The sequence below is a fragment of the Citricoccus sp. NPDC079358 genome (assembly GCF_040702545.1).
Classification (GTDB): Bacteria; Actinomycetota; Actinomycetes; order Actinomycetales; family Micrococcaceae; genus Citricoccus.
Genome location: NZ_JBFBLI010000012.1, coordinates 1 through 56,750 on the forward strand (window position 1 = coordinate 1; position 56,750 = coordinate 56,750).

Annotated in this window: 51 protein-coding genes (1 of these 51 running past the window's edge); 28 read left to right on the forward strand and 23 right to left on the reverse strand. The window is 70.5% G+C overall.

The window, feature by feature from the left end:
• Nucleotides 1-100 precede the first annotated feature (100 nt).
• Nucleotides 101-580 (forward strand): DUF664 domain-containing protein, encoded by a 480-nt coding sequence (locus AB0333_RS13645; protein ID WP_366219318.1) that lies wholly within the window; start codon nt 101-103, stop codon nt 578-580.
• Between the two features lie 57 nt (nt 581-637).
• On the opposite strand, the gene AB0333_RS13650 is transcribed toward AB0333_RS13645, so the two are convergent.
• Nucleotides 638-2,293 carry a thiamine pyrophosphate-dependent enzyme gene (locus AB0333_RS13650; protein WP_115932349.1) on the reverse strand — a complete coding sequence of 552 codons (1,656 nt, stop codon included), beginning with the start codon at nt 2,291-2,293 and terminating at the stop codon, nt 638-640.
• 309 nt (nt 2,294-2,602) lie between these two features.
• On the opposite strand from AB0333_RS13650, the gene AB0333_RS13655 reads away from it, so the two are divergent.
• On the forward strand, nt 2,603-3,316 hold the full coding sequence (locus AB0333_RS13655; RefSeq protein WP_115932350.1) for a CGNR zinc finger domain-containing protein: 714 nt from the start codon (nt 2,603-2,605) through the stop codon (nt 3,314-3,316).
• Between the two features lie 176 nt (nt 3,317-3,492).
• On the forward strand, nt 3,493-4,434 hold the full coding sequence (locus tag AB0333_RS13660) for a CoA ester lyase (protein ID WP_366219319.1): 942 nt from the start codon (nt 3,493-3,495) through the stop codon (nt 4,432-4,434).
• A 4-nt stretch (nt 4,435-4,438) separates the two neighbouring features.
• Here AB0333_RS13660 and AB0333_RS13665 read toward each other — a convergent pair whose 3' ends face one another.
• Both AB0333_RS13665 and AB0333_RS13670 read right to left on the reverse strand, forming a co-directional pair.
• A complete protein-coding gene (locus AB0333_RS13665; protein WP_366219221.1) occupies nt 4,439-4,999 on the reverse strand; it encodes a hypothetical protein in 561 nt (186 codons plus the stop codon).
• Between the two features lie 184 nt (nt 5,000-5,183).
• On the reverse strand, nt 5,184-5,783 hold the full coding sequence (locus tag AB0333_RS13670; protein ID WP_245952273.1) for a hypothetical protein: 600 nt from the start codon (nt 5,781-5,783) through the stop codon (nt 5,184-5,186).
• Between the two features lie 107 nt (nt 5,784-5,890).
• Between AB0333_RS13670 and AB0333_RS13675 the strand changes: the two genes are divergently transcribed.
• Entirely contained in the window at nt 5,891-6,859 is a 969-nt protein-coding gene (locus tag AB0333_RS13675) for an Abi family protein (RefSeq protein WP_366219222.1), read from the forward strand.
• 10 nt (nt 6,860-6,869) lie between these two features.
• On the opposite strand, the gene AB0333_RS13680 is transcribed toward AB0333_RS13675, so the two are convergent.
• The 9 genes from AB0333_RS13680 to AB0333_RS13720 all read right to left on the reverse strand — a co-directional run bounded on the left by AB0333_RS13680 (nt 6,870) and on the right by AB0333_RS13720 (nt 17,717).
• Nucleotides 6,870-8,279 (reverse strand): MATE family efflux transporter, encoded by a 1,410-nt coding sequence (locus tag AB0333_RS13680; protein WP_366219223.1) that lies wholly within the window; start codon nt 8,277-8,279, stop codon nt 6,870-6,872.
• A 27-nt stretch (nt 8,280-8,306) separates the two neighbouring features.
• Nucleotides 8,307-9,278, reverse strand: a complete 972-nt coding sequence (locus AB0333_RS13685; protein ID WP_366219224.1) for a type II CAAX endopeptidase family protein — start codon at nt 9,276-9,278, stop codon at nt 8,307-8,309.
• 62 nt (nt 9,279-9,340) lie between these two features.
• Nucleotides 9,341-11,512 carry an ABC transporter ATP-binding protein gene (locus AB0333_RS13690; RefSeq protein WP_366219225.1) on the reverse strand — a complete coding sequence of 724 codons (2,172 nt, stop codon included), beginning with the start codon at nt 11,510-11,512 and terminating at the stop codon, nt 9,341-9,343.
• Nucleotides 11,509-13,266, reverse strand: a complete 1,758-nt coding sequence (locus AB0333_RS13695; RefSeq protein ID WP_366219226.1) for an ABC transporter ATP-binding protein — start codon at nt 13,264-13,266, stop codon at nt 11,509-11,511. Before AB0333_RS13695 ends, AB0333_RS13690 begins: the two co-directional genes overlap by 4 nt.
• Before the next feature lie 250 nt (nt 13,267-13,516).
• On the reverse strand, nt 13,517-14,380 hold the full coding sequence (locus AB0333_RS13700; RefSeq protein ID WP_366219227.1) for a MerR family transcriptional regulator: 864 nt from the start codon (nt 14,378-14,380) through the stop codon (nt 13,517-13,519).
• 34 nt (nt 14,381-14,414) lie between these two features.
• Nucleotides 14,415-15,389 (reverse strand): hydrolase, encoded by a 975-nt coding sequence (locus AB0333_RS13705; RefSeq protein ID WP_366219229.1) that lies wholly within the window; start codon nt 15,387-15,389, stop codon nt 14,415-14,417.
• Nucleotides 15,386-16,552 carry an AlkA N-terminal domain-containing protein gene (locus AB0333_RS13710; protein ID WP_366219230.1) on the reverse strand — a complete coding sequence of 389 codons (1,167 nt, stop codon included), beginning with the start codon at nt 16,550-16,552 and terminating at the stop codon, nt 15,386-15,388. Before AB0333_RS13710 ends, AB0333_RS13705 begins: the two co-directional genes overlap by 4 nt.
• Nucleotides 16,549-17,085 carry a DUF6036 family nucleotidyltransferase gene (locus AB0333_RS13715; protein ID WP_366219231.1) on the reverse strand — a complete coding sequence of 179 codons (537 nt, stop codon included), beginning with the start codon at nt 17,083-17,085 and terminating at the stop codon, nt 16,549-16,551. Before AB0333_RS13715 ends, AB0333_RS13710 begins: the two co-directional genes overlap by 4 nt.
• 50 nt (nt 17,086-17,135) lie before the next feature.
• A complete protein-coding gene (locus tag AB0333_RS13720) occupies nt 17,136-17,717 on the reverse strand; it encodes a helix-turn-helix domain-containing protein (protein WP_366219232.1) in 582 nt (193 codons plus the stop codon).
• A 105-nt stretch (nt 17,718-17,822) separates the two neighbouring features.
• Between AB0333_RS13720 and AB0333_RS13725 the strand changes: the two genes are divergently transcribed.
• Nucleotides 17,823-18,317 carry an SRPBCC family protein gene (locus AB0333_RS13725; RefSeq protein WP_366219233.1) on the forward strand — a complete coding sequence of 165 codons (495 nt, stop codon included), beginning with the start codon at nt 17,823-17,825 and terminating at the stop codon, nt 18,315-18,317.
• 78 nt (nt 18,318-18,395) lie between these two features.
• Here AB0333_RS13725 and AB0333_RS13730 read toward each other — a convergent pair whose 3' ends face one another.
• Nucleotides 18,396-19,346, reverse strand: a complete 951-nt coding sequence (locus AB0333_RS13730; protein ID WP_366219234.1) for a hotdog domain-containing protein — start codon at nt 19,344-19,346, stop codon at nt 18,396-18,398.
• Between the two features lie 116 nt (nt 19,347-19,462).
• Between AB0333_RS13730 and AB0333_RS13735 the strand changes: the two genes are divergently transcribed.
• Nucleotides 19,463-20,482 (forward strand): acyl-CoA thioesterase, encoded by a 1,020-nt coding sequence (locus AB0333_RS13735; protein ID WP_366219235.1) that lies wholly within the window; start codon nt 19,463-19,465, stop codon nt 20,480-20,482.
• A complete protein-coding gene (locus AB0333_RS13740; RefSeq protein WP_366219236.1) occupies nt 20,482-21,081 on the forward strand; it encodes a HEAT repeat domain-containing protein in 600 nt (199 codons plus the stop codon). Before AB0333_RS13735 ends, AB0333_RS13740 begins: the two co-directional genes overlap by 1 nt.
• Before the next feature lie 80 nt (nt 21,082-21,161).
• On the opposite strand, the gene AB0333_RS13745 is transcribed toward AB0333_RS13740, so the two are convergent.
• Nucleotides 21,162-22,748, reverse strand: coding sequence for a molybdopterin-dependent oxidoreductase (locus AB0333_RS13745; RefSeq protein ID WP_366219237.1), 1,587 nt, complete (start codon nt 22,746-22,748; stop codon nt 21,162-21,164).
• 247 nt (nt 22,749-22,995) lie between these two features.
• Nucleotides 22,996-23,700: a fasciclin domain-containing protein gene (locus tag AB0333_RS13750; RefSeq protein WP_366219238.1), complete on the reverse strand. Its 705-nt coding sequence runs from the start codon at nt 23,698-23,700 to the stop codon at nt 22,996-22,998.
• 159 nt (nt 23,701-23,859) lie between these two features.
• On the opposite strand from AB0333_RS13750, the gene AB0333_RS13755 reads away from it, so the two are divergent.
• The 6 genes from AB0333_RS13755 to AB0333_RS13780 all read left to right on the forward strand — a co-directional run bounded on the left by AB0333_RS13755 (nt 23,860) and on the right by AB0333_RS13780 (nt 32,806).
• Nucleotides 23,860-25,140: a methyltransferase domain-containing protein gene (locus AB0333_RS13755; RefSeq protein WP_366219239.1), complete on the forward strand. Its 1,281-nt coding sequence runs from the start codon at nt 23,860-23,862 to the stop codon at nt 25,138-25,140.
• A 153-nt stretch (nt 25,141-25,293) separates the two neighbouring features.
• Complete coding sequence (locus AB0333_RS13760) at nt 25,294-28,737, forward strand: HAD-IA family hydrolase (protein WP_366219240.1); 3,444 nt, start codon at nt 25,294-25,296, stop codon at nt 28,735-28,737.
• 165 nt (nt 28,738-28,902) lie between these two features.
• A complete protein-coding gene (locus AB0333_RS13765) occupies nt 28,903-29,337 on the forward strand; it encodes a hypothetical protein (RefSeq protein WP_366219242.1) in 435 nt (144 codons plus the stop codon).
• Nucleotides 29,334-30,542, forward strand: coding sequence for a nitronate monooxygenase (locus AB0333_RS13770; RefSeq protein WP_366219244.1), 1,209 nt, complete (start codon nt 29,334-29,336; stop codon nt 30,540-30,542). The genes AB0333_RS13765 and AB0333_RS13770 overlap by 4 nt, the downstream gene beginning before the upstream one ends.
• A complete protein-coding gene (locus tag AB0333_RS13775) occupies nt 30,539-31,813 on the forward strand; it encodes a histidine kinase (protein WP_366219245.1) in 1,275 nt (424 codons plus the stop codon). The genes AB0333_RS13770 and AB0333_RS13775 overlap by 4 nt, the downstream gene beginning before the upstream one ends.
• A gap of 114 nt (nt 31,814-31,927) precedes the next feature.
• Complete coding sequence (locus AB0333_RS13780) at nt 31,928-32,806, forward strand: response regulator transcription factor (RefSeq protein ID WP_366219246.1); 879 nt, start codon at nt 31,928-31,930, stop codon at nt 32,804-32,806.
• Between the two features lie 6 nt (nt 32,807-32,812).
• Here AB0333_RS13780 and AB0333_RS13785 read toward each other — a convergent pair whose 3' ends face one another.
• Complete coding sequence (locus AB0333_RS13785; protein WP_366219247.1) at nt 32,813-34,273, reverse strand: L-lactate permease; 1,461 nt, start codon at nt 34,271-34,273, stop codon at nt 32,813-32,815.
• 177 nt (nt 34,274-34,450) lie between these two features.
• Between AB0333_RS13785 and AB0333_RS13790 the strand changes: the two genes are divergently transcribed.
• The 6 genes from AB0333_RS13790 to AB0333_RS13815 all read left to right on the forward strand — a co-directional run bounded on the left by AB0333_RS13790 (nt 34,451) and on the right by AB0333_RS13815 (nt 42,230).
• Entirely contained in the window at nt 34,451-35,923 is a 1,473-nt protein-coding gene (locus AB0333_RS13790) for an FAD-dependent oxidoreductase (RefSeq protein WP_366219248.1), read from the forward strand.
• Between the two features lie 195 nt (nt 35,924-36,118).
• A complete protein-coding gene (locus AB0333_RS13795; protein ID WP_366219249.1) occupies nt 36,119-36,910 on the forward strand; it encodes an ABC transporter ATP-binding protein in 792 nt (263 codons plus the stop codon).
• A 3-nt stretch (nt 36,911-36,913) separates the two neighbouring features.
• On the forward strand, nt 36,914-39,733 hold the full coding sequence (locus AB0333_RS13800) for an FtsX-like permease family protein (RefSeq protein WP_366219251.1): 2,820 nt from the start codon (nt 36,914-36,916) through the stop codon (nt 39,731-39,733).
• Nucleotides 39,734-39,919: 186 nt separating this feature from the next.
• The gene (locus AB0333_RS13805) at nt 39,920-40,372 is read left to right on the forward strand and encodes a VOC family protein (RefSeq protein WP_366219252.1); all 453 of its coding nucleotides are present in this window, start codon (nt 39,920-39,922) and stop codon (nt 40,370-40,372) included.
• A gap of 77 nt (nt 40,373-40,449) precedes the next feature.
• The gene (locus AB0333_RS13810; RefSeq protein WP_366219253.1) at nt 40,450-41,265 is read left to right on the forward strand and encodes an AraC family transcriptional regulator; all 816 of its coding nucleotides are present in this window, start codon (nt 40,450-40,452) and stop codon (nt 41,263-41,265) included.
• Between the two features lie 62 nt (nt 41,266-41,327).
• Nucleotides 41,328-42,230, forward strand: a complete 903-nt coding sequence (locus AB0333_RS13815; RefSeq protein ID WP_366219254.1) for a VOC family protein — start codon at nt 41,328-41,330, stop codon at nt 42,228-42,230.
• Between the two features lie 5 nt (nt 42,231-42,235).
• Here AB0333_RS13815 and AB0333_RS13820 read toward each other — a convergent pair whose 3' ends face one another.
• Nucleotides 42,236-42,913 (reverse strand): DinB family protein, encoded by a 678-nt coding sequence (locus AB0333_RS13820; RefSeq protein WP_366219255.1) that lies wholly within the window; start codon nt 42,911-42,913, stop codon nt 42,236-42,238.
• A 152-nt stretch (nt 42,914-43,065) separates the two neighbouring features.
• Between AB0333_RS13820 and AB0333_RS13825 the strand changes: the two genes are divergently transcribed.
• The 5 genes from AB0333_RS13825 (at nt 43,066) to AB0333_RS13845 (ending at nt 49,381) form a co-directional block, all read left to right on the forward strand.
• On the forward strand, nt 43,066-44,772 hold the full coding sequence (locus AB0333_RS13825; protein ID WP_366219257.1) for an ABC transporter substrate-binding protein: 1,707 nt from the start codon (nt 43,066-43,068) through the stop codon (nt 44,770-44,772).
• A gap of 30 nt (nt 44,773-44,802) precedes the next feature.
• Nucleotides 44,803-45,795, forward strand: a complete 993-nt coding sequence (locus AB0333_RS13830) for an ABC transporter permease (protein ID WP_366219258.1) — start codon at nt 44,803-44,805, stop codon at nt 45,793-45,795.
• On the forward strand, nt 45,792-46,664 hold the full coding sequence (locus AB0333_RS13835) for an ABC transporter permease (protein WP_366219259.1): 873 nt from the start codon (nt 45,792-45,794) through the stop codon (nt 46,662-46,664). The genes AB0333_RS13830 and AB0333_RS13835 overlap by 4 nt, the downstream gene beginning before the upstream one ends.
• Complete coding sequence (locus tag AB0333_RS13840) at nt 46,661-48,235, forward strand: ABC transporter ATP-binding protein (RefSeq protein ID WP_366219260.1); 1,575 nt, start codon at nt 46,661-46,663, stop codon at nt 48,233-48,235. The genes AB0333_RS13835 and AB0333_RS13840 overlap by 4 nt, the downstream gene beginning before the upstream one ends.
• Before the next feature lie 84 nt (nt 48,236-48,319).
• A complete protein-coding gene (locus tag AB0333_RS13845) occupies nt 48,320-49,381 on the forward strand; it encodes a DUF368 domain-containing protein (RefSeq protein ID WP_366219262.1) in 1,062 nt (353 codons plus the stop codon).
• A gap of 59 nt (nt 49,382-49,440) precedes the next feature.
• Here AB0333_RS13845 and AB0333_RS13850 read toward each other — a convergent pair whose 3' ends face one another.
• The 3 genes from AB0333_RS13850 to AB0333_RS13860 form a co-directional block, all read right to left on the reverse strand.
• Nucleotides 49,441-49,896, reverse strand: a complete 456-nt coding sequence (locus AB0333_RS13850) for an NUDIX domain-containing protein (protein WP_366219263.1) — start codon at nt 49,894-49,896, stop codon at nt 49,441-49,443.
• Nucleotides 49,897-50,029: 133 nt separating this feature from the next.
• On the reverse strand, nt 50,030-50,362 hold the full coding sequence (locus tag AB0333_RS13855; protein WP_115932378.1) for a carboxymuconolactone decarboxylase family protein: 333 nt from the start codon (nt 50,360-50,362) through the stop codon (nt 50,030-50,032).
• 86 nt (nt 50,363-50,448) lie between these two features.
• The gene (locus AB0333_RS13860; protein WP_115932379.1) at nt 50,449-51,345 is read right to left on the reverse strand and encodes a PhzF family phenazine biosynthesis protein; all 897 of its coding nucleotides are present in this window, start codon (nt 51,343-51,345) and stop codon (nt 50,449-50,451) included.
• Nucleotides 51,346-51,402: 57 nt separating this feature from the next.
• On the opposite strand from AB0333_RS13860, the gene AB0333_RS13865 reads away from it, so the two are divergent.
• On the forward strand, nt 51,403-52,044 hold the full coding sequence (locus AB0333_RS13865; RefSeq protein WP_115932380.1) for a maleylpyruvate isomerase family mycothiol-dependent enzyme: 642 nt from the start codon (nt 51,403-51,405) through the stop codon (nt 52,042-52,044).
• A gap of 4 nt (nt 52,045-52,048) precedes the next feature.
• On the opposite strand, the gene AB0333_RS13870 is transcribed toward AB0333_RS13865, so the two are convergent.
• Both AB0333_RS13870 and AB0333_RS13875 read right to left on the reverse strand, forming a co-directional pair.
• A complete protein-coding gene (locus tag AB0333_RS13870; protein ID WP_366219264.1) occupies nt 52,049-52,699 on the reverse strand; it encodes an NAD(P)H-binding protein in 651 nt (216 codons plus the stop codon).
• A gap of 89 nt (nt 52,700-52,788) precedes the next feature.
• Nucleotides 52,789-53,673, reverse strand: a complete 885-nt coding sequence (locus AB0333_RS13875; protein ID WP_366219266.1) for a LysE/ArgO family amino acid transporter — start codon at nt 53,671-53,673, stop codon at nt 52,789-52,791.
• Nucleotides 53,674-53,743: 70 nt separating this feature from the next.
• Between AB0333_RS13875 and AB0333_RS13880 the strand changes: the two genes are divergently transcribed.
• Complete coding sequence (locus tag AB0333_RS13880; protein ID WP_366219267.1) at nt 53,744-54,703, forward strand: ArgP/LysG family DNA-binding transcriptional regulator; 960 nt, start codon at nt 53,744-53,746, stop codon at nt 54,701-54,703.
• A gap of 94 nt (nt 54,704-54,797) precedes the next feature.
• Nucleotides 54,798-55,736, forward strand: a complete 939-nt coding sequence (locus tag AB0333_RS13885) for an aspartate dehydrogenase domain-containing protein (protein WP_366219268.1) — start codon at nt 54,798-54,800, stop codon at nt 55,734-55,736.
• Here the strand turns inward: AB0333_RS13885 and AB0333_RS13890 are convergent.
• Complete coding sequence (locus AB0333_RS13890) at nt 55,733-56,311, reverse strand: DUF2087 domain-containing protein (protein WP_366219269.1); 579 nt, start codon at nt 56,309-56,311, stop codon at nt 55,733-55,735. The genes AB0333_RS13885 and AB0333_RS13890 overlap by 4 nt on opposite strands.
• A gap of 124 nt (nt 56,312-56,435) precedes the next feature.
• Here AB0333_RS13890 and AB0333_RS13895 point away from each other — a divergent pair, with 124 nt between their 5' ends.
• On the forward strand, nt 56,436-56,750 hold the start of the coding sequence (locus AB0333_RS13895; RefSeq protein WP_366219271.1) for an FAD-binding and (Fe-S)-binding domain-containing protein. Its footprint extends 2,619 nt past the window's final position; the window shows 315 of its 2,934 coding nt (coding positions 1-315); the start codon lies at nt 56,436-56,438; its stop codon lies off the right edge, out of view.

Here is a 56,750-nt window from a genome sequence, read left to right on the forward strand (position 1 = left end):
CCATCACCCGATTCTCCCAGCCCGCCAGGAGACAGCCCGGTCAATCCGCCGGCGTTTTAAAGATCGACCCCACGATTACTGACCCACGCACCTAGAGCGCCTGCGCGTCACTTTCCGATGGAAGACCGGAGGCCTGGATGTGGCGGGGCTCGCCACGACCATCGGCGCATCACGCCTGACCATGGGTGGTCTGATCAAGCATCTGGCGGGGGTCGAGGTGATGAAGGCCGGGCCGGAGATCGACGGCTCCAGCCCCGGCGAGCCCTGGGCCTCCGCTCCGTGGGACGAGGTGCAGGACTGGGATTTCACCTCCGCCGGGCAGGACTCCCCCGAGCAGCTGTATGCGCTCTACGACGCCGCGGTGGCGCAGGCCCAGAGCCGGCTGGAGGCAGCCCTCGACCGGGGCGGCCTGGATCAGCGGATCGCCCTGTCCGATCAGGTCGATCTTGAGGTCTCGCTGCGCCGGAACCTCTTCGACCTCATCGAGGAGTACTCCAGGCATCTCGGCCATGCGGACCTGATCCGTGAGGCCGTGGACGGGCAGGTCGGCCTGGATCCGCCGTACCCGGAAGCCAGCTGAACGCACTGAAGGCCGCCCCCTCGGGGGCGGCCTCCGTGATGGGTCCAGCGCAGCGGGTCAGTAGGCCTTGACCCGCTGGTCCACGATCAGGTGGATGAGCGCGAACGTGCCATCCTCGTCGATCGCCTTGATGGCGGCCTCGACGGCGGCCGGGACGTCGGCGTCCTGCTCCACGCGCACGCCGAAGCCGCCGAAGGCCTCGGCCATCTTGGCGAAGTCCGGGTTCTTCAGCTGCGTGCCGGAGACCCGGTTGGGGTAGTCCCGCTCCTGGTGGGTGCGGATCGTGCCGTACTCCTGGTTGTCCATCACGACCACCAGCGGGGTGGCGCCGTACTGGGCGGCGGTGGCCAGTTCCTGACCGTTCATGAGGAACTCGCCGTCACCGGCGATGGTCACCACGCGGCGGCCCGGGTAGTTCAGGGACGCGGCCACGGCGGACGGCACCGAGTAGCCCATGGAGCCGTTGCGGGCCGAGACCATGGCGGCATAGGAGTTGGTGGGGAAGTAGCGGTGGGCCCAGTTGGTGTGCTCACCGGCACCCAGGGTGATCATGGCGTCCTCGGGCAGCGACTGCACCAGGTTGGCCATGAGCGTGTCCATGCGGGCCTGGCCCTCGGCCGGCTCGGCGGACGGCAGGGCGGCGAACTTCTCCTGCTCGCCGCGCATCCGGGAGGTCCATTCCTTCCACGAGTCCTTGACGGCCAGGTCCATGCGGACGAGGTCCCGCACGAACACGTCCGGCTTGGCCACGATCTGGTGGGACACGGGACCGGAGCGGCCGCGCAGCGAGGGGTCGATGGTGACGAGGAAATTCTTCCTGTCCCAGTTCTGACGGATGGTGAAGCCGTCCGTGACCACGTCACCGGGGACGGTGCCCACGAAGACGATGAGGTCGGTCTCCTCGAGCAGATCATAGGTCGGCTTGGGACGGCCGTAGCCGATCGGGCCCACATAGGACGGGGAGGTGAACGGCACGGTGCCCTCGGTGCGCCATTCGGCCGCAGCGGGGATGTTGTGCTCCTCGAGCCAGGTCGTCAGGGCCTCGGCCCCCTCGGTGGTCCAGTCGTTGCCGCCGGTGATGAACAGCGGCTTGTCGGACTCCTGCAGTGCCTCGTTCAGGGCCTTCCAGTCCTCCACGGTCATACCGCCGGTGGCCACCGGGATGTTCGGGTGCAGCTCGGGGCTGATCTGCTCCTTGATGATGTCCTCATGCAGGCCCACGATCACCGGCCCGGGACGGCCGGACGTGGCGGCGAACATGGCCTCGGCCACGATCTCGGAGGCACGGCTGGCGTGGTCCAGGGTCATCACGCGCTTGGCGCCGGATTCGAACCACATCTGCGGGTCGAACTCCTGGAAGGCCTCCTTGCCGCGGTGCTCGAACGGGATCAGGCCCACGAACAGGACCATCGCGGTCGAGTCCTGCCAGGCGGTGTGCAGGCCGACATGCGCGTTGGCGGCACCGGGACCGCGTGTCACCATGGCAATGCCCGGAACGGAGTTCATCTTGCCGTCGGCCTCGGCCATGTACGCGGCACCGCCCTCGTGGCGGCAGATGACGTTCTCGATGGTGGAGTGGTGCAGACCGTCCAGCACATCGAGGTAGCTCTCACCCGGGATGGAATAGATCCGCTTGACGCCGTGCGCCTCGAGGGTGTCGACGATGACGTGTCCGGCCGACTTCGTGGTGGCCGTGGTCTGTTCAGTGCTCATGCAGTACTCCTTGGACTGTGGGCGGTGCCGGACATGCCGACTCCGCGGCCCGAGATGGTCCTCGGGCGGCGCGCAGGTCAAACTTTGTACAAAGTACCCCAGCTCCAAGGCCCCACCGCGCGCTGTGGCCGGATGTGTCGTCCGCACCGAGCACGTGGTCTTCCCTGAATGCGATCTGTTGAGTTCCTGTCCACTACCCGTTTCAGGGCCAGTCGCCTGATCAGCACCCCCAAGCGGACGTACAGTGCTGTCACCGTCCGAAGTATTCATCCCCGAATTCCGGACAGCCTCAAAAGGACGAAACGCACTATGTTCTCAGCAACCACCACCAGTCGTCTGGCCCAGGCCGCGACGCTTGCCAACACGGCCCCCGGTCCCCGCGGCGGTCGCCTCCTCCCCGAGCGGCTCGACCAGCCGGCCGAGCTTCCCGCAGCCCTGCCCGGCTGGAACTTCGACGACGACCCCTCCAGCGCCACCCTGCGCTCCGTCCGCAAGCTGCGCGCCGCCGTCGCGGGCATCTGGCAGGACGCCCATGCCCTGGACATCGGTGCCGCCCTCGAGGGCGTCAACCTTCTTTTGGCCTCGGCGGGGCCCGTGCACGTGTTCGCACCCGAACCGGCCACGGCCCGCACGCCCGCGGTCCTGGCTGCCGGGCAGGACAGTGACGTCCCGGAGAAGACCCTCTCCACCTCTCTGGCCCTGGCGCTGGCCGAGGTGGCCCTGGCCGGCGAGCTGACACGGCTGCGGACCTGCTCCGGAGAGGACTGCACCAACGCCTTCGTGGACCTGACTCGCAACCGTTCCAAGCAGTTCTGCGATGAGGCCAACTGCGCCAACCGAGCCCACGTCAAGGCCTACCGTGCTCGCCGTGCGGCGGAATTCCCGGACGGCGACCACGGCGACCCGGACTATGAGGCCGAATCGGACGAGATCTCCTCGGAGCACGGTTCGTTGGAGGACGCGCCGGAGAAGAAGGACAAGCCCGGGAAGAAGAAGTCCAAGAAGGGCAAGAAGAAGAAGTAGGCTCGTCACGTCCCCACCCGGGACACCGATCCCGTCTCACCCGGACGGTGCCGTCCAGGCCCGACGCACCCGTCGACCGTTGTCGCCCGCCGCTGGCCGGTCCCCCGACCGGACCCGTGGCTCTGGCCCCTGATCGCCGTCCACGTGAGGAAGACACCGTGAGCTCCACTCCCCTGATTCCTGCCATCCCGCACCAGTTCACCCCGGCCCCCGGCCAGAGGATCGACCCGGTCCTGGCCCGCTCGTGGTTGCTGGTCAACGCCGCCCACCCTGAGAAGTTCCCGGCCGCCGAGGACTCCCCGGCGGACATCGTGGTACTGGACATCGAGGACGCGGTGGCACCCAAGGACAAGGACACCGCGCGGGAGAACGCCGTGGAGTGGCTCACTGGCGGACACTCGGCCTGGGTGCGCCTCAACGGCTACGGCTCCAAGTGGTGGGAGCAGGATGTCGCGGCGCTGGCCGCCACCCTGCCCCGCGCCTCGGGTGGGCCGGTCCCTGAGGGCGGCCTGGCCGGCGTCGTGCTGGCGATGGTGGAATCCACCGACCACGTGAACGAGACTGCGGCCCGGCTACCGGGCATCCCGGTGGTCGCATTGGTGGAGACGGCCCGAGGGCTGCAGCGCATCAACTCGATCGCCGCGGCGAAGGGCACGTACCGGCTGGCCTTCGGCATCGGCGACTTCCGCCGTGACACCGGATTCGGGGAGTCGCCGCTGGCCCTGGCCTACGCGCGCAGCCAGTTCACCATCGCCGCCAAGGCCACCGGCCTGCCGGGCCCGATCGACGGCCCGACGGTCGGCACCACGGGCGTGAAATTGGCCGAGGCCGCCGCCACCACCGCGGAGTTCGGCATGACCGGGAAGATCTGCCTGCAGCCCGAGCAGTGCGCGGTGGTCAACGAGGGGCTGAGCCCGTCCCAGGACGAGATCACCTGGGCACACGAGTTCCTGGACGACTTCGCCGCGGACGGTGGGGTCATCCGCAATGGCTCCGATCTGCCGCGCAAGGCCCGGGCGGACCGGATCCTGGAACTGGCCGAGGCCTTCGGGGTGCAGTGGATCCGCGAGGACGAGGACGATCACGCCCCGGCGCCCTCGGACACCTTCCACTACTGAGCGTTCAGGACCTCTGCGCGTCGCCGGGGCCGGGCTGGTCACCCGAGCCGGACTCGTCGCCGGCGCCCGGCTGCTCGTCCTGCTCGTCCTGCGCGGCCGCCTCCCGCTTGCGCTGGGCCTCGGCCTTGCGCCGGGCGACGGACTGCCGGTGCAACTCCTCGGAGGAGCGGTGCACGCCGGAGCCCTGGGAGAGGTGCTTGGGGTTGTCCTTGGCGGCCAGCTGGAGCATCGCCACGACCACGAGGGAGACGATGAAGAAGATCCCGAAGGCGATCAACCCGAGGTCGAGCCGCAGCGGGTTGTCCGAGCCTCCGGAGGCGGTCATCGTGGCCACCGCCCCGCCCACCAGGGCCAGGACGAAGGAGAACCACAGCGGCCCCTTGATGGACTGCAGGAACCCGGCCTTCTGCTGGGCCGGATCGGCAGGCTGCGCGGCCGACGCCCCAGAAGGTCCGGCTGTCGGCTTCCCTGCCGGCGTCCGTGCAGCCTGTCCCGGGGCGCGCCCCGGCCGGGCATCACCGGGACGGGGCGTCTCGGGCTGCTGACCGGCGCTGGGCGTGCTCACTGACCATCTCCTGTACTGCGGGTGGCCTGGCCGGATTCGAGAGAACGGGGGCCTGACCTGCTCAAAGTGTGGTGACGCGTCGGCCTCGGGCCGAGACGCACCCTTTCATTCTACGCGTTGTAGAGAACGGGGCCGACCGACCCCAATGTCTGCCCCGCAGGACCGCTCCGCGGAGCGCATCCGGTCAGCTGCGCGGGGCGCGCGGGCCCTCGTCCTTCTGGGCGGCCAGCGCGGCCGGGCCGGCGTCGTGCCGGAAGCCGAAGCCGGAGATGGCGAGCAGCACGGCGATGATGATGGCCCCGCCACCCACGATGCCGAGCAGACCGTGTGCGTCCAGGTGGAGGAAGAGCAACAACCCGACGCCGGACAGCACGCCTACCGCGCCCGTGTACAGCTGGTCGCGGGCCGGCACGAAGACCTTGCGGTACTGCAGCCACGCCACCAACTCGGCCAGACCCGAGCCGATGAGGGCAACGGCGGCGATGATCCCCGCGACGAACTCGGTCCCGGCGAACAGCAGGGCGATGGCACCGACCATGAAGAGCGCCGCGGCGATCGAGAGCGGTCCGCGCATCTTCTCCGGCACCGGGTCCCGGCGCAGGTACTCCCACAGGCCGGACCCGGAGAACACGAAGTAGGCCGCCAGGCCGTACTTCAATACGGGCAGGCCGGGATCCTGGAGGAAGACGGTGGTCAGGCCGAAGATCGCCGCGATCAGCGCGCGGATCAGGATCGGCTTCCACATGATCGCGGCGGTCTCGGCGGGGGCTTTTGCTGCAGGCACCCGACCATTCTATGCGCTGGTATTTGCTACACTGGTTTCAACAGTTCAGCCCGCCCATGCCCCGCATGGTGTGGGCTGGATCTCTTTCTGGAGGAACCTTACGCCTCATGGTCCGTGCCGCGAAGCCTTTCAAAACGCTTGATCAACAAATCGCCTTGCTGTCGGGGCGTGGCATGGCTGTCAGCACAGATGAGGCACTCCCTTGGCTCGCCCACGTCGGCTATTACCGGTTGAGCGGCTACTTCTATCCCTACCGGATGATCGCGACGATGCCACACACCGGTGGCAGGCTCGATGACTTCGAAAGCGGCACGGACTTCTCGTACGTGACTGCCCTTTACGAGTTTGATCGAAAGCTGAGAGCCCTAATCTTCGACGCCCTGGAAAGAGTCGAGATTGCGCTTCGTTCTCAACTGAGTTATCAGCTGGGGGTAAAAGATTCATTCGACTACAGGAACGCCTCGAGCTTCAGGCCTGGCTTCGACCATCATTCGTGGCTCACCACCGTCACCAAGAGAGTCAACAGGTCGCGGCGGCACAGCGATCCAATTCGCCATTATGACCAGCACTACAACGGAGATTTGCCGATTTGGGTACTTGTCGACGTACTTGACTTCTCAGATGTTTCCCGCGCATTCGAAGGGTTGCCCGCCCAAGCACAGTGGACCATTGGCGACAATCTCGGCCTGTCCATCAACCTTCAGCCTCTCACCAAGAACCAGCGGCGAAAGACCGCCGCCAACCATCCCTTGGCCCGGTGGCTTGAGCAGTTGACCATCGTGCGAAATACATGTGCCCATCATTCACGTACGTGGAACCGTTCATTCACCCCGGTTGGTACGGCAGCGTTGAAGACGGTCGACATGCTGGGCTCCTTGCCTGACTCCCAAAGTGAACGTCTCTACGGTGCGCTGCTTGTCATGGGCCGATTGCTCCAGGCCGTTTCTCCTGGATCTACGTGGATGTCAAAGGTCAGAACTCTGATCATTACCCAGCTGGAAGCGATTCCCGGCAGAAGTGCAGCTGAAGTAGGTTTTCCTCCGGAGTGGAAGCAAGACCCGGCTTGGCATGAATAACTGGACGGAATCAACTCTGCCCAGTCCGCATCCACGCATCCGAGCGCGCCCGCAAGCCGAGGGTGAGCGCGCGGGCTCCCATGAAGACCCCCGCGAAACCGGCCCACAACAACGCCAGTTGGGCGCCGGCGTCGGGCGCCAGGCCGGCCCTGGTGCCGGTGGCGAGCCACCCGAGCCCGGCGAGCGCCGGCAGGTACACCGCCAGGTTCACGACGCCGGCCAGCGCGAGATAGCGGGCATCGCCGGCTCCGATGAGCACCCCGTCCAGGACGAAGACGTAACCGCTCAAGGGCTGGGAGGCGGCCAGGACCAGTAGCCCGGCGGTCGCGGCTGCCTGGACGGCCGGCTCCGGGGTGAACAGGGGCGGCAGCACCCACGCGAGGACGGCCAGCAGCACCCCGGTGATGACACCGAACCACAGGGACCAGCGGACCATGGTGCCCGTCAGGGCGCGGGCCTCGTCCCTCCGGCCGGCGCCGAGCTCCCGGCCGATGAGGGCCTGGGCGGCGATGGCGAGGGCGTCCAGGGCGAAGGCCAGGGTCGAGTAGACCGTGAAGACGAGCTGATGGGCGGCGAGTGTGGCCGTGCCGAGGCCGGTGGCCGCCACCACCGTGAAGAGGATGGCGGCGCGCAGGGTGGCGGTCCGCAACAGCAGCCAGGACCCCACCTGGGCGGTGGCCCGCATGCCGGACCCGGACGGGGCCAGGTGGGTGCCGGCGCGGCGGAACCGCGGGTACAGGACGGCCAGGTAGACCGCGAACATGGCCCACTGCACGGCCGAGGTACCCATGGCAGAGCCGGCCACCCCGAGGCCCGCGCCATAGACCAGCACGAAGTTCAGCCCGATGTTCAGCCCGAAGCCGACCCCGGCCACGAGCAGCGGGGTCTTGGTGTCCAGCAACCCCCGCAGGATGCCGGTGGCGGCCAGGACGCCGAGGATCGCGGGGATCCCGGGCATGGACCACTGCAGGTAGGTCACCGCGTGGTCCTGCACCGCACCGTCGGCACCGATCAGTCCGGCCAGCGTCGGGGCGGCGAACCAGCCAGCCACGGCCAGGATGGTGCCGAGCAGCAGGGCCAGCCACACACCGTCCCGCCCGCGGTCCATCGCCGCACCCAGGTTGCCGGCGCCCAGGAACCGGGACACGGCCGGCGTCGTGGAATAGGCCAGGAACACCATCAGCCCGGTGACGGTGTGCAGCACCGTGGTGCCGACCCCGACGCCGGCCAGCTCGGCCACGCCCAGGTGGCCGATGATCGCGGTGTCCGCGAGCAGGAACATCGGCTCGGCCAGCAGGGCGCCGAAGGCCGGCACGGCGAGGGCCAGGATCTGCCGGGAGATCGGCCGGGCGTCCCGGGGCGCCGCGGCTGGCACAGCGGACTCTGTGACCTGGCTGGGCTCGGTGGGGTCGGTGGGCATGGGGCGGTACCGCGGCGCGCTCGGCGCCTACATGCCCTCGGGCAGCAGCGGCAGGAGCGTGTACGCCACGATGATGGACACGAGGTTGTTGAACACGTGCAGGATCGTGGCATAGGCCAGCGACTTGCCGGTCAGGACGTAGGCCACCGTGATGGCGGCGGCGAGGGTCAGGTACGGGATGACCTGGACCGGATCGAAGTTGAAGCCGGTGCTGAGGAAGTGGATCAGGGCGAACAGCACCATGGAGATCACCACGCAGACCCACACGTTGATCCAGCGGGAGAGCTTGCCGATCATCAGGTGCCGGAAGATGTACTCCTCCACGAAGGGCGCCATGAACACGGTCACCAGCAGCACGGGCAAGAAGGCGACCTGGGTGGTCATCTCCTCGATGGCCATCTGGTTCGCACTCTTGATGGGCTGACCCGCGGCCATCACCACGAGGGCGTTGACCATGATGCAGACGAACCAGATCACCGGGATGAGCCCGATCTTGAGCCACCCGTACTGCTTGAAGGTGCGGAACGAGGCGATGAATGGCTTCCAGCACGCGATCAGCGCCAGGACGGTGAGGACCGAGTACGAGATCAGATTGATGCTGAAGGTGAACGAGCCCTCATTGAGCGTGCCGTCCGGCTCTGTGAACTGCTCCCGGAAGCCCGGGATGAGCGTCACCAGCACGGCCGCGCCCAGGATGAAGATGAGCAGATAGGCCAGCACCGTGACCAGATCCATCCACGTGGGCTTGCCCGGGTCGAGGACGATCCGGTCCTGCGGGCGGCGGCCCGGCCACCCCGGGGGGATGGAACCCGGCCCGGCACCATGGGACACGACGCCGGCCCCGGCGGGCTGGAGCGGTCCCTGCTGCGTCCGGCCGTAGTCCCGGCCCCGCTTCGGCCAGCCGGCCGGGATGGTCGGCTGGCCCTGCGGTGAGGACCCGTGACCATCGGCCGGGCGGTGTGGCTCGTGCTGCGGTGCCTGCCGCGGGTCATTGGTCATGCGCCCATGCTATCGACGCCGCCCGGAGCCCCCAACACGGCCATCCACTGACGTGGGTCCGGTCACGCCCCGGGGGACTCGGGACGGTGCTGCCCCGGCTCCACCACGGGGACGGCCCCCGTGGCGACGTTCTCCTCGACCATCGGGATGGCGCCGGTGCCCACGGAGACCGCCGCCTCCTCCGCGTCCAGGTCCACGCCCTGGGTGAACTGGGACATGTACAGCCGGTAGTAGGCCCCCTCGGCTGCGAGCAGCTGCTCGTGCGAGCCCTGTTCCACGATGTCCCCGTGCTCCATCACCAGGATCACGTCCGCATCGCGGATCGTGGACAGCCGGTGCGCGATCACGAAGGACGTCCGGTCCGAGCGCAGGGCCGCCATGGCCTCCTGAACGAGCACCTCGGTGCGGGTGTCCACGGAGGAGGTGGCCTCGTCCAGGATCAGCAGCGCCGGATCAGCGAGGAAGGCGCGGGCGATCGTGATGAGCTGGCGCTCACCGGCGGAGATATTGGCCCCCTCCGCCTCGATCACGGTGTTATAGCCGTCCGGCAGCGTGTGCACGAAGCGGTCCACGAAGGTCGCCTTCGCCGCGGCCACCACTTCCTCGTCCGTGGCGTCGAGCCGGCCGTAGCGGATGTTCTCCCGAATGGTCCCGCCGAAGAGCACGGCATCCTGCAGCACCATGCCGATCTGGCCGCGGAGCACCCCGCGGTCCAGGGTGGCGATGTCCACGCCGTCGAGCCGGATCTGGCCGCCGTCGATCTCGTAGAACCGCATGATGAGGTTGACCAGGGTGGTCTTGCCCGCCCCGGTGGGGCCGACGATGGCCACGGTCTCGCCGGGATGCGCGTCCAGGGACAGGGCCGTGATGAGCTGCTTCTCCGGGGTGTAGGAGAACTGCACGTGGTCGAACTCCACCCGGCCGTGCACGGGCTGGGCCAGTTGGCCGGGCTGCTTGCCGTCCGGGTCCAGGGTGCCGCCGTCTGTCCGCTGGCGCTGGTCGGAGAGGTCCTCCTCCTGCTCGTCCGCGTCCAGCAGCTCGAAGATCCGCTCGGCCGAGGCCACGCCGGAGATGAGCATGTTGGCCATGCCGGCCATCTCGCCCAGCGGGGCGTTGAATTCGCGGGAGTACTGGATGAAGGCGGTGACCTGGCCCAGGGACATCTGGCCGGTGGCCACCCGCAGGCCACCGACCACGGCGATGCCCACGTAGCCCAGGTACGTCACCCACTGCATGATCGGCATGATCATGCCGGAGTAGAACTGGGCCCGGAAGGAAGCCTCGTAGAGGTCCTCGTTCCGCTCGTCGAAGCGCTCGCGCATGGACTCCTGGCGGCCGAACACGGTCACCAGCTCGTGCCCGGTGAAGGACTCCTCGATGTGCCCGTTCAGCCGCCCGGTGTTCTTCCACTGGGCGGTGAACAGCTTCTGCGACTTCGAGCCGATGATGCCCACCACGATCCCGGCGATCGGCAGAGCGATCAGCGCGATCAGCGCGAGCTGCCAGGAGAGCACGAACATCATGATGGTGATGCCGATGATGGTCATGACCGCGTAGAACAGGGATGCGAAGGCCTGCTGCATGGCGGTCTGCACGTTGTCCACGTCGTTGGTGGTCCGGGACAGCAGGTCCCCGCGCTGCCGCGTGTCGAAGTAGCTCAGGGGCAGGCGGTTGACCTTGGCCTCGATCTGCTGCCGGATCCGGTAGACCACGCGCATCACGATCTCGTTGAGCACGAAGCCCTGGAGCCAGTCGAACAGGGACGCCACCACGTACATGCCCAGCACGATCGCCAGCATCCGCGAGAGCGTGGTGAAGTCGATGGAACCGGCCATCCAGCCGTCGAAGATCACGTCCATGGCCTGGCCGAGGATCGCCGGCGCCCAGACCGTCAGGATGGTCGAGATGGCGCCGAAGACGAACACCATCACCACCCCGAACTTGTGGTCCTTCAGGGTGCTGAAGAGCCGCCCGAGGGACGGCCAGAAGGTCTTGGCCTTGCGTGGCGCGGAGCCTTCGCCCCACTCGCCGGTGCCCACACTGTCCTGCAGTTCGGCGATCTCCTGCTCGGACACGACGCCGGCCGCGGTGCCGTCATCCTGCGCGGTACCGGAAGCGGTGGACCGGAAGGCGGTGGACCGGTACGCGGGGCGCTGGACCTCCGGGAAGAGGTCCTCCGGCCGGCCGGCTGACCGGCTGGACTGGGTGCTGTGGTTGCGCTCGCCCGTGCTCATGCCACTTCCTCCGCGCTGATCTGGGAATCCACGATCTCCCGGTAGGTCTCCGAGGTGTCGAGGAGTTCCTGATGGGTGCCGCGGCCAACGACCCGGCCTTCCTCGAGCACGATGATCTGGTCCGCCTCCGTGATGCTGGAGACGCGCTGGGCCACCATGATCGTGGTGGCGCCCTCGGTGTAGCCGGTCAGCGCCGAGCGCAACCGGGCGTCCGTGGTGACGTCCAGGGCGGAGAACGAGTCGTCGAACAGGTAGATGCGGGGCTTCGCCACCAGGGCCCGGGCGATGCACAGGCGCTGGCGCTGGCCGCCGGAGACGTTGGTGCCGCCCTGCGAGATGGCCGAGTCCAGTCCGGTCGCGGCGCTCTCACCCTCGCCGGTGGTCCGGTCCCGGACGAACTCGGTGGCCTGGGCGGTGTCCAGCGCCGCCCAGAGCTCGGACTCGGAGGCATCCGGCTTGCCGAAGCGGAGGTTGTCCTCCACGGAACCGGAGAACAGGAACGGCTTCTGGGGAACGAACCCCACCGCCTCGGTGAGGGAGGCCCGGGACATCTCCGCCACCGGCACGCCGTCGATCAGCACGGTGCCCCCGGTGGAGTCGTAGAGCCGGGGGACGAGGTTGATCAGGGTGGTCTTGCCGGAGCCGGTGGAGCCGATGATCGCGGTGGTCTGGCCGGCCTCGGCCGTGAAGGAGACTCCGTCCACGATGGGCGCCTCGGCACCCGGGTAGGCGAACCTCACGTTGCGGAACTCGACCGTGCCGTCCTTGCGCTGCGGCTCGATGGAGTGTTCCGGCTCCTGGACGGAGCCGGTGGTGGTGAGCACCTCACCGATACGGCGGGCGGTGATGATGGCGCGCGGGAACATCATGAACATGAAGGTGCCCATCATGACGGCCATGAGGATCTGCAGCAGGTACTGCATGAACGCGGTCAGGGCCCCGACCTCCACGAGGCCGTCGTCCACGCGGTGGCCGCCGAACCACAACACGGCGGCGGTGGCCAGGTGCAGGACCATGGTGATGAGCGGCCCCATCAGGATGAACAGCCGGCCGATGTTCACGGAGGTCTTGGTCAGCGTCGCATTGGCGTCCGTGAAGCGTCCGGTCTCGTGGCGCTCCCGCACGAACGCCCGCACCACGCGGATGCCCATGATCTGTTCGCGCATCACGCCGTTGACGTCATCGATGTTGGTCTGCATCCGCTCGAAGAGCGGCATCAGCCGCTGCACCAGCAGACCCACGATCAGCAGCAGTACGGGAACGGACACCCACACGAGCCAGGACAGGCCCGGGTCCTCCTGGATGGCCATCACGATGCCGCCGATGGACATGATCGGGACCATCACCATGAAGTTCAGGGCCATCAGCACGACCATCTGCACCTGTTGCACGTCATTGGTGCCGCGGGTGATCAGGGTGGGGGCGCCGAAGCGGCCCATCTCCTCGGCGGAGAAGTGGTCCACCCGGGTGTAGATGGCCTGGCGGATGTCCCGTCCGATCGACATGGACATGCGCGCACCGAACCAGACCGCGGCGATGGCGGTGATGACCTGGGCAAAGGCGACGGCCAGCATGACGGCGCCCACCCGCCAGATGTACTCGGTGTCACCGGTGGCGATGCCGTTGTCGATGATGTCCGCGTTGAGGCTGGGCAGGTACAGCGTGGCCAGGGTGGCGGCCAGCTGGAGCACCAGCACGGCCACGACGAGGGCCCAGTAGGGCTTGCCGTAGTGCCGGACGAGTTTCCACAGCATGGGGGTTCGCTTCCGGATCGTTCCGCCCACCTGCCGATCGGGCAGGAGGGATGTTGAGGGTGGGACCGCTTCCGGGCGCAGGAAGGCCGCGGTGACCGACGGGGTGTGGACGGCGGGATCGCGGGAGCCGAAAATGGTCCATCAATATCATGCCCGAAGATCGCGGAGAATGGGCGTTTCTCTGCTGACGGTGAACCCTTCTGAGCAGAATCGGAGAACCGCCCCCCAGGTTCCGGCGGCGATCGGCTGGCTACCGGGCCCTCCGGTCAGCGTTGGCGTGGATGGCGTCCCGCAGGTACTGGGCCAGTCCCGGCCGCAGCTCCTCGTAGGTTGCGGCGAACCGCGGATCCTGGACGTACATGTCCCCGAGGTTCCGATGGAAATCCCCGTCGATCGGGAAGAACCAGTGGTCCATGTGCACGCGCATGGCCTCGGCCGCGGCCATGGCCTGCTCCGAGTCGGCCGGCAGGCCGGCGCCCATCGCGTCCAGGATCAGCTGGTTGTTCTCCTCGGTCTCGGCGCTGATCCTGGCCCAGTCCTCCTGCGTGTATGCCGCCGTCCGGCGTTGCGACTCCTTCCAGGCCTCGGTCTGGCCCCAGCGGTCCTCGGCCTCGGCCTGGTACTCCTCGAAGTGCTCCGTATAGGAGTCCCCGAAGAGCTCGCGCATCTCGTCCTCGTTCAGGTCGATGTCCTTCATGTCCTTCTCCAATGCAGTGTCCAACGCGGACAGCAGCCGCGTGAGTTCGGTGATCTTCTCCTCCACCAGCTCGCGCTGGCGTTCCAGCGCCCGACGCCGGCCGGCGGGCCGGGTGCCCCGCGCACCCGGGTGCGCGCCGTCGTCGCGCACGGGCCCCTCCTCGAGCGCGGCGGCGATGTCCTCCAGGCCCAGTCCCAGCCGCCGGTAGGCGACCACCTGCTGCAGGCGCTCGAGGTCGGCGGGGGCGTAGAGCCGGTAGCCCACCGAGGAGCGGGCGGCCGGGGAGACCAGCCCGATCTCGTCATAGTGGTGCAGGGTGCGCACGGTGACGCCGGTGAAGGAGGCGGTCTCCCCCACCGTCATCAGGGCGATCTCCGGATGGGCGCCGTGCCGCGTCCGCTGCTTCTCGTTCTTCATGGCTCCTACTGAACAGCCTCACGTAGCGTCAGGGTCAAGTCAGGTGGTCCATCCGGCCCTCGGCCCAGTCGGCATGCCGCCGCGCGGACCGGTGCACCACCGCGGCGGCCTCGGAGGCGATGACCCCGGAGAAGTTGTCATAGAGCCGCTCGTAGTCATACCGGTCCAGGTGCCCGGCGATCCGCTGTGCCACGGCCCCGGACAGCGGCAGGTAGTTCGGGAACGAGCGCATGAACGTGGCCCACGCCCGGTCCCGCGCCACACCCACGGTGTCCCCCGCCAGCAACACTCCCACCCCGTCCTGGCCGGTGAAGTGCACCACCACGCTCCCGGGGAAGTGGCCGCCGGGCTGGGAGGCGGTCACCACGGGTGAGCCGGGCAGTCCGGCCGGCCGTGTCGGTTCAGCCGGCCCGATCTGTTCGGCCAGTCCGGCCAGTGGCATCAGGGAATCGGACCACACGATGGTGTTCGCCGGCCGCCGGGCCAGCCAGCCGGCGTCGGGCGCGGAGATGTAGACCGGCACCGGGCCGTCCGCTCCTCCACAGGCCTCGGCCCAGGCGGACTGGGTGCCGTACATGTGCGGATGGGAGGCGATGATCCCCGCGAGCCCGCCCAAGCCCAGCACGGCGTCCACGGCGGCGCGGTCGATGTATGCGGGGACATCCACCATGAGGTTCCCGGCCCCGGTGACCAGGATCTTGGCGTGCTGGCCGATCCCGACGCCGCCGCTCACCCGCACGGCCCACAGGTTCGGTTCCAGCTCGGTCACCTCGGTGCTCGCACCGGAGGTGCGGAGCTCACCCACCGTGATCCAGCGCTGACCGTCGGCGGGAACCCACTGCCGATCGTCCGCACAGATGGCACAGACGGCTGGCAAGGCGTCAGCGGTGCTGCCGGCCTGCTCGACCCCGCAGGTGGCGCACAGGACGAGACCGTCCCAGGCGGCGTGGTCGGTCGTGCCCGCGTCGATGGTGTCCTGGTCGATCGCGGCGGGGTTCGGGTCCGTCATAGGGCACTCCTTCGTGGTCGGGCGTCCCGTCCCATGGTGGCGCGACGGCCGGCCAGCTGCCAGAGGTGCAGGGCGGCGGAGGACCGAAAGGGTGACCAGTCGACGGCCCGCACGGCCAGGGCGCGGTGGGCCGCTCGCGTGGCAAGATCTGGATCCAGCAGCCCCGCGGCCCGGGCTCCGGCCACCAGCGCCACATCCCCGTCGAGCCAGGCGTCCGGATCCCGCAGCACGCGCATCGCCACGTAGGCCGCGGTCCACGGCCCGATGCGGGGCCGGGCCAGCAACTCCCGCCGTAGTATCTCCGGCTCGGCGTCCGCGTGCACGGTCAGTCCACCGTCGGCCAGGGCACGGCACGTCCCGACGACGGCCCGTACGGCGTGGCCCGGCAGCCTCAGGGGGCGTAAGGGGTCAGGACCCTCCCCCGGGAGGGGCGCGCGGAGACCGGAGGCGATCTGGGCCGCCGTCGGGAAGTGCCGGTGCAGTGAGCCGAAGAGCGCTTCCCCCTCCGGGCGGTCGCGCGGCGGGCGCCCCTGCGGCGCGCCGGGAGAAAGACCAGGTGGGAGGCGTGAAGGGGGACCAGATGGGAGGCCAGGCGGACGTCCGGGAGGGGAGTACGGGGTGCCCAGCGCCCCGGCCAGCCGCCCGAGGTGGGTGCGGGCGGCGGCCACCGAGATCTGCTGGCCCACGAGCGCCCGGACCACGAGTTCATGCGGGTCTACGGTGCCGGGAATCCTGACGCCCGGGGTGGCCTGCACGAGGGGAGCCAGTACGGGGTCGGCCACCAACACGCCATCCGCCTCAGCCGGATCCGTGTCCACATCGAACAGTGCCCGGATGGCGGCGAGTGCCGGACCCTGGTCCGCGGCGGCGGCGAGGTGCAGCCTCGCCCGCAGGGTCCAGCTCCGGTTCTGGGTGCGGGTGGCGAAGACCAGAACCGCGGCCGGTCCGCCCGGCAGTGTCAGGGTGCGAGCGTACCGGAGATCCTCGGGCCGCGTCAGGTCGGCGGCCTCGACACCCGCGACGGCGCGGACCGCCAGGAAGCGGAAGATCCCGGGGGCGTCGTACGGCGCGGTGACGGCTATCTCGACCTCGGGGTCTACCGGATCGTCAGAGGAAGGACTGGCTCCAGACCTGCGTCCTCCTAGACGTCCAGATGCATTCATTCTGGGGCGGTTCCGGTCGAACTCGGTCCGTTCATGCGCGATCGCAGTGCCCGTGCGGCGGCCATCGCCTCCTCGGCGACAAGTTCATAGTTGTCGACCGGTGCGGCGAGGGCGATGGAATGCTCACCGTATTTGTCGAAAGCGAGCCGAACGAGTTCTCCTGCTTCCTCGATTCCCAGCTCTACCGAGATATGCCCGAGGTCCTCGATGTCTTTGGCCCGCTCGGCCGCCATCTTCATAGCGGCCAGAGTCGGCAGATCAGCCAGCATGATGGCCGAGGACATCCCCTGGGGTCCCGCCATCCAGCGCGCACCCTCGGGTAGATAGGCCGCAGCATTGCGGTTCAGCCAGGCGGGTGAAAGCCCGTGCATCAGAGCCATTTCTGCAGCCACCTCGTCAACGACGTCCTCATCCGCGTACCGCGCGTCGATGTCACTGGTGGCCCGGTCCAGAACGCCGTGGAGCAACAGAGCCGCGCCACCGACGATCTGAATATCCAACCTGACGCGCCGCACTTCGAGCAATGCTTCCAACTCACGCAGTAACTCTGCGACGTCGTCGCGACGCAATCCTCGGCGCAATGTCACACCGTTGCCAAATCTCGCTCGCGGATCCAGACATTCATGGACGCGATCTCGATGGGCGTTTCGCTCCGGATGAGCTCCTTCATCCGATCGCTCACAGGGTGGAGCTTCTCCGCGAGATAGACCGGCGTGTCAGCCGACTTGGCTCGCCGAGCCCAGCTGGGGGCGGGGGTAGCCGTTCTGGCAGCGATCCACCGTGTCACAGCTCCGAGTGCGGCACGGTAGGCATCGTCATCGAGGAGCGGCGCAGTTGGCATCAGCGCCCGGCCAGCCGCCAGCGAATCATGGGCATATTCTCCCAGTAGCCGAATAGCGAAGTGGTAGTCGCCTTCGCGAATGGTCCGCGCAAAGTCTTCAGCGAACCCACTGTCGGCCCCATCCTCAGCGACCGTGATGTCCAGACCAACCGCCGTCATCGCCTTGAGGGCCATCCCCAAGGAAGCGTTGGCTTTTCCGGCCTCGAGTTCCACGACGAACTTTCGTGAGGAACCAATGGCATCGGCCAACGCCTGCTGCGTATAGCCCAGAGACCTTCTTCGCCCCCGCAGCTTGCTGCCGAGCACCGTGGCATTCATCTCCATGAATCTATTATGGCACCGTTTGGTGACATTTTGTATGTAGATTTCGGATCTCAACCGGTCGGTCTACCCTCGTGCCGCAACGGGCCTTCGAGATACGTTCACGTCATGACCGCTGCGCAGGGCTTCACTGGGTCCGTCGACCTCACCGAGCTGTCCTTCACCGTGACCGGGCGGATCGCCAGGCCGGTGGTGGAGACCTACGAGGCGGTGGCCGACCCGGACCGGCTCTCGCGGTTCTTCACCACCGGCGGCGCGCGGGGCCGGCTGGAGTCCGGCACCGAGGTGACGTGGGATTTCGCCGACTTTCCCGGAGCATTCCCCGTCGAGGTGGTCGAGGCCGTTGCGCCGCAGCGGATCGTGCTGCGGTGGGACGGCGAGTCCGCCGTGGACGAGTCCGGGATGACCACGGTGACGTTCACGTTCTCCCCGCTGGACGGAGACACACGCACCCTGGTCTCGATCACGGAATCGTCCTGGCACCCCACCCAGGACGGGGCGCGCAACGCGTTCGGGAACTGCATGGGCTGGACCGGGATGCTGGCGGCCCTGAAGGCGTGGGTGGAGCACGGGATCAATCTGCGGGACGGGTTCTACACCTGACCCCCCCTCGAGGGACTCTTCAGTCGTGAGGGGCCGGCGGACTCCGCACGGCCCTCGATCGGATGGCAGTCCTCCCGGTCAGCCGCCGGCCCATTCGTGGGCGGCCTTGTTGCGCAGGCCCACCAGCTCCAGGGCACGCCGCTCCAGGACCTGGTCCTGCTCGGTCACGGCGGTCCACTGCTTGACGGGCAGGGCCTTGCCGTCCGCTCCGGCGGACACCATCACCGTCAGCCCGTGGGCGATCAGCATCGGTTCGCGTTCACGCCGGTCCCCGGCACGGGCGCGGACGGACAGGTGCATGGACCGGGGGCTGGTGTGCACGAGCCGGGCCTCCAGCTCCACGAGGTCGCCCACCCGGACGGGCTGGTAGAAGCGAACGCCGCCGGCGAAGACGGCAACCACGGGGACCCCCGACCAGCGGGAGGCGCAGACGTTGGCCGCCTCATCGATCCACCGCATGACGGTGCCGCCCTGGACCTTCTCCCCGGGGTACACCTCACGGGTGTGGGCGAGGAACCTCATGACCACGGATTCGCTGGTCAGCTCACCGGCGGGCGGCGGTGCCTCGATCATGGCCTCCTCCACCTCACGGCGGACCGTGCCCCTCAGCTTGGCCAGGCGTTCCCGCTCCAGCTCCTCCGGGGTATCCGGCTCCCAGGGGCGGACGGGGATGGAGTTGCCCTGTGCGTCCACTGCCACATAGACCATGACGCACTCGGTGCACACCGTGGACTTGCCATCGGCATCCTTGATCTCCGGCAACACCACCCGGGTCTGCACGTGCACCGACGTCCGGCCGGTGTGCACCACCCGCGACTGCACCACCACGCGGGTCTCCACGGGCACCGGGTTGCCGAAGTGCATGTTGCCCACATAGGAGGAGACCACGTTGGTACCGGACCAGGAGGCGGCGGAGGCGTAAGCCGTCTTATCGATCCAGGTCATGACAGTGCCGGCATCCACGGAGCCATCAGGGTGGTCATAGGCTTCGGCCCTGAACTGCAGGGCGACAGAACTGTGGGTGGCCATACCAACGAAACTAGCACCCGTGACGGACGCCACGTTCACCGGATTCTCGCCCGGCGGAAACTGTCGGCAAGTCCACAGCCAACACCCAGTCCCCGGGCGCAGGTCACAATGGTGGGATGGAGATTTCCCCGACGCCGGCCGCCCCCGCCCCGCTGACGCCACCGGCGGAACGCCGGCATGAGGTCACGCTGCGCTTCCTCGCGGCCCCCGCCGACCGTGGCAAGGCCGGCACGGTGGATGCCGGCCGCGTGCTGGAATGGGTGGACAAGGCCGCCTTCGCCGCCGCCACAGGCTGGAGCGAGAGCTATTGCGTCACCGCCTATGTGGGCAACGTCCACTTCGAATACCCGGTCGAGGTCGGAGAGATGGTCGAGATCACCGCCACGGTCCTCTACACGGGCCGGTCCTCCATGCACATCAACACCATGGTGCGCTCGGGCGATCCGAAGACGGGCGGTCTCGCCGAACGTGCCCGCTGCCTGGTGATCTTCGTGGCCGTGGACGCGGAGGGCCATTCCACGCCCGTGCCGGAGTTCGTCCCGCGCACCCTGGAGCAGCAACTCGCCCGCGACTACGCCAGGTCCCGCATCCCGGTGCGGGACACGATCTCGGCCGAGCTCCGGGGGCAGCAGTACACCGAGGCCGGCACCGCCGAGAAGGTGGTGCTGCGCTTCCTGGCCGAACCCACGGACGTGAACTGGGGCGGCAAGGTCCACGGCGGGATCGTCATGGAATGGATCGACTCCGCGGCCTACCTCTGCTCCTCGCGCTACTGCGGCCGGGACACCGTGGCGGTGTTCTCCGGCGGCATCCGCTTCCTGCGTCCCCTGCACATCGGGGACCTCGTGGAAGTGGAGGCCCGCCTGATCTACACGGGGAACAAGGGCATGCACATCGCCGTCGAGGTCCGGTCCGGAGATCCGAAGGGACGGGAGCTGGCCCAGACCACGAATTGCATCACGGTCATGGTGGCCCGGGACAGCTCCGGGACGTCCGTGCCCGTCCCCACCTGGGCACCGGTCAGCGAGGAGGACCGGAGGCTGTGGCAGCACGCCCGCACCCTGCTGGAGATCCGCGGCCGGGCCCCGGGTAACCGGCTGCCCAACCACCTGCTGGAAGAAGGAGAGCAGCGCTGATGGCCGACCACTACTGGGATGTGAACCTGCCGGGCCCCGCCCCAGGCGAGGAGGCCGCGATGGTGACGGCCGCCGTCGAGCAGGTGGGTGGGCGCCAGCTGGCCGACTGGGCCGTGCGGCTGCTCAGTGGCCGGGCACGCCCCGGGGATGCCGGGGATCCGGACATCGCGCTGATCCGCGAGAACGCGGACACCGTGGACCCGGACCTGGCCCTGGACCCTCATCTGCCCCGAATGCTGGGTGCCCGCGTACTGGTGCACCACTGGCATCCCCGGGCCGCCGATGCCGTGCTGACCGGCCTCACGGACGAGAGCGCAGCAGTGCGCCGGACGTGTTGCCGGGTCGTCGCGGCCCACGGGGCGGAGGGCCTGATGCCCGCGGCCCGGACGGTCGAGTCGTTGTTGTCCGACCCGGATCCTCGGGTCCGCAGCGCCGCCGCGCGGGCCCTCGGCGAGGTCGGCGCGGAGTCGACCGCGTCCGCCCTGCAGAGCCTGCTCATGGACCCCGATTCGGTGCTGGCCTCAGCTGCCGAAGAGGCCCTGGACCGCCTGGCCGAGCGTTTCGCCCGGCCAGACCTGCGCGCCGAACCGGAGTACTGAGCCGCAGTACTGAGCCTGCATCCGCGCTCACAGCCGGACCGCCTGCCGGACTGCCTGCCGGACCGCCACCGGGCGGTCATCTACTCGACGCGGAACTGGACCTCATGCCAGCCACTCGCGCCGTCAGGCACGGTGTCCGCACGGTCCGAGGTCTGCACCTCGCCGTCGCGGTTCACGGCGCGGACCCGGGCGGTGTGGTTGCCGGACTCGCCCTCCCAGTCCAAGGACCACTGCCGCCAGGTGTCCACGGTGGCCTCGGCCGCCAGGGTGGCGTCCTGCCAGGCCCCGTCATCCACCTGCACCTGGACCCGGTCGATGCCGATGGTCTGGGACCAGGCCGTGCCGCCCAGGACGGTGGCGCCGGCGGGCAACGCCTCGAAGCCCCGCGGGACATCGATCCTCGAGGCCAGCTTGATCGGGCCGCGTTCGGCCCAGCCACGGTCCGTCCAATAGGCGGTCTTGTCCGCGAAGCGGGTGACCTCCAGGTCCACCACCCACTTGGTCGCCGAGACGTAGCCGTACAGTCCCGGCACCACCATCCGCACGGGGAAGCCGTGCTCCAGCGGGAGCGGCTCCCCGTTCATGCCGACCGCGAGCAACGCGTCGCGTCCGTCGGTGAGGATGTCCAAGGGGGTCGAGGCGCTGAAACCGTCGACCGAGGTCGAGAGCACCATGTCCGCACCCTCCTGCGGCCGGGCCCGGGCCAACAGGTCCTGGAGCGGGTAGCCCAGCCACTTGGCGTTGCCGGCGAGCTCCCCGCCCACGGGGTTGGACACGCACGTCAGGGTCACCCAGCTCTCCTGGAGGTCCAGCTCCAGCAGTTCGGTGAAGCTCAGGGTGAACTCCTCCTCGACCATGCCGTGGACCCGCAGTTCCCAGGTGGAGGGGTCGATCCGGGGCACGGCCAAGGCCGTGTCGATGCGGTAGAAGTCGCCGTTGGGGGTGACGAACGGAGGCATCCCCGGGGCCGGTGCTCCCACTCCCTGGGGCAGGGGTGCCGCCGTTCGGCGCGCCCCGGGCAGGCGCAGGGCATCACGGGTGGCGACCGCGGCCGTGCTGGCGGCGGAGAGGGCACGGCCACCGGCCATGGTCGCCACGGCCACCACCGCCGTCAGGCCGGCGCCGATCAGGAAGGTGCGTCGTGCCGCCTCGGGCCGTCCGCGGGCGGCCGCACCACCGTCGGTGGGCTCCGGGCCGGGACGGACCGGGACGGTGCGCCGGTGCGCCAGCCGCACGAGCCAGTTCAGCGCCGCGATGCCGGCCACGCCACCGAGAACGGTGGGCAGCAGGTCGAGCCATCCGGTCGCCGGCCGGCTCAGGACGGCCGCGCCCAGGAGGACGGCGATGGCCGCACAGAGCACCGAGGCGAGGGCGAGCCGGCGTCGGGCGATGAGACCCAGGATGGCGGCCAGGGCCAGGGCCACCACGCCCATGGACACCATCAGCACCAGCTTGTCCGCGGTGCCGAAGACGTCGATCGCGAAGTCCTTCAGCCAGGCGGGAGTGATGTCGATGAAGGCCGCCCCCACGGCCACCAGGGGTGAGGACACCGGGGAGAACAGCGCCGAGGCGATCTCGGCGATGCCCAGCAGGAGGGCGGCGGCAAGGGCTCCCGAGGCGGCGAAGGGCCAGCCGCGGGCGGAGCCTGGTTCAGCGTGCCTCGTCATGGCCATCGTTCTTCTCTCGTCGGTGGCGCCGGGCGGCGCCTGCCTCTGGCGGCGGATGCGCCCGGCGGCGGATATGGACAGTATCGGTGGTCAAGAGTGGCGGATGCGGGAAGTGGCCGGCCCTGTACCGCCTTCGGTACTGGACCGGCCACCTCCGCGCCGTCGATGGTCGAGCCGTCCATCGATCCGTCCCGGTCCCTGCACGGGTCACTGAACGGATCGATGAACCGGCTCGTCCGGTGGAGGATCAGTCCATGGCCGGCATCAGCACGGAATCGACCAGGTAGACGGTCGCGTTGGCGGTCTGGACGCCACCGCAGATGACGTTGGCGTCGTTGACGGTCAGCTCGTCACCGCTGCCGGCCACCTCCAGGTCATCGCCCTGCACGGTGGTGTGGGTACCGGCGATCTCGTCCGGGGAGATCTGGCCGGGGACCACGTGGTAGGTGAGCACCGAGGAGAGCATGTCGGCATCCTCCACCACGGCGTTCAGGTCGGCCTCGGGGATGGCGGCGAAGGCGTCGTCCACCGGGGCGAACACGGTGAACTCGTCACCGTTCAGGGTGTCCACCAGGTTGACGTCCGGGTTCAGCTCGCCGGACACGGCCGAGGTGAGGGTCGTCAGCATGGGGTTGTTCGAGGCGGCCACGGCCACGGGGTCCATGGCCATGCCCTCGACCGAGCCGGCACCGTCAGGAACCTCCTCGGCATAGGCGGCGCAGCCCGGGCCGACCAGGTTGGCGGCCGGATCCATCATGGACTCCGAGGCGCTGGCAGATCCAGAGCCGGACTCCATGGACTCCTCCATGGAAGGCGAGGAGGACATGGAGGATTCGGACGAGGCGGCCGCCGAGGAGGAGGCCGGCTCGTCTGCGGCGCCGCCACAGGCGGTCAGTCCGAGGGCCGTCACAGCGAACAGTCCCAGCATGGTGTTGCGCATCGTGGTCTTCATGATGACTACTCCTTGAAGTGTGTGGAACTGCTGTCCCACGGGTGCCTCCCCCGGTCTTCCGGGCGGGCTGTCATGGAGTATTCGGAGCCACCCCGCCGGCGGATGGGTCCGGATGGTGAATCGGCAGAACTTTTTTTCAGCCACTAACCTGGAGACACCATGCAATGCCCCCATTTCGACGCCGGCGAGTGCCGTTCCTGCCCCCTGATGGGCGTGCCCTATGCGGAGCAATTGGACCGGAAACAGGCCGGCGTCCGCCGCCTCCTGGATCCGGTGGCCGGCATCCGGGCACCGGATGGCTCAGCGCTGTGGCTGAACCCCGTCCCCTCGCAGGAATCCGGCTTCCGCAACAAGGCCAAGATGGTGGTCACGGGCACGGCCGAGAACCCCCGGCTCGGCATCCTCGATCCCCGCCAGCACCCCAAGCACCATGACGGCACCGGCGTGGACCTGCGCGACTGCGGCCTCTACGAGCCGGCCCTCGGGGCGGCCTTCCCCGTGGTGGCGGAGGTCATCACCACTGCCGGGCTCACCCCGTACGACATCGGCACGCGCACCGGCGAACTCAAGCACGTCATCATGACCCTCTCCCCCTCGGGCCGGCTCATGATCCGGTTCGTGCTGCGCTCCCGGGACCAGCTGCCGGCCCTCCGCGCGGCCGTCCCCACCCTGCTGGCGGCCCTGCCGCACACCGACGTGGTCACCGCGAACCTGCTGCCGGAGCACCGCGCCCTGCTCGAGGGGCCGGAGGAGATCCACCTGGCCGGGGCGCCGACGCTCACGATGCCCCTCAACGGCATCCCCCTGAACCTACGGCCGCAGGGCTTCTTCCAGACCAACACCGCCCTGGCGGCCAGCCTCTACGCCCTGGCCTCGGAGTGGCTGGACACCACGGACGCCACCCGCGTCTGGGACCTGTACTGCGGTGTGGGCGGCTTCGGCTTCCAGCTCGCCGAGGTCCGCCCGCACGACGGCGGCCGTCCCGGCCCGCTCCCGGCCGGCACCGAACGCACGGTGTGGGGCCTCGAGACGTCCGCGGACGCCGTCGCCGCCGCCCAGGTGACGGCGCGGGACCTGGGCGTGCAGGACCGCGTGCGCTTCGCCGTCGGGGACGCCACCGCGATCCCGGCGGGACGGGTTCCGGGCCGCGCCCCTGACCGCGTCCCGGAGGGGCCGCTGGCCGGGGGCGCCGGCGAGGGGCCCGCGGAGTGGCCGGACGCCGTCGTGGTCAATCCGCCGCGGCGCGGCATCGGCTCCGAGCTGGCGGACTGGATCCAGGCCTCCGGCATTCCGCACGTGCTCTACTCGAGCTGCAACGCGGCCACGCTGGCGCGGGACCTGGAGCACCTGCCCGGTTACCGTCCGGTGCGGGCGCGGCTGCTGGACATGTTCCCGCAGACCGAGCACTACGAGGTCCTGATGCTCCTCGAACGGCGCTGACCGCCCGCCCCTGCGATCGCCCTGCCCGAATCACCTCGGGTTGATCCGCTCCACGTCCCCCTCGTTAGGCTGGGCCCCAAACCTGTGGCCGGGTCCATGCAGGGGACTGACCGCGACATGCCGAGGCAACCGCCCGGGGAACAGGAAGGCTTCATGCATCCACTGACTCGTCCCGTTCAGCTGACGGGCCCCGCCCGCCGCCACACCCTCCGCCACTTCCGGGCGGTCATCTTTGACATGGACGGGGTGGTCACGGACACCGCCGGCGTGCACGCCCGGGCGTGGAAGGAGCTCTTCGACGCCTCGCTCGCGGCGGTGGGCACCCTGCCCCACAACCTGGCCACCGTGACCGCGGACCCGCGAGCGCTGCGGCCCTTCGACCCCGTCACGGACTACCTGCAGTTCGTGGACGGCCGGCCCCGGGAGGACGGCGTCCGGGCCTTCTTCGCCTCCCGCGGACTGGTGGTGCCGGAAACCCCGGAGGCGCTCACGGAGTTGCCTGGCCCCGGGGCTCCCGCCAGACCGGAGGCGGCTGCGGAGGGGGCCGACGCCGGCGCCGACGGTGCGCTGACCGTGCAGGCCCTCGCGGCCCGCAAGCAGGGGTTCTTCGAGGAGGTCCTGGCGCGTGAGGGCGTCGAGGTCTTCCCGGAGGCACTCGCCCTGCTGACCCAGCTGCGGCACGATTCCGTGCCCACCGCCCTGGTCACCTCCTCCCGCAACTCCGCGGCCGTGCTGGGCGCGGGTCACGTGGAGAGGCTCTTCGACGTGGTGGTGGACGGCAACACCGCCCTGGAACGGGGCCTGCCCGGCAAGCCCGATCCGGCGATGTTCCGGCTGGCCGCCCAGCAGCTGGGGGTGGAACCGGTGGACGCGATCGTCCTCGAGGACGCGGCCTCCGGGGTGCAGGCGGCGCACGACGGCGGCTTCGGCCTGGTGGTCGGTGTGGACCGGGCACGGGACCCGGACCGTCTCAAGAACGCCGGCGCGGACGTGGTGGTGGAGGACATCACCGTGCTGCACCTGGAACAGCGCACCACCCGGCCCTTCGATCCGAACTGGGTGCTGGCCTATGACGGGTTCGACCCGGCAGAGGAGGGCGCCCGGGAGGCCCTCTGCACCCTGGCCAACGGCTACTGGGGCACGCGAGGCTCCGTCCCCGGCACCACCGCCGGCCCCCATCACTACCCCGGGACGTACGTGGCCGGCGTCTTCAACCGGCTGACCTCCACGGTCCAGGGCAAGACGGTGGAGACCGAGCACATGGTCAACGCCCCGGACTGGACCTCCGTGCTGGTCACCCTGGACCACGGCGAGGAGCTGGTGCCGGGCAACCCGAACCTGGTCTCCTACCGCCAGGAGCTGGACCTGCGCCGCGGGCTGCTGAGCCGCACCATGCGGTTCCGGGATGAGCACGGCCGCACCACCCGGGTCAGCACCCGCCAGTTCCAGTCCTTCGCCGGCCACCACCTGGCCGCCATGGAACTGACCGTGGAGGCCGAGGACTGGACGGGCACGGCCACGGTGCGGTCCCTGGTCGACGGCCGCGTCGCCAACCAGAACGTGCCCGATGACCGCGAGCTCGCCTCCGACCACTGGGAGCCGGTCCAGACCCGTGAGATCGACGGGGAGACCGTCCTGCTGGAGACCGTGACCAGCCAATCCCGGCTGCACGTGGCCACCGCCGCCCGGACCCGCTTCCAGTCCCCCGCCGACGCACCCGAACCGGTCCGCACCCCGGTGGAGCTGGGCCCCCGGGTGATCGGCCATGACATCGGGATCGAGCTCGCCGAGGGCGTGCCGGTGATGTTCGACAAGATCGCGGCGGTGGCCAACACCCACGATCACGCCATCTCCTCGGTCTGGCACAACGCGGCCAAGCGCATCGAACGGACCGGTTCCTTCCGCCAGCTGCTGACCTATCACGAGGAGATGTGGGGCATCAACTGGTCCCGCTTCGCCGTGAAGCTGGACCAGGCCCCGGAGCAGCACGGGCACCTGTTGCCGCCGGCCACCCGGCTCGACACCACCGAGAGCCTGGTCCGCAAGGGGGCCAACCAGCGCCACCAGCTGGCCCTGAACCTGCACACCTTCCACGTGCTGCAGACCAGCTTCGGCTCCCGCCGGGACCTCGACGCCGGCCTGGGCGCCCGTGGCCTGCACGGCGAGGGCTACCGCGGGCACATCTTCTGGGACGAGATCTTCATCTACCCCATGCTGACGCTGCGCCGGCCGGAATTGACCCGCGGCCTGCTGATGTACCGCTACCGCCGGCTCGGGGAGGCCCGTGCCAACGCCCGCGCCGAGGGCTATCAGGGCGCCATGTTCCCCTGGCAGTCCGGGTCCGACGGCCGCGAGGAGACCCCGACCGAGCTGTGGAACGAACGCTCCCAGGAGTGGATGCCGGACAATTCGCACCACCAGCGGCACGTCTCCCTGGCCGTGGCGTACTCCGTGCTGCGCTACGTGGAGGCCACACAGGACCAGACCTTCGTCTCGGACTACGGCGCCGAGATGCTGGTGGAGATCTGCCGGTTCTTCGTGTCCATGACCCACTACAACGCCGAGCGCGGCCGGTACGAGCTGCACGGTGTGATGGGTCCGGACGAGTACCACGACGGCTACCCGGACGCCCCGGGATCCGGCGTGCGGAACAACGCCTACACCAACGTGCTGCTGTCCTGGGTGCTCTCCGAGACCGTACGCCTGGTGCACTGGCTGGACGGGCTGGACGACCCGCTGACGGAATGGCTGGACGTCTTCGAGGACGAGCTGGAGCACTGGGCGGACCTCAGCCTGCGGCTGCGGGTGCCGTTCCAGGCCGGCGGCGTCATGAGCCAATTCGACGGCTACGAGGACCTGCTGGAGTTCGACTGGGACAGCTACCGCGCCACGTACGGCAACATCGGGCGGCTGGACCTCATCCTGCAGGCCGAGGGCGACACCACGAACCGCTACAAGCTCTCCAAACAGGCGGACGTGCTGATGCTCACCTACCTGTTCTCCTCCGAGGAGCTCCAGGGCATTCTCGCCCGGATGGGGTACCACTTCACCTCCGAGGACTTCACGGCCACCGTGGACTACTACCTGGCCCGTACCTCGCACGGATCCACCCTGTCCCGGCTGGTCCACGGCTGGGTGGCGGCCCGCACGGACCGCTCCAGCTCCTGGGAACTCTTCCAGGAGGCCCTCGAGGCGGACCTGTCCGACACCCAGGGCGGCACCACCCGCGAGGGCATCCACCTGGGGGCCATGGCCGGCACCGTGGACATGATCATCCGCTGCTACGCCGGCGTGGAGACCCGCGCGGACACCCTGTGGCTGCACCCCCTGCTGCCCGTGGAACTGCCGGGCCTGCAGTTCACCATCCGGTTCCGCCACCAGCCGCTGAGCGTGCGCATCACCCAGTACTGCATCACCCTGGAGTTGCTGGACGGCTCCGCCCACCCCATCCACCTCAACGTGGAGGGCCGGGACAAGACCATGCACCCGGGCGAGAAGTGGACCGTGCCGCTGCTGAACCGCCACCCGTCCCTGACCGCCTCCGTGGACCCCATGGCGTGCGTCTCCCCGGACGCCAACCGGCTCGGCATCCTCTGACCCCCCCTCTCCCTCGTTTTGCGGGCAGAAATAGGTACTTATTTCTGCCCGCAAAACGAGGGAGCTGGTTTCGGGTGGGGTCATCCCCTGGTTGTACACCGCGGGCCACAGGTTCACCCTCCGGTGTCTTCTGCGGCAGCCCTCCCGGCGGGCACTCTGGAGAACATGAGCACGCCGACCCTGATCCCCGCCTCCACGTCCATTTCTGCCACCGCCGACTGCACCGCCGCCCCCGCCGCTGACTGCACCGCCAACTGCACCGCCGCCACCCCCTCTGCCTCCCCCGCCGAGGACCTCCGGGTCATCACGATCCCGGCCTCGGACGGCATGATCGAGCCTGCCCACCACGTCATCTCGGCCTCCAGCTACGCCGCTGACATCACCGACTCGGTCGCCGAGACCGGCCCCGCCCGCTCGAAGTCCACCGGCCGCGGCCCGGCTCTGCTGGGGATGTTGCTCGCCATGATCGCCGTGGGCACGTTCCTCACCCAGTTCACGGAGGCCGGACAGGAGATCGTCCTGGCCTCGATGCTGGTCTTGGGGCTCGCCACGGCCGGCATCACGCAGGTGCTCGCACTCCGTGCCAGAATCCACCCATGAGCTCTGATTCACCCGGCACCCCGCTCTCCGGCTCTCCTTTCGGCTCGTCGGCAGCGCCCGACACTGCCCGGCGCACCATCCCGCGGTTCATCCCGCCCGCGGTGCCCGTCGTCGCCGCTCCGATGGCCGGCGGACCCTCCACCTGGCAGCTCGCAGCAGCGGTCTCGGCGGCCGGCGGCCTGGGCTTCCTGGCCGGTGGCATGCGTCCGGTGGACGAGCTCGTCGAGGACGTCGAGGCGGTCCGCAGGTTCACGGACCGGGCCGTCGGGGTCAACCTCTTCGTCCCCGAGCCGGCCAACACCGCCATCCCCACCGCCCGCAAGGCACCAGGCTCCGAGGCACGACGCCGGCGCGCGGCCCAGGTGGCCGCCTACCGTTCCACGCTGCTCGCCGAGGCGGCAGTCCTCGGTGTGGATCTGCCCGGCGCTGACGCCCCGCCCGCCCGGAGCCCGGCCGTGGACCCCGACGCGATGGACGGCTGGGACGCCAAGCTGGCGGCTGCTGAGGCCGGCGCCTGGCCCCTCGTCACCTTCACGTTCGGCCTGCCCGCGCCCGAGGTCTTCGACCGCCTGCACGCCGCCGGCTGCGTCCTCGGGGTCACCGTGACCACCGTCCAGGAGGCAGCCGCCGCCCTGGCCCACGGCGCCGACGTGCTCAGCGCCCAGGGGCCCGAATCCGGCGGACACCGCTCCGTCCACGACCCCGCGGCCGCCCCCGGCACCGCCGCCCTGGCCGAGCTGCTCGCCGAGGTGCGTGCCGGCGTCGGGCCCGAGGTTCTGCTCTTCGCCGCCGGCGGGATCATGGACGCCGACGCGGTGCGTGCCGTGCTGGCCGCCGGGGCCACCGCCGCCCAGTGCGGCACCGCGTTCCTGCGCGCCGAGGAGGCCGGCACCTCCGCCCTGCAGCGCGAGGCCCTGGAGCAGGCCGCCGCCGGCACCGGCTTCGCCCGGCGCGACGGCTCCGCCCACACTGCGCTGACCCGCGCGTTCTCCGGGCGCTGGGCGCGGGGCCTGGAGAACCGATTCATGCGGGACCACATCGACGCCCCGGCCGCCTATCCGGAGGTCAACGTCCTGACCCAGCCCCTGCGGGCGGCGGCCACCGCGGCCGGTGACGCGGAGGCCGTGAGCCTGTGGGCCGGCGTCGGTGCCGCCCGGACGCGGGTGGCACCGGCTGCGGAGATCCTGGGGGATCTCGCTCCGTGAACCCGCTGCGCCGGATCGACACCTTCTTCCGCCAACACCCGGTCATCACGGATGTGCTGGTGGCGTGCGTGTTGGTACTCCTCTTCTCCACGCTGTCGATCGGGGCTGCGGCCCCCATGTCGGGTTCGGGCGCGTCGTCCATGGGCTGGGAGATACTGGCATTCATCATCTCGGTCGGCCAGCTCGTCCCGTGGGCCATTCGCCGGTGGCGGCCCGTGCTGGCGGCCGGCATCACGGTGTTCTTCTGCCTGATGCAGCTGCTGATCGGCCCGGACCTGCTGCCCTCGATCGTGATCGTACCGATGATGGTGCACAACCTCGCTGCGAACGGGCCCCGATGGGCCTCGTTCGCCGGACTCGGCACGGCGATGGCCGGGGCCGTGCTCAACGGGCTCAAGATAGCCTACGCCCCGCCGTCCTTCCTGGATCCGGGCGCGGACCTGATCTCCAACAACGCGTCGATGTATGGCGACCCCACCCAGCAGGCCGTGATCGCCGCGTCCTTCGCCGTGGGGGCCGCGGCGATCGTGCTGGCGGCCTGGGCCTTCGGCGACCTCGCCCGCACCCGCCGCCTGGCCATGGAGCAGTTGCGGGACCGGGCCCGGCAGCTCGAGGTGGAGGCGGCCCAGGAACGCGAGCTGGCGGCCGCGGACGAGCGGAACCACATCGCCCGGGAGATGCATGACATCGTCGCCCATTCGCTGCAGGTCATCATCACCCAGGCCGACGGCGGCCGGTACGCCGGTGCGCATGACCCGCAGGTGGCCGTCAACACCCTGGGGACCATCTCCGAGACCGGCCGCAAGGCCCTCGGGGAGATGCGCCGGCTGCTGGGCGTGCTGCGCGGGCCGGAGGCCACCGAGTTCCACCCGCAGCCCGGGCTGGTGGACCTCGATGACCTGATCAACACCATCCGGCTGACCGGATTGGACGTGGACTACTCCGTGGTCGGCAACGCCCGCCGGCCGCTGCCGACCGGCGGCGAGCTGGCGGCCTACCGCGCCGTGCAGGAGTCCCTGACCAACACCGTTCGCCACGGAGGCCCGAATGCCCGGGCCACGGTCTTGCTGAGCTGGACCAACACCGGTCTCGCGATCGACGTCACGGACAACGGCCGCGGAGCAGCCGCCTCGGAGTCCACCAAGGGCTCCCAGCAGGGCCTCCTCGGCCTGCGCGAACGCATCGCCCTGTTCGGCGGCACAGTCCAGGCCGGTCCCCGGCAGGGTGGCGGCTTCTCCGTCCATGCCGCAGTCCCGTACCAGGAGATCTGATGCCGCTGCTGCACCTCCGTCCTCATCCAGAGGACATCGCCCCACCGGGTCCCCCACGGGACATGTCCTCTGGGTGTGGACAGCGCGAAGAGCCGGACAGGAGATGATGGAACCGTGACTGAGACCCCGCATTCCGCACCCATTCGCGTGGCCCTGGTGGACGACCAGCAACTCGTCCGCTCCGGCCTGGCCATGCTCATCAACTCCCAGCCGGACCTCGAGGTCGTAGCCGAGGCCTCGAACGGCCGGGATGCCGTGGCCTCCCCCGCCGTCCGCAGCGCAGACGTGGTGCTGATGGACATCCGCATGCCGCAGATGGACGGCATCACCGCCACCCGCGCCCTGCTGCCCCAGGTGCCCGACGCCGGCCGGTCACCCGACGCTGCGACCGCTGCGGGCGTCAGCTCCAGGGGCTCCGCCGGCTCAGCACCGGCTGCGGCCGGCCGCCCCGGCTCGGGTGGTCGCGCCACGCCGGGCGGGCCGGAGGGTGGCCGTACGGACCCCCCGAGTTCGCTGGGAGGTGCCACCGCGGGGGCACCGGAGGGACCGCGCGTCGTGGTGTTGACCACGTTTGATCTGGACGAATACGCATTGGAGGCGATCGAGGCGGGGGCGTCCGGCTTCCTGCTGAAGGACGCTCCGCCGGAGGAGCTGCTCGCGGCGATCCGCACGGTGCACCGCGGGGATGCGGTGATCGCGCCCTCCACCACGCGACGGCTCCTGGATCACATGGCGCCGACCCTGCGCCGTGACCAGGCCGCCGACGATCGGCGTCAGCGGGAGACGGCCGCCGTGGACTCGTTGACGCCGCGGGAACGCGAGGTGCTCGGGCTGATGGCGCGCGGCGATTCCAACCAGGAGATCGCCGCCGGGTTGTTCCTCTCGGAGGCCACCGTGAAGACCCATGTGGGCCGCGTCCTCGCCAAGCTCGGGGCCCGGGACCGCGTGCAGGCCGTGGTGACGGCCTACCGGGCGGGACTGGTCAGGCCGTAGCCGCGATCATCCCGCGGCGGGCAGGAACAGCAGGCAGGCGAAGCCCCAGATCACCAGGCAGGCCAGGAAGAACGGCATGGTGACCCGCAGCAGGGCGCCACGGCTGAGCGTCCGCCCGGGGGTGTCCTCCCGCACGTGCGGTTGGGCCAGCCGGTAGGCCAGCTCGATCCGGGCGGGGCTCGTCAGGCAGCCGAGGCCGGCGGCGGCGTTCTGCCCGCCCATCACCCAGAGCGGCTCCACCCCGAGCGCATGGGCGGCGGCGGTCTGAGTGCCGCCGAACATCGAGTTCGCCCCCGTGTTCGAGGCGGTGATGTAGCCGCCGAGGCCGCCGATGAAGGGCACCAGGAACAGGAATCCACCCCCGAGGGACGTCAGCGCAGCGGCCAGGCTGTCCGCCAGCCCACCACCGGAGATGGCGTAGCCCAGCAGCAGGTAGAGCCCCGTCGGGATGGCCGTGCCCAGCCACATCCGCCCAGTCTCGCGCGGCAGCAGCCAACGGTGGTGCCGTTCCATGGCCAGGATCCACACACCGGCGAGGGCACCACTGATGGACCACAGGGCCGGAGAGCCCAGCACGGCCCCGATGCCGTTGGGCAGCAGGGTGCGCTCGATGACCTGGCCGGCGATCGTCCCCAGGAGCAGGATCAGGTACGGGGACAGGTACCGCCAGGGGGTGGGCTGGAGCTTGCCCCGGCTGATGATCACCGCCCACAGTGCGGCCATGACCAGGGAGCCGACGGCGCCGGCCACGGCCGTGCCGAGCAGCAGGTTGGCCACCACGACGACCGAGCCCTGGACGAGTCCGGCGGTGAACCCGGTGGCGGCCCACACGGCATAGGCCTTCCACGTCAGTCCGCCCCGGTGGACTCCCGCCTCGCGGGAGCCACGCCCCGCCACGATGGCGGCCAGGGTGCCGCCTCCCACGAAGGCCACGATGTTGAAGGCGCCGGAGGCCAGGCCCATGTCCATCAGCGGGACACCGGCGATCTCGGCGCCGAGCAGGGTGCCCGGGGCCATGGACCCCCACGGCGCCACGGTGAGGCCGAGCAGGGACAGCAGCGCCGCCCGCAGCGGCGTGAACCCCAGGGCCAGCAGCAGCGGCAGACCGATGATCACCGAGACCCCGAAGCCCGTCACGGACTCCAGGAACGGCACCACGCCGGTCACCATCAGCAGCGCCGTGGACACGGTGGGTCCGCCACCGGCGGAGAGCCAGATCGCGATCCGCTGCTGACCGCCGGTGCGGTCCATGACCCGGGCCAGCAGGATGCCACCGCCGATGATGGCCAGCACCTCCACGACCGTCCCGGCACCACCCCCGAAGGCCGCCCCCAGGTCACCCCAGGGGGTGGCGAACCAGGCCACGGCGATCACCAGCGCGGCCATCAGACCGGCACCGGGAGCCACCCAGGAGGGGAGTTTCGTCGGGAGTAGTCCTAGGGTCAGCACGATCGGCAGCGCCGCCATGACCACATCCACTGACGGCCTCCACTTTCTGCTGGACATCCCTGTTCACGGGATCCGGACTCGGTTCCCGCACCGTCGAATGCTACCCCTGACCGCGGACCCCGGAGCCACGGCCGGGTCTACGGTGGAGAGGGACCGTGACTCAGCGTCATGCACTCATCCGGATCAGGAGGACCCATGGAAGCCACCACCCAGCATCCGCACCGTGAACATGTTGACCTGCTCGTCATCGGCTGGGGCAAGGGCGGCAAGACCCTCGCCGGTGCGGTCGGCCGGTCCGGTCGGCGCGTCGCGCTCGTCGAGCAGGACGCCGAGATGGTGGGCGGCACCTGCATCAACGTCGCCTGCGTGCCCACCAAGGCTCTGGTGCACGACGCCGGCGCGCGCCGGCCGGAGGACGACCCGGCCTCCTGGTTCTCCCAGGCGGTGCAACGGCGGGACACGCTGACGGCCGCCCTGCGAGCCAAGAACCACTCGATGCTGGACACCGTGGACTCGGTGCTGCTGGTGTCCGGGCACGCGGTTTTCACCGGCCCGCGGGAGGTCACGGTGGACCAGGGTGGTGACACCCTGGTGCTGACGGCGGACACCGTCGTCATCAACACCGGCTCCGTGCCCACCATCCCGGCGATCCCGGGGTTGGAGGACCTCGACAACCTCGGGGACGCCGTCCAGCGTGGCGGGGCCCTCCACGATTCGACCACCCTGCAGCACGTCGACCCGCTCCCCCGGCGGCTGGTCGTGGTCGGTGGCGGCTATGTGGGCCTGGAGTTCGCCTCCATGTTCGCCCACTTCGGTTCCGAGGTCACCGTCCTGGACCGGGGTGCCCGCCCGCTGAAGCACGAGGACGAGGAGGTGGCAGGCACCGCCGTCGCGATCCTGGAGGAGGACGGGGTGAGCTTCAGGTCCGGTGCCTCGGTCACCGCGATCGACCCTGGACCGTCCGGCCCCGCCGACGAGCGCGAAGCGGCAGGGGCCACCGTCACCTTCGAGGTGGACGGCGAGGAGCAAACCGTCGGGGCGGACGCGGTGCTGCTGGCCCTCGGCCGCACCCCGGCGACCGCGGGGCTGGGACTGGACGTGGCCGGCGTCGTGACGGATGAGCAGGGGTTCGTGCAGGTGGACGAGTACCTGCGGACCTCGGCCGAGGGGGTGTTCGCGATCGGCGACGTCACGGGCGGGCAGATGTTCACCTACACCTCCCTGGATGACTACCGGATCGTGGCGGATCAGCTGTCCGGCAGCTGTCAACGCTCGTTGGATGACCGGGTGGCCGTGCCGTACACGATGTTCCTCACCCCGCCTCTGGCGCGCGTGGGGATGAGCCTGACCGAAGCGAAGACCTGGGCGGCGCAGAACGGGCGGCACCTGAGTGTGGCGTCGAAGAAGGTCGCGGACATCGCGGCGATGCCCCGCCCGAAGATCGAGGGTGACCCGCGTGGGCTGATCTCCGTGGTCGTGGACACCGCCTCTGATCTCCTCCTCGGGGCATCCCTGCAGCACGTCCACGCCGAGGAGGTCATCAACCTGGTGGCCCTGGCCATGCGCCACGGGGTCACCGCCACCGAGCTGCGGGACTCGATCTACACCCACCCCTCCGCCACGGAGGCCCTCAACGAAGTGCTCGGCGGGCTGGAACCGCTGGACTGATCTGAACTGACAACTGAGTCTCACGAATTGCCCCAGACATCACAGGTTCGGGGGCAATTCGTGAGACTCAGTGGTGATCTGGAAGCGCGGTGTTCCGGGAGGACCCCGAGTCATCCCTGAGGATGACCCTGATTGACCACGGAACGGGCCCGTCGGTGGATCCGTGGCGGCGGTGAAACCGGTTGAGTAGGTGTCATGGATACCAGTACGGACGTCATCGCCTCCACCACTCCCGCTTCCCCGGACACCCCCTCAACCGCCATCTCCGCCCGTGGCCTCGTCAAGACCTACGGCAAGGGCGAAGCCGTCGTCCACGCCCTCGCCGGCGTGGACGTGGACTTCGCCGAGGGCCGCTTCACCGCCATCATGGGTCCCTCCGGCTCCGGCAAGTCCACCCTCATGCACTGCCTGGCCGGGCTGGACACCGCGGACTCCGGCTCCATCGTGCTCGGCGGCCAGGAGATCACCGGCCTGAACGACACCGAGCTGACCCGCCTGCGCCGCGACCGCATCGGCTTCGTCTTCCAAGCCTTCAATCTGGTCCCCACCCTGACGGCCGAGCAGAACATCGTGCTGCCCCTGGACCTGGCCGGCAAGCCGGTAGACCGGGCCTGGATGGCCGACGTCGTGGGGATCCTCGGGCTGACGGACCGCCTCAAGCACAAGCCCCACCAGCTCTCCGGCGGCCAGCAGCAGCGCGTGGCCGTGGCCCGGGCCCTGCTGACCCGCCCGGACGTGGTGTTCGGTGACGAGCCGACCGGCAACCTCGACTCCGCCACCGGTGCCGAGGTGCTCTCCCTACTGCGCCGCTCCTCCCGGGAGATGGGCCAGACCATCATCATGGTCACCCACGATCCGGCCGCCGCCGCCTACGCCGACCGCGTGGTCCTGCTGGCGGACGGCCAGCTCGCCGGCGAGATCACGGACCCGACCCCGGACAACGTGCTGGCCTCCCTCGCGAAACTGAACATGGCAGGGGGCGCCTGAGCCATGCTGAAGCTCGCCCTGTCCCAACTGAGGGACCAGCCACGCCGCTATATCTCGGTGCTGCTGGCCATCACCATTGGCGTGACGTTCCTGGCGTCCGCCCTGCTCGTGGGCTCCTCCTCCACGGCCAGCCTGCGCAACTCCATCGGCGCCACCTATTCCAAGGCCGACCTGGTGGTCGGCCCGTCCTCCGGCTCCGGCGACAGGTTCGGTGCCATGACCTCCATGGCCGAGGTGGCGGGGACCTCCGCCGAGCCCGGCCCCCTGCAGGACGTGGAGGGGGTGAAGGATGCCTACGCCCACGTGGTCTCCTCCGTGGGCGTCCAGCGTCCCTCCGACGCCGAGGGCCAGGGCACCTGGAGCCCCGACTCCGACTTCGCCATGGCCTCCACCGTCCCCGAGGACACCTCTCTGGTGGCCGAGCAGCTCACGGCCGGCGAGTATCCTGCCGGCGGCTCCACCACGGAGATCACCCTGGATGAGCGCACCGCCGAGAACTTCGGGCTCGACGTCGGCTCCACCACCTTCCTGATGTCCGGCATGTCCGCTGACGCGGCCGGCCGCAAGGTCACCGTGTCCGGGCTGACGGAGGTCTCCCAGGATCCCGCGGCGATCGGCGCGATCCAGCTGAAGATGGACGGCGCCCTCGCCGAGGCCCTGAAGCTCGACGCCGTCCAGGCGATGGCCCCCGAGGCCGGTGCCACCGGCGAGGGGGCGGTCGACCCGGAGGAGATCCTCGGCCAGGACTACGCCGAGTACGTCCTGATCAGCCTCAAGGACGGGGCCGATCAGGCCGCCGTCCAGGCCGCGCTGCAGGAGTTCGCCGAGACCGAGGGGATGTCGGTCACGGTGGCCACCCCGGACGTGCAGGCCCAGGAACAGGTCGCTCAGATGACCGGCTCCAACGTCTTCGTGTGGGTGCTCGGTGCCTTCGCCGTGATCGCCCTGCTCGTGACCGCGCTGGTCATCTCCAACACCTTCTCCGTGCTGGTGGCCCAGCGGTCCCGCGACCTGGCGCTGCAACGGGCCTTGGGCGCCTCCCGCCGGCAGGTGCGCGGATCCGTGCTGGTCGAGGCCGGCGTCATCGGCATCCTCGGTGCGATCATCGGTTCGGCCCTGGCCAGCGGCATCGTGGCGGCCCTCGTCCTCTGGGGCTCCACCAACGAGGGCTTCGCGTTCCTGACCTTCGAGGCCAACCCCCGTGACCTCCTCGCCTGTGTGGCCGTGGGCATGGTCATGACGGTCTTCGCCTCGATGTCCGCCGCCCTGGCGGCAACGCGCGTCTCCCCGCTGGAGGCCATGCGTCCGCGCGAGGACGCCGCCGTGGGCAACCGGGCCGGTGTGCTGCGCCTGGTCTTCGGCTCCCTGTTCCTGGCGGTCGGCGCAGCCGGGCTGGTCTGGGGCGCAGCGGAGGCCAACCTCGCGATCGCCGTGGCCGGCGGCGCGCTATCCTTCGTGGGCGTGCTCATGCTCGCCGTGCTGTTCGTGCCCGCGGTCGTCTCCGTGGCCGGACTGGCGGCTCGCCCGGCCGGGGTGCCCGGCCGGATGGCCCGCCTCAACGCCACGCGCAACCCGGGCCGGACCGCCTCCACGGCCGCGGCCCTGCTGATCGGCACCACCCTGGTGGCCATGATGCTCACGGGCGGGCGCACCGCCCAGCAGCAGATGGACACCATCTTCGCCACGGAGTTCCCCGTGGACCTGCAGGTGGAGCTCATACCGGGCAACGGCAACGAGTCTCCCATCGACGCCGCCGCGTCCGGTGACGGATCGCCGGCCGCGGTCCTGGACGCCGCCGAGGCCCAGACGGCCCGGGACAACGTGGCGCAGGTGGAGGGGATCGACGCCGCAGCGCTGCTGCTGCCGGCCGGTGTGACCGAGCCTGCGGCGGGCGACGGCGCGGCCTCGGGCGACGATTCCGACGCCGGCACACCCGTCTATGCCGCGGACGCCGCAGACCTGCGGTCCGTCGTCTCCGGCCTGCCGGAGGGTGAGGGCGCCGAACGGCTCGGCGAGCCAGGCACCATTCTGATGGCCAGCACCGTCGAAGCGGACACTGTTACCGTCACCGGCACCAGCGGGTCTCTCGAGCTCGAGGTCATCCAGAGCGCGTCCTCGGCCGTGCGGCCCGTGATTTCCCTCGAGGACGCGCGGTCGATCGGTCTGCCGGAGAACGCCGGCGCCAGTGCCGGGACGGGCACCGGGGACGGTGCCGCGGCGGGCAACGCTGCTGCCGCCGCCGTGGCCGCCACGGCACCGCAGCTCTGGCTGAACGCCTCGGACACCGTCACCATGGACGGCCTGCAGGAGCTGAACACCGGCATCGCCCAGGCGGCCGGAGTCTCCCAGGACAAGATCTCGGGGGACCTGAGCCTCCGGCTGCTGTTCTCCGTGGTGATCGACGGGATGCTCATGGTGGTCACGGCCCTGCTCGCCGTCTCGGTGCTGATCGCCCTGATCGGTGTGGCCAACACCCTGTCCCTGTCCGCCATCGAGCGCTCACGGGAGAACTCGCTGATGCGGGCCCTGGGTCTGACCCGGCGCGGGCTCCGCGGCATGCTGGCGCTGGAGGCCGTATTGATCTCAGGGGTGGCGGCACTGATCGGCTGCGCCCTGGGGACCGTCTACGGCGGCCTGGGTGCCCACACGGTCTTCGGGCCGATGGCAGCCGGGATCGGTCAGTCGATCGTCTGGCCGGTGGTCCCCTGGTGGGAGTTGGCCGTGATCGTGGCGGTGTCCGTGCTGGCCGGGCTGCTCGCCTCGGTGGCCCCCTCGCAGCGGGCGGCCAAGCTGGCCCCGGTGCAGGGGCTCGCCCTGGCCTGATCCGCGCCGCAGCCCGTCGGCCCCTCTCGGCGCCCCGTGGGTAGGGAGGACACGCCGATAACGTCCCCGCGTTGTCGGCGTGTCCTCCCTACCAGACGTGTCTCCGTAGGCTGCTCCCCGGCTGAACCGGCGGGCTGCGCAGGATTGGAGTCGGCCCGGGGACCACACGGTCCTAGGGTCGGTTCCATGAACCAGACCAGTGCGGGCATCGGCTCGAACATCTATGTCAACCTGCCTGTCCAGGACGTGGCGGCGGCGAGGACGTTCTGGACCGCGGTGGGGGTGCGCATCTCGGAGGACTACTCCGATGAGAACGCCCTCTCGCTCTCCTTCAGCCAGCACGTCACCGTGATGCTGCTGCCCCGGGACTTCTACGCCCGCTTCCTCAACGGCAAGCCGGTGGCGGACACCCAGGCAGCCAACGGGGCGATCATCGCGCTGGACGCCGCGGCCCGGGAGAACGTGGACCCCTTCGTGGAAGCCGCCCTGGCCGCCGGGGCCACCGAGGTTCCGCCCAGTGACCCGAACCCCGCGCAGGAGATGGTGGATGCCGGCCTGATGTACGGACGCACGTTCACGGACCCGGACGGCCACCAGTGGGAGATCCTCTGGATGTCCTCGGAGATGCCGGCCGGCTGAACCCCGGCCCGCCCCCGCCAGGGTCCGGAGCACATGACATGCTGACAGCAACCGTGGCCCGCCACCACACTAGGTCCGTGAAAGACCAGCACGGAGAGCTCGAGGCCGCGGCACAGCGGGCCGCCCGGTTCATTGCCGCCCATGCCACCGAGCCCATCACGGTCGCGGACATGGCCGATGCCGCCGGTTACAGCCAGTTCCACTTCACCCGGATGTTTGCCCAGCAGCTGCGCGTCACCCCCAACCGCTTCCTCGCCGGAGTGCGGTTCCACCGGGCCAAGGAGCTACTCCTGACGGAGGACCATTCCGTGGTGGACGTCTGCCACGAGGTGGGATTCTCCTCCCCCGGTACGTTCACGCGCCGCTTCCGTGACGCGGTGGGCGTGGCGCCCTCGGAACTGCGCCGCCTGGCGGACGCCCTGGCCACCACCACGCTGTCCCCGTTCACGGTCCTCCCACCCGGCGTCACGGAGGCCGACCTGGCCCGGGGGGTCCCCAACCCCGCCACCGGCCAGCTCGGGACCGTTCACGGCACCGTCCGCCTGCCACCCCACCTGCGCGGTGGTCACGGCCTGGATGCGCTGGTCTGGATCGGCTTCTACCCGGCACCCTCCCCGGCCGGCCTGCCGGTGACCGGCGTCCTCCGCCTCGGCGAGGGCTCGTTCCGGTTGCCCCTGGTCGTCTCCGCACCGTGGCTGCTGGCGACGGCCGTGCCGGCCACCGCGGAACCGGTGGAGCACCTGGCCAACCCGCGCCCCGCCGTAGGCATCCATCCCCAGCCGCTCACGGCGCCCGCCACCGTCGCGTTGAGCCTGAACGTCGCGGCTCCGTGGCAGTTCCCCATGCTCAGTGCACTGCCGTCGATGGTGCCTCGGTACCGATCACCGGCCTGAACCCTTCGAGCCCGACGAGGCCAACCGACCTCGCCACCCTGCACCGACCCCAGGAGTCCGTCATGACCGAGAACACCAGCCCCGCCGCCAGGACCTCTCACTCCGGCTTCACCTCCGGATCTCCCGTCTGGGTGGACCTGGGCGTCCCGGACCTCGCCGCCGTCCAGGGCTTCTACCAGTCCCTGTTCGGCTGGGAGTTCGAGGACATGGGCCCGGACTTCGGGAACTATCACATGATCACCCACCACGGCGACGCGGTGGGAGGCGCCATGTCCCAGATGGAGTCCGAGGCCGGGCAGCCGGCCGCGTGGACCGTCTACCTCAAGAGCGATGACATCGAGAGGTCCCTGACGGACACCGCCGCGGCGGGCGGCAACGTGATCGTCCCCGCCATGCCGATGCCCGGACTCGGGTCGATGGGCGTGGTGGTCACGCCCGGCGGGGAGTGCATGGGTATCTGGCAGGCGGACGGTTTCGAGGGCTTCGTCCTGGACGGCACCGTCGGTGCCCCGGTCTGGTTCGAGGTCATGAGCTTCGACTATGACGCCGATGCCGAGTACTACCGCACCGTCTGGGGATGGGAGCCGACCCTGCTGGGAGACGACGGCCAGGAGGTCGGCGAGGGCACGGAGGCCGGCGCCAGCCCGAACGGGCAGTCAGACGCGGGCGGCGACGCCGGGACTGCCGGCGGCGGTGCTGAGGGCGGGCGCTACGCCAACAACCACCCGGGTGAGGCCGCGACCGCCGGACTGTGCGATGCCCCGCGCGACTGGTTCCCCGAGGGCACCGACTCCTACTGGCGCCCGTACTTCATCGTCGAGAACGCCGATGCCGCCGCGGACCTGGTCCGGGCCCAGGGCGGGACCGTGGTGGACGGCCCGATGGACACCCCCTTCGGCCGCCTGGCCACCGTGGCCGATCCGGCCGGAGCCACGTTCCAGATCTCGGAGCTGCCGGCCGGATAGCGGACTCAGGGGTGCGGCAGCGCGTCCGGCGCGGCCTCGGCAATCCTCCGCAGCCGTTCGGTGTACCCGGACCACCAGTCCGCCGAGGCGCCGTCTCCCTCGCCGGGGAGGTTGGAGTTGCCGGGGGCCAGGCCGGCGGCACCGTCCAGCAGTTCCCGCACGATGTCCACGTGCCCCAGGTGACGCTGGTACTCGGCCACCATGTGCACCAGCAGCCGGCCGAGCGTCACCGTCCCGTTCCTCCACCACGGCACGGTCCCGACGGCGGCCAGGTCCAGCCCGGTGATCGCCGCATCAGACGCTGTGGCGCAGCGGTCCGCCAGCGCGAAGACCCACTCCACCGATTCCTCGGCCGTGGCGTACATATCCGCGTTGGGCTCGGCGCCGTCCTCGAACCAGGGCATCTCGATTCCCGAGGGCCGGCCGAAGCAACCGGTGAAGTACTCGACCTCCACGGAGGAGACGTGCTTGAAGACTCCCAGCAGGTTCGTGCCGGTGGGGGTCACGGGGGTGCGGAGCTGGCGCTCGGTGAGCCCTTCGAGCTTCCAGCGCAGGTCCCTGCGTGAGTTCCTCAGGTACCAGTGCAGGACAGCCTTCACGCCGCCGTCCTCCTCGGCGCCGCTGGGCGGGCGGGCGGGAGCTGGGCGGGCGCCGATCGGGCTGGCGGGGAGTTCACTGGGCATGCCGGCCATGGTGGCATCCCCACGGGGCCGGCCGCCATCCTCGGTGGGCGTTGCGTGAGGTGTGCGCCAGGCCGGCATGACGCCGGATGAATCCGCCCGGGGCGGCTCGCCTACGATTGATGTGTCAATCTCGAGTGAAGGTGCATGTCCCTATGGCCGATACCCGGCTGTCCCCCGTTTCCCGCCGTCGCGGAGTCCGCCTGGCCACCGGCGCGGCGGCGCTCACGCTCCTGCTCGCGGCCTGCAGCGGCGGTGAGAGCGGCTCCGGAAACGGTGATGCCGGTGCGGGAGAGCCCGTGGAGGGCGGCACCCTCATCTACGCCACCGGGGACGCCGAACCGACCTGCCTGGACCCGCACGTGGGCGGCAACTACCCGCAGGCGCTGCTGAGCACCCAGTACCTCGAGCCGCTCGTCGGGCGGGACGCGGAGGGGCAGATCCAGCCCTGGCTGGCCACGGACTGGGAGGTCAGCGAGGACGGCCTCACGTGGGACCTGACCCTGGCGGAGGACATCACCTTCACCGACGGCACGCCGCTGGACGCCGAAGCCGTGAAGGCAAACATCGAGCATCTGCAGGACCCGGACACCGCCTCCTCCACCGGTTTCCTCGCCGTGCAGAAGATCGACGAGGTCGAGCCGGTGGACGCCACCCACGTGCGCTTCCACCTCAGCGAGCCCGACTCGGCGCTGCTGGAGTCGCTGAGCATGCAGTGGACCGCCATGCAGTCCCCCGCCGGGATCGAGCGGGGCATGGAGGAGAACTGTGCGGCCCCGATCGGCACCGGCCCCTTCACCGTGAGCGAGTGGGTCCCCCAGCAGCACGTGATCCTCGAGCGCAATGAGGAGTACACCTCCCACGGGCCGGAGGCGGAGCACGACGGCGCCGCGCACCTCGAGCGCATCGAGTGGCGGTTCCTGCCGGACCCGGCCACCCGCTGGGCGGCCCTGCAGTCCGGTGAGGTCCACGTCATCGACAACCCCGAGCCGGAGGCGATCGTGGCCTCCGAGAACGGCGCGGCCGGCGACCAGGTCAGCCACCTGGACGCGCCCCGGCCCGGCTCCGTGAACCGGATCGAGCTCAACTCCGGGCAGGCCCCGTTCGACGACGAGCGGGTGCGCGAGGCGTTCGTCCGCTCAGCGGACGTGGACCCGGGTATCGAGTCGCTCTACCAGGGCGTGGCCACCCGGTCCCACTCGCCGCTGTCCAGCGCCGAGCCGATGGCCTACAGCGACCCCTCCCTCTTCGGCACCGACACGGAGGCCGCAAAGCGGCTCCTGGACGAGGCCGGCTGGGACGAGACCGACGCCGAGGGCTACCGCGTCAAGGACGGCGAGCGCCTGACCGTGCGCTTCCCGGTGAGCACCAACCAGTCGGTGGCCGCCGAGCAGGCGCTGTTCGAGCAGATCCAGGCCAACACCCGCGAGGTGGGCTTCGAGGTCATCCTCACGCCGCTCGACCTGTCCGCCTGGTACGGCGCCCTGGCCGCGCCCGAGGACGGCGGCGAGAACCAGTATGAGGCCGTCAGCGCCCCGTACACCAAGGTCGGCCCGGACGTGCTGCGGACCCTCTACCACTCCGCCGGTACCGAACCCGCACCGTCCGGCTACTTCGCCAACCTCTCCCAGGTCACGGATGAGGAGCTGGACGCCACGCTGGAGGAGGCCGCCCGGATCACCGACCCGGACCAGCGCGCTGCGCTGTACGAGGAGGCGCAGCGGACGGTGCTGGAGGGCTACTACATCCTGCCGCTGTACGACCAGCAGAACCACTTCCTCACCCGCGGGGTGACCGGCGTGACGACCCTCGGCACGGTGGCCACGCCCACCTTCATCAACGCCCAGCTCACACAGCCGTGATCCCGTGAGGCGGGGCCGGACGGACACGGCATGAGGGCCGTGCTGCGCTGGCTACTCGGCCGCCTGGCCGCGGCGGCCCTGGTGGCCTGGGTGGTCGCCACCGTGGTGTTCTTCGCCCTGCGAGCCGCTGGCGGGGACCCCTCGGAGGCGATCCTCGGAGGCCCCGGCTCCCAGGCGAGCGAGGAGTCGATGGCCCGGGTGCGGCAGGAGTACTCCCTCGACGAGCCGCTCATCGTGCAGTACCTGCTGCAGCTGGCCCGGACCGTCACGTTCCAGCTCGGCGACTCCTACGCGCGGCGTCTGCCCGTCTCCGAGCTCATCGGGGACCAGCTGCCCGGGACCCTCGCCCTAGCCGGCCTCGGTCTCGTGCTCGCCTGGGCGCTCGCGCTGGCGGTCGCCACCCTGGCGGTTAGCGCCCGCGGGCCGATCGCCCGCCGCGCGGTGGGCCTGCTGCGCGGGGGCGAGGTGGTGGCCTCCGTCATGCCGCACTTCTGGCTGGGCGCCGTGCTGATCGCGGTCTTCGCGGGCGGGCTGGGCTGGCTGCCGGCCACGAGCAGCGACAACTCCCTGCGCTCACTCCTCCTGCCCGCCGTGACGCTGGCCGTCCCGGTGGCCGGATTCCTCGGGCAGGTCATGCGGGACGGCCTGGAGGAGGCGCACGCCGCGCCCTTCGCGACGACGGCCCGCACCCGGGGTGCCTCGGAGCGGCGGGTGCTGTGGGCCCACTCGCTGCGCCATGCCGCACTGCCGGCGATCGCGCTGTCCGGATGGGCCTTCGGCTCGCTGCTCTCCGGGGCCGTCGTGGTGGAGACCCTGTTCGGCCGGCCGGGCCTGGGCCGCCTGCTGATCGACGCCACGCATGCCCGGGACGTGCCGCTGGTGATCGGCGTGGTGCTCGTCATCGCCCTGGGCTACGTGGTGGTCATGTCCGTGGCCGACCTGCTCGAGCGGGTGGTCGACCCCCGGCTGCGGGGCCGGGTCGAGGCCGTGCGGACGGCACCCGAGGGCGAGGTGGTCTCGTGAGCGGGCAGCAAACGGCCAGCCGGTCGCAGGGCCGGGCCGCCGCCGTGGGTGGGTGGGCAAGACGCTGGGCCGCGAACCTGGGGCCGGGCGGGATGGTGAGCGCCGGCGTCGTGCTCCTGGTGGTGCTCGCCGCCCTGGTCCCGGGCCTCTTCGCCCCCGGTGACCCCACGGCGGTCGCACCGGCGCAGGCCTATCAGCCGCCGGGGCCGGGAGCGGTCTTCGGCACGGACGCCTCCGGGCGGGACGTCTACACGCGCGTGGTGCACGGGGCGGGCCAGTCGCTGGGCGTCGGGGCGGCCGCCACGGCGATCGGGCTGGGTCTCGGGCTGCTGCTCGGCTTCGGCGCCGCCCTCGGCCCACGCTGGCTCGACGGTGCGCTCAGCCGGGTCATCGAGGTGCTCTTCGCGCTGCCCAGCCTCGTGCTCGCCCTGCTGCTGGTCTCGGTGCTCGGCGCCGGAGTGGGCCCCTCGGTGCTCGCCGTGGGCCTGGCCACCGCCCCCGGCTACGCCCGCATCCTGCGCGCCCGCGCCCAGTCCGTGGTGCACAGTCCCTACGTCACCGCTGCCCGGCTGGAGGGGGTGTCCGCGCCCGAAGCGTTCTTCCTCCACGTGGTGCCGAACACCCTGTGGCCGCTGATCGCCGTGGGGACCTTGGGGATCGGGCAGGCGATCGTGTGGGTCTCCGCCCTGAGCTACCTGGGTCTCGGCGCGCTACCGCCCTCCCCGGAGTGGGGGGCCATGCTCAACGCCGGCCGGCTGCACATCACCAGCTCTTGGTGGCTCACCGTGGCGCCGGGGCTGGCGATCACGGCGGCCGCCGCCGCGCTGACGATGCTCGGCCGGCGGCTCAGCGCGGTGGAGCCGGCATGAGGGGCGCAGGCGTGACCCCGGTCCTCGACGTCGCCGGACTCACCGTCTCCTTCCCGGGCGTCGGGGAGGTGCTGCGGGACGTGGACCTGTGGCTGGAGCCCGGGCGCTGCCTGGCCGTGGTCGGCGGGTCCGGGGCCGGCAAGTCCGTGCTGGCGCGCAGCCTCGTCGGGCTCGCCGGGGAGGGCGGAGCGCCGGCCAGGGTCTCTACCGAGCGGTTCACGGTGGCCGGGCAGGACGTCACGGGGGCGGACGCCCGGCACTGGCGGAAACTGCGCGGCGCCGAGGTGGGCTTCGTGCTGCAGGACGCCCTGCAGTCGCTCGACCCGCTGCGCACCGTGGGCGCCGAGGTGGGCGAGTCGCTGCAGCTGCGCGGGACCCGCCGGCCGGAACGCCGCCGCCGGGTGCTGCAGGCCCTGGCCCACGCCGGCCTGGACGAGCCGGAGACGAGGGCCGCCCAGCGCTCCGGGGAGCTGTCCGGCGGGATGCGGCAGCGCGCGCTCATCGCCTCGGCGATCGTCTCCGAGCCGCAGCTGCTGGTCGCCGACGAGCCGACCACCGCCCTGGATGCCACGGTGGCCCGGGGCGTGCTCGAGCTGCTCGGGCGGCTGCGGGACGAGGGGACGGCCGTGCTGCTCGTGACCCACGACCTCGGCGCGGTGGCGCGGCTGGCCGACGACGTGGTGGTGCTGGACGGCGGCCGCGTGGTCGAGTCCGGCAGTGCCGGGCAGGTGCTGCGCCGGCCGGCTCACCCCGTCACCCGGGCCCTCGTGGCCGCCGTCCCGCGGGGCCCTGGGCAGCGGCCACCGGTCCCGGAGCAGGCCCCGGAGGTGCTGCGCGCCACGGGGCTGCGCCGGCGCTACCGGCTGCCCGGCGGCGGCACAGTGGAGGCACTCGACGGCGTGGACCTGACCGTGCGCCGCGGCCAGGCGCTCGGGGTGGTCGGGGAGTCCGGCAGCGGGAAGTCCACGCTGGCGCGGATCCTCGTGGCCGCCGAACGGGCGGACGCCGGCCGTGTGGAGCTGGCCGGCGAGCCGTGGAGCGAGCTGCCCGAACGGCACCGCCGGCCCCGGCGCCACCTGGTCCGGCTGGTCCCCCAGGACCCGCTGGGCTCCTTCGACCCGCGCTGGGACGGTGGGAGAATCCTGCGCACGGCGCTGCGCCTGTCCGGCAGCGCGCGCACGCCTACGGAGCTGCTGGAACTGGTCCGGCTGCCGGCCTCCGTCCTGCACCGCAGCCCCCGTTCGCTCTCCGGCGGTCAGCGGCAGCGGCTGGCGATCGCCCGGGCCCTGGCCGCCGAGCCCGCCGTGCTCGTGCTGGACGAGCCGGTCTCCGCCCTGGACGTCACGGTGCAGGCCTCGATCCTGGAGACGCTGGCCGACTTGCAGGACCGCACCGGCGCAGCACTGGTGCTGATCTCCCATGATCTCGCGGTCATCCGCCAGGTCTGTGACACGGTCGCCGTCATGCACAGCGGGCGGGTCGTGGAGCACGGACCCGTGGAACAGGTCTGGGCCCAGCCGAGCGCCCCGTTCACCCGCGCACTGCTGGAGGCACGGCCACCCCTGCCGTGAGACAGGCCGACGCCCCCGAGTCGGTAGACTCAGGGGCCGTCCGCCGTCGTACGGCCCGCAGCCACCCCGGAGGTCCACCGCTCCATGTCCAGTGCCGATTCCCCTGCCAATCCCACCGCCGAACACCGAGTCGGCCACCCAACCGCGGATCCAACCGCAGCCCCGGCCGAGCGGCCGACGTCGTTGCTGGGCAACCTCGTCCGCGGGGCGTTGATCGGCACCGTGGAGACCGTTCCGGGCGTCTCCGGCGGCACCGTGGCGCTGGTGGTGGGCATCTACCACCAGATCATCGACTCCGCGGCGCACGTGATCTCCGCGGCCCGCCGGCTCATCACCGGGCCTGACCGCCGGGCTGGTGCCGCCGGTCACCTGCGCCTGGTGCACTGGAAGGTCGTCCTTCCCGTGGCCCTCGGCATGCTGGTCGCCGTGTTCACGGTGGCCGGCCCCATGGCGGATGCCATGGAGAACCACCCGGTGCTGATGCGCGCGCTGTTCTTCGGCATGGTGCTGGCCTCCGTGGCCGTGCCGTTCCGGATGATGCTGCAGGGCCTGGCCACCGAGCGGTTCCGGCGCGTCGCGGTGGGCAGGGACCCCGGGGACGTCCGCCTGCGGCCAGTCCACCTGATCGGCGGGCTGGCCGCCGCCGCGGCCACCTTCCTGCTGGTCTCCCTGCCGCCGGCCTCGGTCGAGGCGCACCCGCTGGTGCTGGTGCCCGCGGCCATGGTGGCCGTCTCCGCCCTCGTGCTGCCGGGACTCTCCGGCTCATTTCTGCTGCTGACGTTCGGCCTCTACGAGCCCACGCTGCGCGCCGTGGACGAGCTCGACCTCGCCTACCTGGGCGTCTTCGCCCTCGGCATGGCGCTGGGCATGGTGGTGGTGGTGAAGCTGCTGAAGTGGTTGCTGGACCACCACCACACCATCACCCTGGCGATCCTGACCGGTGTCATGATCGGCGGGCTGCGGACCTTGTGGCCCTGGCAGGATGAGGCTCGGGGGCTCTTCACCCCCGGGGACGACGCCGGCCCGGCCACCCTATTGGCCTTGGCCGGTTTCGCGGTGGTCGCCCTCCTGCTGGTGGTGGACGCCCGGGTGCAGCGGCGGTTCCTGCGCGAGCACGACGCGCACACCGGCGCCGTGAGGGGCTGAGCCGGGGGCGACCGCCAGCTGCGTACAACCGCGGTCAGAACGGGCGGCTCAGAACCGGCTCAAAACGGGCGGCGACGCGCCAGATCCGGGAAGACTGCCCGCAGCAGCGGCGCGATGCCGTGGCCGGCCGGGGCCTCCGGGGCGGCCGGGTCCATCCAAACCAGTTCCTCGATCTCGGCGTTGGCCTCCGGGACCTCGTTACGGGCCAGCGGACGCAGGAGGACGAAGACCTCCGAGTGGAGCTGGTGCCCGTTCTCATTGGCGGCCGGGGTGTCCCAGGCACCGATGTGCTCCAGGTCCTCCGGGGGCACGGCCAGACTCGTCTCCTCCGCCAGCTCGCGGATCGCGGTGTCCAACGGGACCTCGTCGTCCTGGTGTTTGCCCCCGGGGAACATGAACATGGTGGTGCCGGCCTTGCGCACCGTCAGCACCTTGCCGTCCGGACGGTACAGGACCACCGCGGCAACCTCGATCGGCTGGGTGGCGCTGGATCCGTCCGGAACTGAGTTCTGCATCCCCCCATCTTCTCGCGGCCGCCGCGAAAAGGTTGAAAATGTCAGCGAGGGCGTGTTGTACCCGGCGGTAGGCGCTCCGGGACGGTGGCGCGGACAGGGCGGGACGAGCTCTGCCGCCGAGGGCCGCGGAGTGTCAGGCCTCGTCGTAGAGGCGGAACGCCATGGTCCCGTGGGTGACCGCCGCGCCCGCTCCCAGGGCGGCGGCGATCATGCTCGCCTCGGCGACCTGAGCCTTGGTGGCGCCGGCCTTCTTCGCCTGAGTGACGTGGACCTGGATGCAGTACGGGCACTGGGAGGAGATCGCGACACCCACGGCGATGAGCTCACGGTTCAGCAGGTCGATCGCCCCGCCCTCCCGGCCGATGCTTCCATCGAACTTGGCATAGGCGGCGAACTCGGGGCCGGCCAGTTCCTTGTACTCGCTCAGCCGGTCGAGGTCTTCTGGGGAGTGGTAATGGGTCGTCATGGGGATGGTCCTTCCGATCTGTTGAGGGGTAGGTCCCGGTGGGCGTCATGCTCTCATGGGCCGGGGAGCGCGGTCTACCGGCTGGTCTACATCCGGACCGTGCCGTCGAGCACCGTGACGCAGTCCCCGCCCACCCAGATGGTCTCCGGGTCCGTGGCGTCTTGCTCCACGTGGACCCGTCCGGCGCGCGCCAGGGCCGTGCCCTGCGCGGCCACGTACCGCGCTGGCAGCCGCCCCGCACCGATGAGCCACTGGGCCAGCCCCGCGTTGAGGCTGCCGGTCACCGGGTCCTCCGGGATCCCCAGGCCGGGGACGAAGGCACGGACCTCGACGTCGGCCGGGGCCGCCACGGACCGGTGCGGTCCCACGAGGCCGATCTTCAGTTCCGACCCGGCCTGCGAGGCGGCGCGGAGCACGGCCTCGGCATCCGTGAGCAGCAGGCCCATCCAGCCGGGGCCGTTGTCCACCCAGGCCGCGTCCACCAGGTCGGTCTGTTCCAGCCCCACCTCGGTCAGGGCGCGGTCCACGTCGGCGGGGTCTACTGGACCGGAGCGCGCCAGGGGCGGGGCGGCGAAGGCGAGCCGGCCGGCGTCGTGGGCTCGTCCGTCCCCCTGCTCCAGGCGCAGTGTGATCAGGCCCGCCGCACACTCCTGCGCTACCCGCCCCTCCGTCGCCGGGCGGCCGCCGGCGACTAGCCAGGCGTGCGCCGAGCCGAGCGTCGGATGGCCGGCGAAGGGCAGCTCGCCACCCGGGGTGAAGATGCGCAGCCGGTAGTCGGCGGCGGGATCCGTGGGGGTGAGCAGGAAGGTGGTCTCGGAGAGGTTGGTCCACCGGGCGAAGGCCGCCATCTGTTCCTCGGCCACCCCGTCCGCCGCGTGCACCACGGCCACCGGGTTACCGGCCAGCGGCTCCGCGGAGAACACGTTGACCTGGGAGAAGGGGCGCGTGGTGAGGCGTGGCGCGGGGGCCGCGGGCTGGTCCATGCGCCGAGTGTAGCTTCGGCCCGGATGACGCCGTGCCCTGTGGCCTAAGGTGGGACCGTGAACCACCTCTGGGAACTCATCCACACCGAACGCGCGGCACTCGCGGACGACCTGGCGGGCCTAGACGAGGAGCAGTGGCAGTTGCACACCCTGTCCACAGCGTGGACGGTGGAGCAGGCCGTGGCGCACCTGACGGCGGGGGCCTCGACCGGTTTCTGGGCGTGGATCCGCAGCATCGTGGGGGCGGGGTTCAATGCGGATAGGCACAACCAGCGGCGGCTCGAGGAACGGCTGGGCGCCACGCCGGCAGGGACGCTGGAGCAGTTCCGCGCCACCATTGACTCCACCGTCTCGCCGAACGGGACCCTGCAGGCCTGGCTGGGCGAGGTGGTCATCCACGGCGAGGACATCCGCGTGCCACTGGGCCTGCGCCGGACCTACCCGGACGAGGTCCTGGTGACGCTGCTCGACTTCTTCGAGTCCTCGAACTTCACGGTCCCCTCGAAGGCCCGCGCCCGGGGGCTAACCCTGGTGGCCCGGGACGTGCACCACTGGGTGGGTGCCGGCCCGGAGGTGGAGGGCACCGCCCTGGACCTCATCATGGCCATGGCCGGGCGACCGGTTCCCGCCGAGCGGTTCCGCGGGGCGGGAGCGCTCGACTTCGACGCCCGCGGCCACGAACCCTCCCAGCGCCGCTGAGGGGTCAGGCGTCCGAGACCGTGAACCGGGTGTTGCGGTAGGACGGATTCTGCAGTTCGTCGAGGATGCCCACGGCCATGGTGCCGGCGGTGGTGTGGGATCCCCCGTCCGCGGCGGTCAGCAGGGAGTCCTGGCCCAACTGCGGCGTGGTGGCCTCGCCGGGGGTGAACATCATCTGCGGGGAGACCCCCACCCAGTCCACCGAGTCCACGGCGCGCAGGTACTCCAGCTGCTCCAGGGCCGCCTCGGGGATGCTGATCCAGGCCTCGGAGCCAGGAGCCTTCCGGATGTCCTCGATCGCGAGCCGGCCGGTCTCCGGATTGGTCAGGGAACCGGCACCGAGGATGAACAGCAGCCGCGGGGACGCCTGATCCGAGGCTGGCGCCGCCTGTACCAGCTGGCGCGTCAGGTCGTTGTGGGTGTGGGCCTGGTCCGGCGAGGTGCCGAAGGCATCCACCACCGCGTCGAAGCCGGCCAGGTCCGCGGCGGTCAGGTCGAAGGCGTCCTTCTCCACGACGGTGGCCTCGGCCCCCAGCAGTTCCCTCGCCTTGGCGGCGTCGCGGACGATCGCCACGGCCTCCTCGCCGCGGCGCGCGGCCTCGCGGTAGATCTCCTGTCCGGCCATGCCGGTGGCCCCGATGATGCCGATCTTCATGCTGTGCTCCTGTTCGACGACGTGTCCATCCTCAGGGGGAACAGTGCGGGGGTGAGGTTTCTTCCCGTCACACGGAAAACGGTGCGGGATCACCCGAAGGCCAGCGAACCGGCAATGAAGAGCATGACCGCACCGACCACGAGGTCCACGATCTTCCACGTCCGCGGGGTGTCCAGCAGCGGGGCCAGTGCGCGGACGCCGAAGCCCAGGGTGAGGAACCAGATCGCCGAGCCGGCCAGGGCGCCGCCGGCGAAGACCCACTTCTCGGCCCCGTAGGAGTTGGCCAGCGTGCCCAGCATGACCACCGTGTCCAAGATCGCGTGCGGGTTCAGCAAGGACACGGACAGTGCCGTCAGCACCACTGTGAGCGCGGGGGTCAGGGCCCGCTGTGGATGCGAACCACGGTGCAACTTCACGGACAGCTTCGATGGGGCCGAGACCATCGCCATCGTTCCCGTGGACGGGCCCGTTTCCTGCGTGCCTCGGGGTTCCCCGCCGGCCGCGGAGGAGTTCCCGACGCCGGCTCCGGCACCCACCAGCACCGGCTCACGGTCGCACTCGTCGTGCTCGTCGTGCTCGTCGTGCTCGTCGCCACGATCCTCACTGCGGTCCTCACCACGGCCGTCCCCACCGTCTTCTGGACCCTCCGCGACCGGGTGCGCGCCGTCGTCGGGCTCCACGGCCATGGAGCGCCGGGAGCCGAAGGCCGAGCGGAAGGAGGAGTAGGCGAACCAGAGCAGGTAGGCCACGCCACCCCACTTGAGGACCTCCAGCAGCCACGGTGCGTTCTCGGTGATCACGCCGACGCCGGCCGTCCCGGCCGTGATCAGCACAATGTCTCCCACCAGGCAGACGGCGAGGGCCAGCATGAGCCGGTCGCGTCGAATGGCCTGGCGCATGATGAAGAGGCTCTGGGCACCGATGGCCACGATGAGGGCGAGGCAGGTCAGCAGACCGGTTAGGAAGATCGTCACCCGGCCACGGTAGGACGGCGCGGATGATCCGCTCCACCTACTTATCCTTCAGGGTATTAAGCTTTGCTTCATGAACACCGATCACCTACGAGCTCTGGCCGCCGCCGTGGACGAAGGGACCTTCGACGCTGCCGCCGCAGCCCTGCGGATCTCCGGTTCCGCTTTCTCGCAGCGCATCAAAGCCCTGGAGAAGGACGCCGGTCAGGTTCTGCTGACGCGCACGGTTCCGGTGGGCACCACGTCCGCCGGGGACCGGATGCTGCGCCTCGCCCGGCAGGTGGCGGTGCTGGAGGATGAGACGAGGCGATCCCTCGGTCAGGGCACCGGTGGACGCTCGGTACTGTCCGTGGCGGTCAATGCCGACTCGATGGCGACCTGGTTCGTGGAGGTGCTGCGGCAGGCTGCCACATGGGATGACGCAGTGCTGCAACTGCACCTCGAGGACCAGGAGCACACGCACGAGCTGCTGCGCTCCGGCACGGTCATCGCGGCCATCACCGAGGACCCCGCCCCGGTCTCGGGCTGTCTCTCCATGGAGTTGGGCGCCATGGACTACCACGCGGTGGCGGCGTCCGCTCTGCTGGACCGGTACCGCCGCGAGGACGGGTCCGTGGATTTCGGGGCCGTTCCCGTGCAGGAGTTCGGCACCCGGGACAGCCTGCAGCGCAGCCGGCTGGCCGCGTGGCGCGCCGGCCAGTCCGGCCGGCCATCCGATGCTGGAGCAGGTGGCACGGGCGCGGTCGGCGACGGGATGGGCGGCGACGGGATGGGCGACGCCGGGCCCCCGCTCCACCAGGTCCCCACCGTCGGCGGGTTCAACGCCGCCGTGGCCGCGGGACTGGGCTGGGGCATGATCCCGGCAGGCCAGTTGCCCGAGGGTGTCCTGGAGGGCACCCACCCAGACCTGGTGGCCATCCCCGAACTGGGCCAGTCACGCGTGACACTGCACTGGCAGCGCTGGTCCGCCGGAACCGAGGCCCTGGACCGGCTCACCGCCGCCGTGCAGCAGGCGGCACGCAACATGGTGTGAAGAGTCACGGCGATGGTGTGGACTGGGAACTCCGGACGGCCCTCAGGCCAGCCCAGATCTTCCCCTCTCATCCCTCATCCGCGAAGGACACCGCATGTCCCAGACCGTACGGCCCGCACCCGCCCGCGTGCTCCTGTTGGGTTTCGGCGCCATCGGCCGCCACGTAGCCACCCTGCTGGCCCCGGAGCGGGACGCTGGGCTGCTGCAGCTGCGGGCGGCCGAGCGCAACGTGGCCTCGCACGGTCACCGGTCCGTCCCCGGAGTCGAGTTGGTCACCACCGGTCAGGACACCGACTGCCCCACGTGGCCCGAGGCCTTGTCCGAGGCCGACCTGGTGGTGGAGTGCGCCGGCGTCGACGCAGCCGGTGAGTACGGCCCCGAGGTCATTGCCGCGGGGATCGACCTGGTCTTGACGAGCGTCGGCGCCCTCGCCGATCCGGACCTGGCACGGACACTGCTGTCCGGTCCCGGGCGGCTCTGGGTCACCAACGGGGCCATCGGCGGCTTCGACGTCCTCGCCGCGGCGGCCGACGCCGACGGCCTGGACTCGGTCCGCATCCGTACCACCAAGCTCCCCACCTCCCTGCTCCGACCCTGGATGGCACCGGACGAGGTGGAGCGGCTGCACGCCCTGCGCCCCGAGGACGGTCCCCTGACGGTCTTCGCCGGAGGTCCCGCCGAGGCCATCGAACGGTTCCCCGCCAACGTCAACGTCGCCGTCGGGCTCGCGTGGGCCACCCGCGGGCGGCCGGGGGCCGGCGTCGGGGTTGACGTTGGGGTTGACGGTGCTGACGGTGGCGACTTGCCGGAGGATGCGGAACTCTTGCGGCGGTCCCTGGAGCGAGTCCAGGTGGAGTTGGTCGCCGACGCGGCCGCCCAGCGCAGCCGTCACGAGATCCTGGCCACCGGTCCTGCCGGGCGGATCGAGCTGGCCTTCGAATCGGCGCCCAGCCCGGAGAACCCGAAGACATCCGGCATGACGGCCCTCTCGGTGACCCGCACGATCCGCCAGGCCCTCGACCTCCGCGGCTAGGGAATGCGGGAATCCGCCGGGATCGCGTACTCGGTGCCGGTCGCGGTGCGCTCCAGCAGGGACGCATCCACCAGGTGGCGGCGCAGCATCGCCACGTCCGGATGGAACACGTGCAACCGCTGGTTCAGTTGCGCTTCCGTGAGGACCTCGTCCACCCCGAGGGCATGATCGCGGACCCACCGCAGCACCTCGGTCCGCTCGGCCGGCGAGGCGGGCATCGCCTCGATGCGCGGCCCGTGACCGGCCACCAGGAACCTCCCGACGCCGGCCCGCGCCTTCCCGGTCCCGCTGGCGGCGAGCGCGGTGAGGGGCGCCCGCAGGGCGTTGCCGTCCACGGTGACGGAGCCGATGTCATCCTCCGTCAGGATGCCGAGCTTCAGCCAGCCCTCCACGGACTTCTGCTCCTTGGTGGTCAGGTCCCCGCGGGCCACGGGGTCGAGGGTGCCGAGGGCGGCCCGGGCGAAGACCGCGCGGGCGGCCTCCTTGCCGAGGGCGGCGAGGATCGGCTTCCAGTCGGGGGCGGCGTCGGAGGGGTGCGGGGACGGGGCGGCGGGAGTGTTGGCTGGATCACTCATGGGACCAGTATTGCCCAAGCCCGGCACAACAGACAGGGTCCTCCACGCTTGCCCGTGTCCTCGCCGTCCGGCACAGTGCAGGGACAGGACCCGATGCCGCCCGCACCCCGAAGGGACCCCACCCATGGACCTTGAGACGGACCTGGATCCGGACGCCCAGCCGACCACACTCCAGAACGACGGCCCGGCCGGCCGGGCAACCGACCCGGCCACCGATCCGCAGACCGGTCCGGGCGCCGATGCCGCGGTCCGGGAGTTCGAGCAGCAGCTGCGGGGTGAGGTGCACACCTCAGCGCTGCGGCGGGCCCTCTACTCCTCGGACGCCTCCAACTACCGGATCGCGCCACGGGTGGTGGTCTGCCCGCTGGACGAGGCCGATGTCGTGACAGCCGTCCGGATCGCGGCCCGGCACGGGCTGCCCGTGACCGTGCGGGGCGGG

Excerpts from the sequence above, each read along its gene's own strand:
- AB0333_RS13650 (WP_115932349.1), bottom strand. The coding sequence starts at position 2,293 with ATGAGCACTGAACAGACCACGGCCACCACGAAGTCGGCCGGACACGTC.
- AB0333_RS13655 (WP_115932350.1), top strand. The coding sequence starts at position 2,603 with ATGTTCTCAGCAACCACCACCAGTCGTCTGGCCCAGGCCGCGACGCTT.
- AB0333_RS13675 (WP_366219222.1), top strand. The coding sequence starts at position 5,891 with ATGGTCCGTGCCGCGAAGCCTTTCAAAACGCTTGATCAACAAATCGCC.
- AB0333_RS13680 (WP_366219223.1), bottom strand. The coding sequence starts at position 8,279 with ATGCCCACCGACCCCACCGAGCCCAGCCAGGTCACAGAGTCCGCTGTG.
- AB0333_RS13685 (WP_366219224.1), bottom strand. The coding sequence starts at position 9,278 with ATGACCAATGACCCGCGGCAGGCACCGCAGCACGAGCCACACCGCCCG.
- AB0333_RS13690 (WP_366219225.1), bottom strand. The coding sequence starts at position 11,512 with ATGAGCACGGGCGAGCGCAACCACAGCACCCAGTCCAGCCGGTCAGCC.
- AB0333_RS13695 (WP_366219226.1), bottom strand. The coding sequence starts at position 13,266 with ATGCTGTGGAAACTCGTCCGGCACTACGGCAAGCCCTACTGGGCCCTC.
- AB0333_RS13700 (WP_366219227.1), bottom strand. The coding sequence starts at position 14,380 with ATGAAGAACGAGAAGCAGCGGACGCGGCACGGCGCCCATCCGGAGATC.
- AB0333_RS13705 (WP_366219229.1), bottom strand. The coding sequence starts at position 15,389 with ATGACGGACCCGAACCCCGCCGCGATCGACCAGGACACCATCGACGCG.
- AB0333_RS13710 (WP_366219230.1), bottom strand. The coding sequence starts at position 16,552 with ATGAATGCATCTGGACGTCTAGGAGGACGCAGGTCTGGAGCCAGTCCT.
- AB0333_RS13720 (WP_366219232.1), bottom strand. The coding sequence starts at position 17,717 with ATGGAGATGAATGCCACGGTGCTCGGCAGCAAGCTGCGGGGGCGAAGA.
- AB0333_RS13725 (WP_366219233.1), top strand. The coding sequence starts at position 17,823 with ATGACCGCTGCGCAGGGCTTCACTGGGTCCGTCGACCTCACCGAGCTG.
- AB0333_RS13730 (WP_366219234.1), bottom strand. The coding sequence starts at position 19,346 with ATGGCCACCCACAGTTCTGTCGCCCTGCAGTTCAGGGCCGAAGCCTAT.
- AB0333_RS13735 (WP_366219235.1), top strand. The coding sequence starts at position 19,463 with ATGGAGATTTCCCCGACGCCGGCCGCCCCCGCCCCGCTGACGCCACCG.
- AB0333_RS13740 (WP_366219236.1), top strand. The coding sequence starts at position 20,482 with ATGGCCGACCACTACTGGGATGTGAACCTGCCGGGCCCCGCCCCAGGC.
- AB0333_RS13745 (WP_366219237.1), bottom strand. The coding sequence starts at position 22,748 with ATGACGAGGCACGCTGAACCAGGCTCCGCCCGCGGCTGGCCCTTCGCC.
- AB0333_RS13750 (WP_366219238.1), bottom strand. The coding sequence starts at position 23,700 with ATGAAGACCACGATGCGCAACACCATGCTGGGACTGTTCGCTGTGACG.
- AB0333_RS13755 (WP_366219239.1), top strand. The coding sequence starts at position 23,860 with ATGCAATGCCCCCATTTCGACGCCGGCGAGTGCCGTTCCTGCCCCCTG.
- AB0333_RS13760 (WP_366219240.1), top strand. The coding sequence starts at position 25,294 with ATGCATCCACTGACTCGTCCCGTTCAGCTGACGGGCCCCGCCCGCCGC.
- AB0333_RS13765 (WP_366219242.1), top strand. The coding sequence starts at position 28,903 with ATGAGCACGCCGACCCTGATCCCCGCCTCCACGTCCATTTCTGCCACC.
- AB0333_RS13770 (WP_366219244.1), top strand. The coding sequence starts at position 29,334 with ATGAGCTCTGATTCACCCGGCACCCCGCTCTCCGGCTCTCCTTTCGGC.
- AB0333_RS13785 (WP_366219247.1), bottom strand. The coding sequence starts at position 34,273 with ATGGCGGCGCTGCCGATCGTGCTGACCCTAGGACTACTCCCGACGAAA.
- AB0333_RS13790 (WP_366219248.1), top strand. The coding sequence starts at position 34,451 with ATGGAAGCCACCACCCAGCATCCGCACCGTGAACATGTTGACCTGCTC.
- AB0333_RS13795 (WP_366219249.1), top strand. The coding sequence starts at position 36,119 with ATGGATACCAGTACGGACGTCATCGCCTCCACCACTCCCGCTTCCCCG.
- AB0333_RS13800 (WP_366219251.1), top strand. The coding sequence starts at position 36,914 with ATGCTGAAGCTCGCCCTGTCCCAACTGAGGGACCAGCCACGCCGCTAT.
- AB0333_RS13805 (WP_366219252.1), top strand. The coding sequence starts at position 39,920 with ATGAACCAGACCAGTGCGGGCATCGGCTCGAACATCTATGTCAACCTG.
- AB0333_RS13815 (WP_366219254.1), top strand. The coding sequence starts at position 41,328 with ATGACCGAGAACACCAGCCCCGCCGCCAGGACCTCTCACTCCGGCTTC.
- AB0333_RS13820 (WP_366219255.1), bottom strand. The coding sequence starts at position 42,913 with ATGCCCAGTGAACTCCCCGCCAGCCCGATCGGCGCCCGCCCAGCTCCC.
- AB0333_RS13825 (WP_366219257.1), top strand. The coding sequence starts at position 43,066 with ATGGCCGATACCCGGCTGTCCCCCGTTTCCCGCCGTCGCGGAGTCCGC.
- AB0333_RS13830 (WP_366219258.1), top strand. The coding sequence starts at position 44,803 with ATGAGGGCCGTGCTGCGCTGGCTACTCGGCCGCCTGGCCGCGGCGGCC.
- AB0333_RS13840 (WP_366219260.1), top strand. The coding sequence starts at position 46,661 with ATGAGGGGCGCAGGCGTGACCCCGGTCCTCGACGTCGCCGGACTCACC.
- AB0333_RS13845 (WP_366219262.1), top strand. The coding sequence starts at position 48,320 with ATGTCCAGTGCCGATTCCCCTGCCAATCCCACCGCCGAACACCGAGTC.
- AB0333_RS13850 (WP_366219263.1), bottom strand. The coding sequence starts at position 49,896 with ATGCAGAACTCAGTTCCGGACGGATCCAGCGCCACCCAGCCGATCGAG.
- AB0333_RS13855 (WP_115932378.1), bottom strand. The coding sequence starts at position 50,362 with ATGACGACCCATTACCACTCCCCAGAAGACCTCGACCGGCTGAGCGAG.
- AB0333_RS13860 (WP_115932379.1), bottom strand. The coding sequence starts at position 51,345 with ATGGACCAGCCCGCGGCCCCCGCGCCACGCCTCACCACGCGCCCCTTC.
- AB0333_RS13870 (WP_366219264.1), bottom strand. The coding sequence starts at position 52,699 with ATGAAGATCGGCATCATCGGGGCCACCGGCATGGCCGGACAGGAGATC.
- AB0333_RS13880 (WP_366219267.1), top strand. The coding sequence starts at position 53,744 with ATGAACACCGATCACCTACGAGCTCTGGCCGCCGCCGTGGACGAAGGG.
- AB0333_RS13885 (WP_366219268.1), top strand. The coding sequence starts at position 54,798 with ATGTCCCAGACCGTACGGCCCGCACCCGCCCGCGTGCTCCTGTTGGGT.
- AB0333_RS13890 (WP_366219269.1), bottom strand. The coding sequence starts at position 56,311 with ATGAGTGATCCAGCCAACACTCCCGCCGCCCCGTCCCCGCACCCCTCC.